Annotated in this window: 72 protein-coding genes (1 of these 72 running past the window's edge); 17 read left to right on the top strand and 55 right to left on the bottom strand. The window is 64.8% G+C overall.

The window, feature by feature from the left end; all coding sequences use genetic code 11:
• Positions 1–184 carry the beginning of a sigma-70 family RNA polymerase sigma factor gene (locus KM176_RS02525; protein ID WP_160892364.1) on the bottom strand. 380 nt of this gene lie to the left of the window's left edge, so 184 of the gene's 564 nt are visible here — the first part of the coding sequence; its start codon is at positions 182–184; the stop codon falls past the left edge of the window.
• Between the two features lie 161 nt (positions 185–345).
• Between KM176_RS02525 and KM176_RS02530 the strand changes: the two genes are divergently transcribed.
• From KM176_RS02530 to KM176_RS02545, 4 genes are read left to right on the top strand one after another with little or no spacing between them, the layout of a single operon-like run.
• On the top strand, positions 346–654 hold the full coding sequence (locus KM176_RS02530) for a BufA1 family periplasmic bufferin-type metallophore (RefSeq protein WP_160892366.1): 309 nt from the start codon (positions 346–348) through the stop codon (positions 652–654).
• A 55-nt stretch (positions 655–709) separates the two neighbouring features.
• Entirely contained in the window at positions 710–1558 is an 849-nt protein-coding gene (bufB, locus tag KM176_RS02535; RefSeq protein WP_160892368.1) for an MNIO family bufferin maturase, read from the top strand.
• Entirely contained in the window at positions 1555–2301 is a 747-nt protein-coding gene (locus KM176_RS02540; protein ID WP_160892370.1) for an HvfC/BufC N-terminal domain-containing protein, read from the top strand. The genes bufB and KM176_RS02540 overlap by 4 nt, the downstream gene beginning before the upstream one ends.
• Complete coding sequence (locus KM176_RS02545; RefSeq protein ID WP_160892372.1) at positions 2298–2849, top strand: DoxX family membrane protein; 552 nt, start codon at positions 2298–2300, stop codon at positions 2847–2849. Before KM176_RS02540 ends, KM176_RS02545 begins: the two co-directional genes overlap by 4 nt.
• Here KM176_RS02545 and KM176_RS02550 read toward each other — a convergent pair.
• Together KM176_RS02550 and KM176_RS02555 are read right to left on the bottom strand one after the other, a co-directional pair.
• Positions 2800–3168, bottom strand: a complete 369-nt coding sequence (locus KM176_RS02550; RefSeq protein ID WP_160892373.1) for a hypothetical protein — start codon at positions 3166–3168, stop codon at positions 2800–2802. The genes KM176_RS02545 and KM176_RS02550 overlap by 50 nt on opposite strands.
• A 12-nt stretch (positions 3169–3180) precedes the next feature.
• Complete coding sequence (locus KM176_RS02555; protein WP_160892374.1) at positions 3181–3495, bottom strand: arsenate reductase family protein; 315 nt, start codon at positions 3493–3495, stop codon at positions 3181–3183.
• 194 nt (positions 3496–3689) lie between these two features.
• On the opposite strand from KM176_RS02555, the gene KM176_RS02560 reads away from it, so the two are divergent.
• Positions 3690–3896: a cold-shock protein gene (locus tag KM176_RS02560; protein WP_097145690.1), complete on the top strand. Its 207-nt coding sequence runs from the start codon at positions 3690–3692 to the stop codon at positions 3894–3896.
• Between the two features lie 83 nt (positions 3897–3979).
• Here KM176_RS02560 and KM176_RS02565 read toward each other — a convergent pair whose 3' ends face one another.
• The 4 genes from KM176_RS02565 to thyX all read right to left on the bottom strand — a co-directional run bounded on the left by KM176_RS02565 (position 3980) and on the right by thyX (position 6843).
• Complete coding sequence (locus tag KM176_RS02565; RefSeq protein WP_160892375.1) at positions 3980–4270, bottom strand: hypothetical protein; 291 nt, start codon at positions 4268–4270, stop codon at positions 3980–3982.
• Positions 4271–4340: 70 nt separating this feature from the next.
• Positions 4341–4742: a DUF2177 family protein gene (locus KM176_RS02570; RefSeq protein WP_160892376.1), complete on the bottom strand. Its 402-nt coding sequence runs from the start codon at positions 4740–4742 to the stop codon at positions 4341–4343.
• An 83-nt stretch (positions 4743–4825) separates the two neighbouring features.
• On the bottom strand, positions 4826–5878 hold the full coding sequence (locus KM176_RS02575; protein WP_160892377.1) for a type I restriction endonuclease: 1053 nt from the start codon (positions 5876–5878) through the stop codon (positions 4826–4828).
• A gap of 59 nt (positions 5879–5937) precedes the next feature.
• Positions 5938–6843 carry an FAD-dependent thymidylate synthase gene (gene thyX, locus KM176_RS02580; protein WP_160892378.1) on the bottom strand — a complete coding sequence of 302 codons (906 nt, stop codon included), beginning with the start codon at positions 6841–6843 and terminating at the stop codon, positions 5938–5940.
• A gap of 198 nt (positions 6844–7041) precedes the next feature.
• On the opposite strand from thyX, the gene KM176_RS02585 reads away from it, so the two are divergent.
• From KM176_RS02585 to KM176_RS02595, 3 genes are read left to right on the top strand one after another with little or no spacing between them, the layout of a single operon-like run.
• Positions 7042–7470, top strand: a complete 429-nt coding sequence (locus KM176_RS02585; protein WP_160892379.1) for a VOC family protein — start codon at positions 7042–7044, stop codon at positions 7468–7470.
• The gene (locus tag KM176_RS02590; RefSeq protein ID WP_236045134.1) at positions 7464–8207 is read left to right on the top strand and encodes a DUF1194 domain-containing protein; all 744 of its coding nucleotides are present in this window, start codon (positions 7464–7466) and stop codon (positions 8205–8207) included. The genes KM176_RS02585 and KM176_RS02590 overlap by 7 nt, the downstream gene beginning before the upstream one ends.
• The gene (locus KM176_RS02595) at positions 8204–8926 is read left to right on the top strand and encodes a DUF1194 domain-containing protein (protein ID WP_160892380.1); all 723 of its coding nucleotides are present in this window, start codon (positions 8204–8206) and stop codon (positions 8924–8926) included. Before KM176_RS02590 ends, KM176_RS02595 begins: the two co-directional genes overlap by 4 nt.
• On the opposite strand, the gene KM176_RS02600 is transcribed toward KM176_RS02595, so the two are convergent.
• The 3 genes from KM176_RS02600 to KM176_RS02610 all read right to left on the bottom strand — a co-directional run bounded on the left by KM176_RS02600 (position 8920) and on the right by KM176_RS02610 (position 10231).
• Positions 8920–9420 (bottom strand): MarR family winged helix-turn-helix transcriptional regulator, encoded by a 501-nt coding sequence (locus KM176_RS02600; protein WP_160892381.1) that lies wholly within the window; start codon positions 9418–9420, stop codon positions 8920–8922. The two genes, KM176_RS02595 and KM176_RS02600, sit on opposite strands and share 7 nt — an antisense overlap.
• Positions 9421–9557: 137 nt before the next feature.
• A complete protein-coding gene (locus tag KM176_RS02605) occupies positions 9558–9842 on the bottom strand; it encodes a succinate dehydrogenase assembly factor 2 (protein WP_160892382.1) in 285 nt (94 codons plus the stop codon).
• Entirely contained in the window at positions 9839–10231 is a 393-nt protein-coding gene (locus KM176_RS02610) for a helix-turn-helix domain-containing protein (RefSeq protein WP_160892383.1), read from the bottom strand. The genes KM176_RS02605 and KM176_RS02610 overlap by 4 nt, the downstream gene beginning before the upstream one ends.
• A 94-nt stretch (positions 10232–10325) precedes the next feature.
• Between KM176_RS02610 and KM176_RS02615 the strand changes: the two genes are divergently transcribed.
• Both KM176_RS02615 and KM176_RS02620 read left to right on the top strand, forming a co-directional pair.
• The gene (locus KM176_RS02615) at positions 10326–11528 is read left to right on the top strand and encodes a pyridoxal phosphate-dependent aminotransferase (RefSeq protein WP_160892384.1); all 1203 of its coding nucleotides are present in this window, start codon (positions 10326–10328) and stop codon (positions 11526–11528) included.
• Positions 11529–11552: 24 nt separating this feature from the next.
• Positions 11553–11987, top strand: a complete 435-nt coding sequence (locus KM176_RS02620; RefSeq protein ID WP_160892385.1) for a hypothetical protein — start codon at positions 11553–11555, stop codon at positions 11985–11987.
• Here the strand turns inward: KM176_RS02620 and KM176_RS02625 are convergent.
• Positions 11984–13393: an MATE family efflux transporter gene (locus KM176_RS02625; RefSeq protein WP_236045135.1), complete on the bottom strand. Its 1410-nt coding sequence runs from the start codon at positions 13391–13393 to the stop codon at positions 11984–11986. The two genes, KM176_RS02620 and KM176_RS02625, sit on opposite strands and share 4 nt — an antisense overlap.
• 234 nt (positions 13394–13627) lie before the next feature.
• Here KM176_RS02625 and parE point away from each other — a divergent pair, with 234 nt between their 5' ends.
• Both parE and KM176_RS02635 read left to right on the top strand, forming a co-directional pair.
• On the top strand, positions 13628–15586 hold the full coding sequence (gene parE / locus KM176_RS02630; RefSeq protein ID WP_160892387.1) for a DNA topoisomerase IV subunit B: 1959 nt from the start codon (positions 13628–13630) through the stop codon (positions 15584–15586).
• 144 nt (positions 15587–15730) lie between these two features.
• Complete coding sequence (locus KM176_RS02635) at positions 15731–16111, top strand: hypothetical protein (RefSeq protein ID WP_160892388.1); 381 nt, start codon at positions 15731–15733, stop codon at positions 16109–16111.
• 64 nt (positions 16112–16175) lie between these two features.
• Here KM176_RS02635 and KM176_RS02640 read toward each other — a convergent pair whose 3' ends face one another.
• The gene (locus KM176_RS02640; protein WP_160892389.1) at positions 16176–16766 is read right to left on the bottom strand and encodes an outer membrane protein; all 591 of its coding nucleotides are present in this window, start codon (positions 16764–16766) and stop codon (positions 16176–16178) included.
• Between the two features lie 365 nt (positions 16767–17131).
• Here KM176_RS02640 and argB point away from each other — a divergent pair, with 365 nt between their 5' ends.
• From argB to KM176_RS02655, 3 genes are read left to right on the top strand one after another with little or no spacing between them, the layout of a single operon-like run.
• Positions 17132–17998 (top strand): acetylglutamate kinase, encoded by an 867-nt coding sequence (gene argB / locus KM176_RS02645; RefSeq protein ID WP_160892391.1) that lies wholly within the window; start codon positions 17132–17134, stop codon positions 17996–17998.
• Between the two features lie 34 nt (positions 17999–18032).
• Positions 18033–18683 (top strand): ferredoxin, encoded by a 651-nt coding sequence (locus KM176_RS02650; RefSeq protein ID WP_236045136.1) that lies wholly within the window; start codon positions 18033–18035, stop codon positions 18681–18683.
• Entirely contained in the window at positions 18680–19198 is a 519-nt protein-coding gene (locus KM176_RS02655) for a SixA phosphatase family protein (protein ID WP_160892395.1), read from the top strand. Before KM176_RS02650 ends, KM176_RS02655 begins: the two co-directional genes overlap by 4 nt.
• 81 nt (positions 19199–19279) lie before the next feature.
• On the opposite strand, the gene KM176_RS02660 is transcribed toward KM176_RS02655, so the two are convergent.
• The 8 genes from KM176_RS02660 to crcB all read right to left on the bottom strand — a co-directional run bounded on the left by KM176_RS02660 (position 19280) and on the right by crcB (position 26922).
• Positions 19280–20071 (bottom strand): amino acid ABC transporter ATP-binding protein, encoded by a 792-nt coding sequence (locus KM176_RS02660; RefSeq protein WP_160892397.1) that lies wholly within the window; start codon positions 20069–20071, stop codon positions 19280–19282.
• A 12-nt stretch (positions 20072–20083) separates the two neighbouring features.
• Positions 20084–21397 (bottom strand): amino acid ABC transporter permease, encoded by a 1314-nt coding sequence (locus KM176_RS02665; protein ID WP_160892399.1) that lies wholly within the window; start codon positions 21395–21397, stop codon positions 20084–20086.
• Between the two features lies 1 nt (position 21398).
• On the bottom strand, positions 21399–22655 hold the full coding sequence (locus KM176_RS02670) for an amino acid ABC transporter permease (RefSeq protein WP_160892401.1): 1257 nt from the start codon (positions 22653–22655) through the stop codon (positions 21399–21401).
• Between the two features lie 127 nt (positions 22656–22782).
• Positions 22783–23802, bottom strand: coding sequence for an amino acid ABC transporter substrate-binding protein (locus tag KM176_RS02675; RefSeq protein WP_160892403.1), 1020 nt, complete (start codon positions 23800–23802; stop codon positions 22783–22785).
• 259 nt (positions 23803–24061) lie between these two features.
• The gene (locus tag KM176_RS02680) at positions 24062–24778 is read right to left on the bottom strand and encodes an ATP12 family chaperone protein (RefSeq protein ID WP_160892405.1); all 717 of its coding nucleotides are present in this window, start codon (positions 24776–24778) and stop codon (positions 24062–24064) included.
• 31 nt (positions 24779–24809) lie between these two features.
• A complete protein-coding gene (locus KM176_RS02685; RefSeq protein WP_160892407.1) occupies positions 24810–25490 on the bottom strand; it encodes an HAD-IA family hydrolase in 681 nt (226 codons plus the stop codon).
• The gene (locus tag KM176_RS02690; protein ID WP_160892410.1) at positions 25487–26539 is read right to left on the bottom strand and encodes an RluA family pseudouridine synthase; all 1053 of its coding nucleotides are present in this window, start codon (positions 26537–26539) and stop codon (positions 25487–25489) included. The genes KM176_RS02685 and KM176_RS02690 overlap by 4 nt, the downstream gene beginning before the upstream one ends.
• A complete protein-coding gene (gene crcB / locus KM176_RS02695; protein WP_160892412.1) occupies positions 26536–26922 on the bottom strand; it encodes a fluoride efflux transporter CrcB in 387 nt (128 codons plus the stop codon). Before crcB ends, KM176_RS02690 begins: the two co-directional genes overlap by 4 nt.
• A gap of 240 nt (positions 26923–27162) precedes the next feature.
• Between crcB and KM176_RS02700 the strand changes: the two genes are divergently transcribed.
• Positions 27163–27792 carry a hypothetical protein gene (locus KM176_RS02700; RefSeq protein WP_160892414.1) on the top strand — a complete coding sequence of 210 codons (630 nt, stop codon included), beginning with the start codon at positions 27163–27165 and terminating at the stop codon, positions 27790–27792.
• Between the two features lie 114 nt (positions 27793–27906).
• Here KM176_RS02700 and KM176_RS02705 read toward each other — a convergent pair whose 3' ends face one another.
• From KM176_RS02705 to rplB, 30 genes are all read right to left on the bottom strand, one after another.
• Entirely contained in the window at positions 27907–29241 is a 1335-nt protein-coding gene (locus KM176_RS02705; protein WP_160892566.1) for a trypsin-like peptidase domain-containing protein, read from the bottom strand.
• A 238-nt stretch (positions 29242–29479) separates the two neighbouring features.
• Positions 29480–30229 carry a type I methionyl aminopeptidase gene (gene map, locus KM176_RS02710; RefSeq protein WP_160892416.1) on the bottom strand — a complete coding sequence of 250 codons (750 nt, stop codon included), beginning with the start codon at positions 30227–30229 and terminating at the stop codon, positions 29480–29482.
• A gap of 110 nt (positions 30230–30339) precedes the next feature.
• Positions 30340–30762: a 50S ribosomal protein L17 gene (gene rplQ, locus KM176_RS02715; protein WP_160892418.1), complete on the bottom strand. Its 423-nt coding sequence runs from the start codon at positions 30760–30762 to the stop codon at positions 30340–30342.
• A gap of 280 nt (positions 30763–31042) precedes the next feature.
• Positions 31043–32059 carry a DNA-directed RNA polymerase subunit alpha gene (locus KM176_RS02720; RefSeq protein ID WP_160892420.1) on the bottom strand — a complete coding sequence of 339 codons (1017 nt, stop codon included), beginning with the start codon at positions 32057–32059 and terminating at the stop codon, positions 31043–31045.
• Between the two features lie 115 nt (positions 32060–32174).
• Entirely contained in the window at positions 32175–32567 is a 393-nt protein-coding gene (rpsK, locus tag KM176_RS02725; RefSeq protein ID WP_160892422.1) for a 30S ribosomal protein S11, read from the bottom strand.
• 15 nt (positions 32568–32582) lie between these two features.
• Positions 32583–32951 carry a 30S ribosomal protein S13 gene (gene rpsM / locus KM176_RS02730; protein WP_160892424.1) on the bottom strand — a complete coding sequence of 123 codons (369 nt, stop codon included), beginning with the start codon at positions 32949–32951 and terminating at the stop codon, positions 32583–32585.
• A gap of 269 nt (positions 32952–33220) precedes the next feature.
• Positions 33221–33865 (bottom strand): adenylate kinase, encoded by a 645-nt coding sequence (locus KM176_RS02735; protein WP_160892426.1) that lies wholly within the window; start codon positions 33863–33865, stop codon positions 33221–33223.
• Positions 33862–35226 (bottom strand): preprotein translocase subunit SecY, encoded by a 1365-nt coding sequence (gene secY / locus KM176_RS02740; RefSeq protein ID WP_160892428.1) that lies wholly within the window; start codon positions 35224–35226, stop codon positions 33862–33864. The genes KM176_RS02735 and secY overlap by 4 nt, the downstream gene beginning before the upstream one ends.
• Before the next feature lie 104 nt (positions 35227–35330).
• The gene (gene rplO / locus KM176_RS02745) at positions 35331–35801 is read right to left on the bottom strand and encodes a 50S ribosomal protein L15 (protein ID WP_160892429.1); all 471 of its coding nucleotides are present in this window, start codon (positions 35799–35801) and stop codon (positions 35331–35333) included.
• Between the two features lie 167 nt (positions 35802–35968).
• Complete coding sequence (locus KM176_RS02750) at positions 35969–36247, bottom strand: hypothetical protein (RefSeq protein WP_160892431.1); 279 nt, start codon at positions 36245–36247, stop codon at positions 35969–35971.
• A gap of 46 nt (positions 36248–36293) precedes the next feature.
• Complete coding sequence (locus KM176_RS02755) at positions 36294–37046, bottom strand: gamma-glutamylcyclotransferase (protein ID WP_160892433.1); 753 nt, start codon at positions 37044–37046, stop codon at positions 36294–36296.
• A gap of 179 nt (positions 37047–37225) precedes the next feature.
• Positions 37226–37411: a 50S ribosomal protein L30 gene (gene rpmD / locus KM176_RS02760; protein ID WP_160892435.1), complete on the bottom strand. Its 186-nt coding sequence runs from the start codon at positions 37409–37411 to the stop codon at positions 37226–37228.
• A 12-nt stretch (positions 37412–37423) separates the two neighbouring features.
• Positions 37424–37999 carry a 30S ribosomal protein S5 gene (rpsE, locus tag KM176_RS02765; RefSeq protein ID WP_160892437.1) on the bottom strand — a complete coding sequence of 192 codons (576 nt, stop codon included), beginning with the start codon at positions 37997–37999 and terminating at the stop codon, positions 37424–37426.
• Between the two features lie 175 nt (positions 38000–38174).
• Positions 38175–38534: a 50S ribosomal protein L18 gene (gene rplR / locus KM176_RS02770; RefSeq protein WP_160892439.1), complete on the bottom strand. Its 360-nt coding sequence runs from the start codon at positions 38532–38534 to the stop codon at positions 38175–38177.
• A gap of 11 nt (positions 38535–38545) precedes the next feature.
• A complete protein-coding gene (rplF, locus tag KM176_RS02775; protein WP_160892441.1) occupies positions 38546–39079 on the bottom strand; it encodes a 50S ribosomal protein L6 in 534 nt (177 codons plus the stop codon).
• Between the two features lie 11 nt (positions 39080–39090).
• Complete coding sequence (gene rpsH, locus KM176_RS02780) at positions 39091–39483, bottom strand: 30S ribosomal protein S8 (RefSeq protein WP_160892443.1); 393 nt, start codon at positions 39481–39483, stop codon at positions 39091–39093.
• Between the two features lie 12 nt (positions 39484–39495).
• Positions 39496–39801, bottom strand: coding sequence for a 30S ribosomal protein S14 (gene rpsN, locus KM176_RS02785; protein WP_160892445.1), 306 nt, complete (start codon positions 39799–39801; stop codon positions 39496–39498).
• Between the two features lie 19 nt (positions 39802–39820).
• Positions 39821–40384 carry a 50S ribosomal protein L5 gene (gene rplE, locus KM176_RS02790; RefSeq protein WP_160892447.1) on the bottom strand — a complete coding sequence of 188 codons (564 nt, stop codon included), beginning with the start codon at positions 40382–40384 and terminating at the stop codon, positions 39821–39823.
• On the bottom strand, positions 40377–40688 hold the full coding sequence (rplX, locus tag KM176_RS02795) for a 50S ribosomal protein L24 (RefSeq protein WP_160892449.1): 312 nt from the start codon (positions 40686–40688) through the stop codon (positions 40377–40379). The genes rplE and rplX overlap by 8 nt, the downstream gene beginning before the upstream one ends.
• Positions 40688–41056 carry a 50S ribosomal protein L14 gene (rplN, locus tag KM176_RS02800; protein WP_005621870.1) on the bottom strand — a complete coding sequence of 123 codons (369 nt, stop codon included), beginning with the start codon at positions 41054–41056 and terminating at the stop codon, positions 40688–40690. Before rplN ends, rplX begins: the two co-directional genes overlap by 1 nt.
• 113 nt (positions 41057–41169) lie before the next feature.
• On the bottom strand, positions 41170–41400 hold the full coding sequence (gene rpsQ / locus KM176_RS02805; RefSeq protein ID WP_160892451.1) for a 30S ribosomal protein S17: 231 nt from the start codon (positions 41398–41400) through the stop codon (positions 41170–41172).
• Between the two features lie 11 nt (positions 41401–41411).
• The gene (gene rpmC / locus KM176_RS02810; protein ID WP_160892453.1) at positions 41412–41615 is read right to left on the bottom strand and encodes a 50S ribosomal protein L29; all 204 of its coding nucleotides are present in this window, start codon (positions 41613–41615) and stop codon (positions 41412–41414) included.
• Positions 41616–41747: 132 nt separating this feature from the next.
• Positions 41748–42530, bottom strand: coding sequence for a prephenate dehydrogenase/arogenate dehydrogenase family protein (locus KM176_RS02815; RefSeq protein ID WP_160892455.1), 783 nt, complete (start codon positions 42528–42530; stop codon positions 41748–41750).
• A 195-nt stretch (positions 42531–42725) separates the two neighbouring features.
• The gene (locus KM176_RS02820; RefSeq protein ID WP_160892457.1) at positions 42726–43199 is read right to left on the bottom strand and encodes an acyl-CoA thioesterase; all 474 of its coding nucleotides are present in this window, start codon (positions 43197–43199) and stop codon (positions 42726–42728) included.
• A 142-nt stretch (positions 43200–43341) separates the two neighbouring features.
• Positions 43342–43965, bottom strand: coding sequence for a 2OG-Fe(II) oxygenase family protein (locus KM176_RS02825; protein WP_160892459.1), 624 nt, complete (start codon positions 43963–43965; stop codon positions 43342–43344).
• A 239-nt stretch (positions 43966–44204) separates the two neighbouring features.
• Positions 44205–44618 carry a 50S ribosomal protein L16 gene (gene rplP / locus KM176_RS02830; protein WP_160892461.1) on the bottom strand — a complete coding sequence of 138 codons (414 nt, stop codon included), beginning with the start codon at positions 44616–44618 and terminating at the stop codon, positions 44205–44207.
• A 12-nt stretch (positions 44619–44630) separates the two neighbouring features.
• The gene (gene rpsC, locus KM176_RS02835) at positions 44631–45356 is read right to left on the bottom strand and encodes a 30S ribosomal protein S3 (protein ID WP_160892463.1); all 726 of its coding nucleotides are present in this window, start codon (positions 45354–45356) and stop codon (positions 44631–44633) included.
• Positions 45356–45736, bottom strand: a complete 381-nt coding sequence (gene rplV, locus KM176_RS02840) for a 50S ribosomal protein L22 (protein WP_160892465.1) — start codon at positions 45734–45736, stop codon at positions 45356–45358. The genes rpsC and rplV overlap by 1 nt, the downstream gene beginning before the upstream one ends.
• A 3-nt stretch (positions 45737–45739) precedes the next feature.
• Complete coding sequence (rpsS, locus tag KM176_RS02845) at positions 45740–46018, bottom strand: 30S ribosomal protein S19 (RefSeq protein ID WP_160892467.1); 279 nt, start codon at positions 46016–46018, stop codon at positions 45740–45742.
• A 3-nt stretch (positions 46019–46021) separates the two neighbouring features.
• Entirely contained in the window at positions 46022–46861 is an 840-nt protein-coding gene (gene rplB, locus KM176_RS02850) for a 50S ribosomal protein L2 (protein ID WP_160892469.1), read from the bottom strand.
• 369 nt (positions 46862–47230) lie between these two features.
• On the opposite strand from rplB, the gene KM176_RS02855 reads away from it, so the two are divergent.
• Complete coding sequence (locus KM176_RS02855; RefSeq protein ID WP_160892471.1) at positions 47231–47758, top strand: hypothetical protein; 528 nt, start codon at positions 47231–47233, stop codon at positions 47756–47758.
• 71 nt (positions 47759–47829) lie between these two features.
• Here KM176_RS02855 and KM176_RS02860 read toward each other — a convergent pair whose 3' ends face one another.
• The 5 genes from KM176_RS02860 to tuf all read right to left on the bottom strand — a co-directional run bounded on the left by KM176_RS02860 (position 47830) and on the right by tuf (position 51207).
• Positions 47830–48126 (bottom strand): 50S ribosomal protein L23, encoded by a 297-nt coding sequence (locus KM176_RS02860; protein WP_160892473.1) that lies wholly within the window; start codon positions 48124–48126, stop codon positions 47830–47832.
• On the bottom strand, positions 48123–48740 hold the full coding sequence (gene rplD / locus KM176_RS02865; protein WP_160892475.1) for a 50S ribosomal protein L4: 618 nt from the start codon (positions 48738–48740) through the stop codon (positions 48123–48125). Before rplD ends, KM176_RS02860 begins: the two co-directional genes overlap by 4 nt.
• Positions 48737–49462 carry a 50S ribosomal protein L3 gene (gene rplC, locus KM176_RS02870; protein WP_160892477.1) on the bottom strand — a complete coding sequence of 242 codons (726 nt, stop codon included), beginning with the start codon at positions 49460–49462 and terminating at the stop codon, positions 48737–48739. Before rplC ends, rplD begins: the two co-directional genes overlap by 4 nt.
• Before the next feature lie 14 nt (positions 49463–49476).
• A complete protein-coding gene (rpsJ, locus tag KM176_RS02875) occupies positions 49477–49782 on the bottom strand; it encodes a 30S ribosomal protein S10 (protein WP_160892479.1) in 306 nt (101 codons plus the stop codon).
• A 249-nt stretch (positions 49783–50031) separates the two neighbouring features.
• Positions 50032–51207 (bottom strand): elongation factor Tu, encoded by a 1176-nt coding sequence (gene tuf, locus KM176_RS02880; RefSeq protein ID WP_160892481.1) that lies wholly within the window; start codon positions 51205–51207, stop codon positions 50032–50034.
• Positions 51208–51262: the final 55 nt, after the last annotated feature.

Raw genomic sequence — 51262 nt, forward strand, 5'->3', positions numbered from 1 at the left:
CATGCAGCCCCAGAAGCACCTCCTGCACGATATCCTCGACCGCGGCCTCGTCGCCACGGGCGCGGGCCCGCACGACGGTCCGGATCGCCGGCGTCACCTCGCTCAGGAAGCGCGCATAGGCCGCACCATCGCCGCGGCGGGCGCGGCGCAACAGTTCTCCCCAATGCATGTTCCTGTCCGTCATCTGTCTCTCCCTTCGGACGGGCACCGGGAAACGTTACAGCCTTTCGACGATTTTTCCCAAATCAATCACCAATCCGTGAACCGCGTAACGATGCCGCCCCCCGGTACGAAGAGGGGAATATCGGGCCGCCACGACGGCGCCCGCCAACGGAGGATACCCGAATGACCACCAAGACCACCGCCCTGACGCTGGCCACCGCCCTTGCCGCCGCCTTCGCCGCCCAGGCTGTTCCCGCCGCTGCCGCAGGGCAGGAAAAATGCTTTGGCGTCGCCATGGCCGGCAAGAACGACTGCGCCGCCGGCCCCGGCACCACCTGCGCCGGCACCTCGAAGGTCGATTACCAGGGCAATGCCTGGAGCTTCGTCGAAGAGGGCAAGTGCACGCAGATCTCCCTGCCGGCGGGGAAGGACGGCATGGCACGCATGGGGTCGCTTACCGCGCTGGAACGTGACCTGCCGATGGAAGGCTGACGCGCCCCGGGGGGGGCGGACACCGCGCCCCCCTTTCCCGGAAGGAGGAGATCCCATGTTCGACCGCACCGCCCCCGCCCTGCCCGCGCGTCCCGGCGTCGGCTTCAAGCCGCAGCATTACGAGGCCCTGATGGCCGATCCCGGCCCCGTCGCCTGGCTTGAGGTCCATGCCGAGAACTACATGGGCGCCGGAGGCCGGCCGCTGGCGCAATTGCAGGCGCTGGCCGCGCGCTTTCCGGTTTCGGTCCACGGGGTCGGCCTGTCGATCGGCGGTGAGGGGCCGCTGGAGCACGCCCACCTGGACCGGTTGCGCGGGCTGGTCGATCACCTGCCCGCCGCGCGCTTCTCCGAACACCTGGCCTGGTCAAGCCATGGCGGCGCCTTCCTGAACGACCTGCTGCCGCTGCCCTACACGGCGCGCACGCTGGCACGCGTCTGCGCCCATGTCGATCAGGTGCAGCAGGCGCTTGGCCGCCAGATGCTGCTTGAGAACCCCTCCTCCTACCTGGCCTTCACCGAAAGCGAGATGCCCGAGACCGCCTTCCTGGGCGAGGTCGTGCAGCGCACCGGCTGCGGGCTGCTGCTGGACGTGAACAATGTCTTCGTTTCCGCCGTCAACCTTGGGTTCGAACCGCGCGCCTATATCGACGCCCTGCCCCTTGGCGCCGTCGGAGAGCTGCATCTGGGCGGCCATGACAGCGACAGCGACGATCAGGGCCGCCCGCTGCTGATCGACAGCCACGGCGCGCCGGTGGCCGATCCGGTCTGGGCGCTGCTGGATCACGTGCTGTCCCTGACCGGGCCGAAACCGCTGCTGATCGAATGGGACACCGATGTGCCCGACTGGCCCGAGCTGCGCGCCGAGGCCGCCCGCGCGGCCCTTGCGCTGGAGGCGGTGCGATGAGTGAGGGCACACTTCTGAGCGCCCTGCGCGACCCCGAGGGCGTCCTGCCGTCCGGGCTGCACGATGGCCGGGGCGGGCCTGCCACGCGCCGCTTTGCCGTCTATCGCAACAATATCGCCGTCTCGCTGCGCGAGGCCATCGTCACCGGCTTTCCGACTCTGCTGGCGCTGCTGGGGCCGCGCAACATGGCACAGCTGGCCCGGGCCTTCGTGCAGGGCCATCCCCCGACCTCGCCGGTGCTGCTGACCTACGGCACGGAGCTGCCCGCCTTCCTCGACGGTTTCGCGCCGCTCGCCACCCTGCCCTACCTCGCCGATGCCGCGCGGCTGGACCTGGCGTTGCGGCGCGCCTACCACGCCGCCGATGCCGATCCGATCCCCCCCGAAGCCCTTGGCCTGCTGAGCCAGACCGACCTTGGCCGGGCCGTGCTGATCCTGGCCCCGGCGGTGCAGGTGCTGCGTTCCAACTGGCCGCTGCACGACATCTGGCGCCTCGCGCATCAGGACGGCCCGCCGCCCGGAGCGCAGGCACAGGACCTGCTGATCACCCGGGCGCATTTCGACCCTGCCTGCCATGCCCTGTCCCCCGGCGCCGCCGCCTTCCTTCAGGCCTGTCTGGAGGGCCGTAGCGCCGCCGAAGCGCTGGAGCAGGCACGCACGGAGGCCCCCGCCTTCGACCTGAGCGCCCTGCTGGCCCTGCTTCTGGCCCAGCGCGCCCTCTGCACGCTGGAGATCCCGCAATGACCGATCCGACCGCCCCGCTGGCCCGCCTCTCGCCCCTGCTGCCGCTGCTGGCGCGGTTGCTCTTTGTCGCGATCCTGCTGCCCTACTACTGGAACTCGGCCCTGACCAAGATCGGCAGCGGGCCGTTCACCCCCTCTGCCGGAGCCTATGCGCAGATCTTCCCCCGCGCCTTCGAGGCAGCGGGTTACGATCCCGACAAGCTGTCGCTGGTGTCGCATCTGGTCGTGCTGGCCGGCACCTGGGCCGAGTTCGCCCTGCCCGCGCTGCTGCTTATGGGTCTGCTGACCCGGCCCGCCGCGCTGGCGATGATCGGCTTCATCGTGGTTCAGACCCTGACGGATCTCTATGGCCACGGGCTGATCGCCCAGCCCGGCGTCCCGGGCCAGTGGTTCGACCGCGCGCCGGATGCTTTGCTGGACCAGCGCGCGCTCTGGGTGTTTCTGCTGGCCGTACCGGCCCTGCGTGGCGGCGGCGCGCTGGCGCTGGACCAGCTGCTGTTCAGAAGTGCGCCTTCTCCTCGTCCGGGCGCCCGGCCAGCACCGCCATGATGCCGGCGGCGGCGATGAAGGCGATGGGGAAAAGGGTGAAGAAGTTCACGCCGTAGCCCAGGTAGAAGCCCACCGCGCCGATCAGCATCAGCAGCCCGCCCCAGAGCGCCCGGGCGCGCGCCATGCCCGCCCCGGCAATCGCCACGATCGGCACCAGAAGGCCGGTCAGCCGCACCCTGTCCGGATCGGCCACCTGCATGAACAGGCCGTCGACCTCGCCCCAGGTCGAGATCGCGGCGGTGTACCCATAGGCCGCCAGTCCCACGACCAGCGCCATGACCCCGCCGATCAGCCCCAGTATCATTGCAGCGTTGCGCATGGCCTCTCCTTCTCAGGCCGCCAGGGCGGCCTGCACATCCTTACCCCATCCCAGATAGAGCGCCGCCCCGTCCTCGATAAGGGGCCGCTTCATCAACAGCGGATGATCGCGCAGCAGCGCCAGCATGTCGCGGCCGCGCTCTTCCTCGGACAGGCCGCGCCAGGTGGTGGAGCGCGTATTCATCAATGCGCTGCCGAAGGTTTCGGCGGCGCGGCGCAGCAGATCCTCAGGAAGACCGGCGTTCCGGATATCGACAAGCTCTGCATTCGGCAGCGCCTTCAGAGCCTTGCGGCAGGTGTCACAGGTCTTGATCCCGTAGAGAAGCATGGGTGTACCCTTTCGTGGCAAATCGCTCAAATGCTGTGCTGTGGTGCAGCATGAAACGTGTTTTGCTTGCTTTTTACAGTAGCGATGCAATCCTGAAAGGGTCGCAGGGTGTTTACGTACCGATTTTTCGGAACCAGGGCGCCGTGTAGCAAATGCCCCGTTTGCGGGGTGGGAACGGCAAGAGGAGAGACGGAATGCCTGTAGGCACCGTAAAATGGTTCAATACGACGAAGGGCTACGGGTTCATCGAACCCGAGGAGGGCGGCAAGGACGTTTTCGTCCACATCTCCGCGGTAGAGCGTTCGGGGCTGACCGGCCTCGCGGACAACCAGAAAGTCGGCTACGAGCTGACCGAGGGGCGCGATGGCCGCAAGATGGCGGGCGATCTGAAACTTCTCTGACAGTCCGATCTGATCCCCAAGACATTTCGAAATGACAGATCCGACCCGGGAACGGATGTTTCCGGGTTTTCCTTGGGCACATGTCAGGCCGGGTCGCGGGGCGGCCCGAGATCCTGCCAGCCCTCCCCCATGGCGACGATGCAGGAGGTGCCGCCGGCATAGGCGACCACCAGGCTCCAGTGACCGCGCGCATCGGTCCAGACCTCCATCACCTGTTCGGGCCCCTGAAGGCCGAGGGCCGCCCGGGTCGCGCCCATGCGCTGGCTCAGCCGCTGTTCCAGCCGCGGCGTGCTGTCGCAAAGCACCTCGGCCAGCGGGGTGGCAGCCTGCGCGGGCAGACCGATCAGCAGAAGCGGAACGGCAAGTCGGACCACGGCAAAACCCTCCGGTGCGGCACCGGAGGGAGTGTAACAGCTTCGTGACGGTTTTGCGACGCCCGTGGGCTCAGCCCCAGATCTTCTGCACCACGGCGACGCCCGCCGTGGCGGACAGGCCGGTCAGCACCGTGCCCCAGCTGAGGTCGACGGCCACCATCAGGGGCGACCAGGCGCGCAGGGTGGCAAAGTTGGTGAATTCGTAGGTCCCGTAGGCCATGGCCCCCAGCAGCGCCCCCGACAGGAAGGTGCGCACAAGGTTGCCATGATCGAGCGCCGGCAGAGAGACGAACCACAGCACGGCGCCGACATAGAACAGGTAGAACACCGCCGCCGGACCCATGCGCGGATCCTCAAGCAACTGCCCGGCAAGGCGCGTCTCGAACAGCGGGCGCATGACGGTCTTGAGCATCACGGCATCGAGGCCGAGGAAGATCACGGCCGTGACGAGGTAAAGGGTGAGCGTCTGCATGGGGCCTCCGGGACTGGTCGAAGAGGATACGTGCAGGGGTGGGGAATGGATCAGTCGCCCGTTCCCACCAAGCCCACGGAAACTCAGTACTTGGAGACAGTACTCAGGATCCGGTCCCGGAATTCGAACATGTCATCCAGCGTCCCGATCTCCATCCGCTCCTCCGCCTCACCGTCGAAAAGACCGATGTACTTCTTGGACCTGTTGAAATGGAGGCGCGCCAGAGGCTTGCGATTGTTGTCGTCGAGCAGGATCGCGCAATAGCTCTTGGCATCCCGCATGAAAATCCTGTTGCTTTCAACGGACCCCCGCAGCAGGGCCTTGATCAGAAGCCAGCCCTCGATTTCCTCTTCCGTCGTCACGACGCCGTCATCCTTTTCGGCAGGGATCGTATTCGCGGGAATCTCCGAAGGGGCCGGAGCATCTTCGAAAGCGTTGGAAAGCTTTTGCCGGATACGATCACGCACCAGATCGCGAAAGGCCGCCGTAATGGCGTTGGAGAGCATTTCCCGCACCGCCGCGCTAGAGCGTCCATCATAGACCTCGGCTCCGATCAATTTGACCAGCCCTTCGGAGGGGGTTTCGACCCAGGTTTCCAGAACCTTTTTGACCGCAGAGACGTATTTCAGGCGTTCGGCCTGCGCGAGGATGTTCTCTACATCGAAATCCGCCCTGGAGAACTTGGCCAGTTCGGAAATGGACGCCGGTGCATAGTCCAGAAGGTCAAAGATGAAGAAGGGTCTGCGGTCGAGCTTGTTCGCCTCTTCAAGATCCGAGTAGAAGCGGTATTCCCGCCCGTTGGTCAGGATCGCGAACCGGGCCTTTGTCACAGTGAAGTAGCGGAACAGCTGGGCAAGGTGCTTTTCGTTCAGCTGGGTACTCAGCCCCTTGCATTCGATCAGGATGGAGACCTCTCCGTCCTTCATGATTGCGTAGTCGACCTTCTCTCCCTTTTTCCCGACCGCATCGGCCGTGAACTCGGGGACAACCTCCGCGGGATTGAAGACATCATACCCGAGGGATTGGAGAAAGGGCAGAATGACGGAGGTCTTCACTGCCTCCTCCGTCTGAATCGTTTCCGAATAATCTTCAACGCGCTTTGCCAGCGCCTGAATCGAAGCTTCCATATTCGACATAACCGTCCCCCTTTTCTACCATGAGGTGAAAGGGAACGGTCCGTGTCAAGAAATTCCGATCAGGAGATCACGCCCTGAAACTCGCGCCATTCGCGTTTGCTCATGCCGCAATTCTCTTCGGTGACCTCTTCGCCTGCAAGCATTCTTTTCAGGCAATCGACCATCTGCGCCGACATCGTCACCGCGCCCAGGCGGTAATCCTCGAAGGCCTTGTAGGCGAAGGGCACCCAGTCGGCGACCAGCTTGCACATGGCCTCCGCATAGACGCGGATCTCGTATTGCGCATGGGCGTCGGCGCGCAGGCGCAGGAAATGCAGCAGGTTGTGCAGATCCACCTTCCAGTACCACTGGGTGTAGATGTTCGCCGGCAGGTTCATCCGCGCCAGCTCGCGCGCCAGACCCTGCTGCCCCTCGTCCGAGATCATCTCGGCATAATGATCATAGGCCCGCGCACTGTCGGCCTTGAGGTATTCCAGGACCCGGGCGGCTTCCTCTCCGGTCAGCGCCTCGCCACGGCCCTGGTTGTTGATCACCGATTGCGCGGCCAGGTTCTCGGGGGCGGGAATGTAGAACTCCCGGTCCAGGATCGAGTAGCGGGCGGAATATTCGTTCACGTTGGCGGTGCGGTGGCGGATCCACTGGCGCGCCACGAAGACCGGCAGCTTCACATGCAGCTTCAGCTCGCACATCTCGAACGGGGTCGAGTGCCAGTGCCGCATCAGGTAGCGGATCAGCCCTTCGTCGTTCTGCACCGACTTGGTGCCGCGCCCGTAGGAGACCCGCGCCGCCTGGCAGATCGCCGCATCGTCGCCCATGTAGTCGATGACCCGCACGAAACCGTGGTCGAGCACCGGATAGGCCTTGTAGAGATGCGCCTCCATCCCCGGAACGGTGGCACGCAGGGTCTGCTGGGGCGCCGAGCGCAGCTCGGCGATCTCGGCCTCTTGTTCGGGCGACAGGGGCATGGTCTCATCCTTTCGAATCTGCACGGGCACTACCGCATGTTGGTGATGCGGCTTTTACGACCCCTATAAATGGTATCAACAGGGACGTCACCCCCGGTCTGCGGCCCGGACCCGCACGAAGGGGATCGACAAGTGGCGCGGGGCTGCTACCCTCTTTCCCAAGGCGGGCCCTGCCCGCGACGGACGGAAGGACGCAAGATGAAGGTGCGCTACCTGCACACGATGGTCCGGGTCAAGGACCTGGACGCCTCCATGGCCTTTTACGAACTGCTGGGCCTGAAGGAGACCCGCCGGGTCGAGAACGAGGGCGGGCGGTTCACGCTGGTCTTCATGGCCCCCGAAGGCCAGCCCGAATGCCCGGTGGAACTGACCTGGAACTGGGATGGCGACGAGGGGCTGCCCGCGGACAGCCGCCACTTCGGCCACCTCGCCTATTCGGTCGGCAATATCTACGAGATGTGCCAGAAGCTGATGGATGCGGGCGTGACGATCAACCGCCCGCCCCGCGACGGCAACATGGCCTTCGTGCGCTCACCCGACAATATCTCGGTCGAGCTGCTGCAGGACGGGCCGGCGCTGGCGCCGCAGGAGCCCTGGGCCAGCATGGAAAATACGGGGCATTGGTAAGGGCCCGCCTCCGCAGCGCCCTGCTGGCGCTGACGGGGGTGGCCTCCCTCGGACTGGGCGCGTCGGCTGCGCGCGCCCAGGACCAGACCTGCCGGCTGGCGCTGCTGCTGGCGATGGATGTCTCGGCTTCGGTCGATGCGCGCGAATACCGGCTGCAACGCGATGGCACCGCCGCCGCCCTGTCGGACCCGGACGTGCGCCGGGCGATCCTTGAGGGCAGCGGGCCGGTTGCGCTTGCGGCCTATGAATGGAGCGGGCGGCAGCAGCAGGCGGTGATCCTGCCCTGGATCATGATCGACAGCGCCGCCGCGCTGGATGCCGCCGTCGCCACCCTGGCGCGGACCCAGCGGGTCCATGTGGGCTTTCCCACCGCCGCCGGCTACGGGCTGGGCTTTGGCGCCGGGATGATGCAGGACGCCCCGCCCTGCCTGCGCAAGGTGATCGACGTCTCGGGCGATGGCGTCAACAACGAAGGCTTCCTGCCCAGCCTCGCCTATGCCAACTTCCCCTTCCAGGACGTGACGGTGAACGGGCTGGCAATCCTTGGCCCCGATCGCGGCGTTCTGGACTTCTACCAGAACGAGATCCGCCACGGCCCCGGTGCCTTCGTGCAGATCGCCGACGGGTTCGACGATTTCCTGCGCGCCATGACGCTGAAGCTGTTCCGGGAAACCAACGACATGCAGCTGGGCGCCCTGCCCGGGGCGCCGCAGCCGCAACCGGAAGACGCCGGATGAGGCGTGGGCCCTGGCTGCTGCTGGCGCTGCTGCTGCCCTGGCCCCTGCCCGCCCTCGCCAGCTGTCGCACCGCCCTGGCCCTGGGACTGGATGTCTCGGGCTCGGTCGATGCCGGGGAATACCGCCAGCAGCTGGATGGGCTGGCGGCAGCGCTGGACAATCCCCAGGTCCGCGACGCGCTGCGCCAGATCCCCTCGGCGCCGGTGCGGCTGATGGTCTACGAATGGGCCGGCCCCACGGACCAGCGGATCCTGGCCCCCTGGAGCGAGATCGCGGGAGATCCCGACATCGACGCGCTGCGCGACCGGCTGCGGGGCAAAGTGCAGCAACGGCGCAGCCCTTCGACCGCACTTGGCTCGGCAATGGCCTTCGGCGCGGCGACGCTGGCCAAACAGGACTGCTGGCGGCGGGTGCTGGACCTGTCAGGGGATGGCATCCAGAATGCCGGGCCGCATCCGCGCACCGTCGGGATGGCGGATATCACCGTGAATGCCCTGGTGATCGGCCCCGATGCGGCCGAACGCGCGGTGCGCAACGGCAGCCTCTCCGATCTGACCGCGTATTTCCGCGCCTACGTGCTGCGCGGCGCCGATGCCTTCGTGGAACCTGCGGCGGGGTTCGGCAGCTACGAGGCCGCCATGGTCCGCAAGCTTCTGCACGAGCTGGAGGGCACGCCGCTGGCGCTGAACGCCCCGGATCGGGCGGGCACGCTTCAGTAGATGTAGCGGATCTGGTCGCTCCAGAACCGTTCGACCCGGCGCAGCATCACCGTCACCTCTTCCAGCCCTGCCAGATCCAGCACCTTGCGCTCCTGCAGGCCTTCGGAGTGGCGCGCAAAGAGGCCTGCCACCACCGCGCGGATCTCGCGCCCGCGGGGGGTCAGCCGGACCCGGACCGAACGGCGGTCGATCTCGCAGCGTTCGTGGTGCATGTAGCCCATCTCGACCAGCTTCTTCAGGTTGTAGCTGACATTGCTGCCCTGGTAGTAGCCGCGTGACTTCAGTTCCCCGGCGGTCACCTCGTTCTCGCCGATATTGAACAGCAGCAGGGCCTGGACCGCGTTGATCTCCAGCACGCCGACACGTTCGAATTCGTCCTTGATGACGTCCAGCAGCAGCCTGTGCAGCCGTTCGACCAGCGCCAGCGCATCGAGGTACCCCGCCATGAAGTCTTCCGGTGCAGCCTTGGCACCGATGGCCCTCTGAATGCTCATAACCTTCTCCGTCCAACAGGTCTCGGACCGGAGAATTGAAGCAAATTCCCGAAAATCAGGTTAATTCCAAATGGATAGATCGGCCGCGTGGTTAACGGCCCCGCCGGCACGGACGGAGCCGTATCGTTGCCCGGGCCTCAGCCCATGGCCTCGTCGCTGACCCGGGCGATGCGGGCGATCATCGGGGCCAGCGGCGCCGGCGCCGGCATCTGCCCCGAAACCCACTGATAGAGGTCCTGATCGTTCTGCGACAGCACCGCGTCGTATTCGTCCAGCTCGGCGTCGCTCAGCTTTTCCAGCTCGATGGCGGAGAAGCGCATCAGGATGATGTCCATCTCCTTGATGCCGCGGCGCATGGACCGCATGTGAAGCCGCTTCAGGCGGACGTTGCGGGCTTCGCCGGAGGGGATGGGTTCGCTCATTCTGCTGGCTCCTTGAGGGCGCTTCTCAGACGTTTCTCCAATAGCGCCAGCCGGTCCGCCATGCCAGTCATCTGGGTGCGGATCTCGCGCATTTCGTTCAGCGCGGCCAGCAGGCCGGGATCGGGGCTGGCGGCGGCCTCGTCCGGGGCCGCGACCCCCTCGCCCTCTCCGGTCAGCAGCCAGGGCAGCGACACCCCCAGCAGCCCCGAGAGCATCTGCAGCTTGTTGGCGCGGGGTTCGGCCAGGTCCTCCTCCCAGCCGCGCAGGGTGCCCAGCTTGACGCCCAGCCGTTTCGCCAGCTGGCCCTGGGTCATGCCGGCAGCCAGGCGCGCGGCCTCGATCCGGTCTCCGAAGGTGGCGCTTTCGGCGCTGTACCAGTCATCCGACATGGGCAATTCTCCTGTGGTTCCGATCCGCCTTGCGGGGCCTTGATCCCAAGCCTAAGACGGAGCGCGTGAAATGACAAACCAAGGACCCCGTCCCATGGCTTTCCTCTCTGACACGCTGGCCCGTGTGAAACCCTCTCCGACGATCATGATGACCACCAAGGCGCAGGAGCTGAAGGCCCAGGGCCGTGACGTCATCGGCCTGAGCGCCGGCGAACCCGACTTCGACACCCCCGACAACATCAAGGCCGCGGCGATCGCCGCGATCGAGGCGGGCAAGACGAAATACACCGCCCCCGACGGTATGCCCGAGCTGAAGCAGGCGATCTGCGCCAAGTTTGCCCGCGACAACGGCCTGACCTACAAGCCCAGCCAGGTCTCGGTCGGCACCGGCGGCAAGCAGGTTCTTTACAACGCGCTGATGGCCACGCTGAACCCCGGCGACGAAGTCATCGTGCCCGCCCCCTACTGGGTCAGCTACCCCGACATGGTTCTGCTGGCAGGCGGCACCCCCGTCACCGTCGAGGCCGGCATCGAAACCGGCTTCCGCCTGACGCCCGAAATGCTCGAGGCGGCGATCACGCCGAAGACCAAGTGGCTGATCTTCAACAGCCCCTCGAACCCGACCGGTGCCGGTTACAGCTGGGACCAGCTGAAGGCGCTGACCGACGTGCTGCTGCGCCATCCCCATGTCTACATCCTGTCGGATGACATGTACGAGCACCTGGCCTACGGCGACTTCAAGTTCTGCACCCCGGCGCAGGTCGAACCGGCGCTTTACGACCGCACCCTGACGGTCAACGGCGTGTCGAAGGCCTATGCGATGACCGGCTGGCGGATCGGCTATGCCGCGGGTCCGGAAAACCTGATCGCCGCGATGCGCAAGATCCAGTCGCAGTCGACCTCGAACCCCTGCACGATCTCGCAATGGGCTTCGGTCGAGGCGCTGAACGGCACCCAGGACTACATCGCCCCCAACAACGAGCTTTTCGTGCGCCGTCGCGATCTGGTCGTCTCGATGCTGAACGAGATCGAGGGCGTGACCTGCCCGGTGCCCGATGGCGCCTTCTACGTCTATCCCTCGATCGCCGGGCTGATCGGCAAGACCAGCGCCGCCGGCACCGTGATCGACAGCGACGCGACCTTCGCCACCGCCCTTCTGGAAGAAGGCAACGTGGCCGTGGTCTTCGGCGAGGCCTTCGGCCTGTCGCCCTATTTCCGGATCTCCTACGCGACCTCCGAGGCCATCCTCGAGGAAGCCTGCAAGCGGATTCAGGAATTCTGCAAGGGTTTGAAGTAAGACCGGGGGCCCAGGAGGGCCCCCATGTCTGACACCCTGCCACCCTACTACTTTCGCATTCGCGACAATGGCGCCTTCGTCTACCGTGTCGACACGGTAGACCGCCAGCGCCGCATCGCGATGGAACAGATCGCCACAGTGAACCTGAAGAACGGCACGATCAAGGCCCATGGGGAGCGGGCGCTTTCCGACTCCGACCGGGCCGCGATCACCGACTGGATGGGACAGCGTGGCGCGCTGCTCGCGCGGCGCGAGATCGACGATATCCACCGCACCATCGACCACCTGAACCTGACCGCGCAATGGGCCCAGGCCCGTGCCAGCGATGCCGCCCTGGACGAGGTCGCCGATGCCCTGCTGCTGGCCATGCATGACCTGCGCATGGTGCTGGTGCGACGCCGGGCCGATCAGCTTCTGGCCCAGCGCGGCGACCCGCCCCCCGAAGGAAACCCGGCCTAGCTGGCCTGCCGCGCGCCCTGCTTGTCGGTGATCATCTGGTTGAAGCCGATGCGGGCATAGACCTCGGCGGTGATGCGGGGAATGACCACCCGCCAGAGGCGGCGCATCATCAGGAAGGCGGCCAGCGCCAGCCCCAGGGCCAGACCCAGCCAGATGCCCACACCGCCCCAGCCCAGCACGATGCCGAAGACATAGGAACAGGGCACCGCCACCCCCCAGTAGCTGAAGCCGGCATAAAGCATCGGACGCTGCGTGTCGTGCAGCCCGCGCAGCAGCCCCAGCGCCATGACCTGCATGGCATCGGCCAGCTGGAACGCCGCCGAAGCCAGCAGCAGCACGCGCCCCACGGCGATGACCTCGGCCCGCTCGGGGTTGTCGGGGTCCAGGAACAGGCCGATCAGCTCTGCGGGGAAGGCGACCAGCACCACCACCGTCACCGCCACCATCAGCACCGACATCACCAGCGCCATGGAGGCGCCGCGGCGCAGGTCCGTCATCGTGCCGCGCCCATGCGCCCGGCCCGCGCGCACCGCCGCCGCCTGGCTGAGGCCCAGATGCACCATGAAGGTGAAAGAGGTGATCTGCAGCGCGATGCCATGGGCCACCAGCGCGGTTTCCCCCACCCAGCCCATCATCACCGAGGTGGCCGAGAACAGCCCGACCTCGGCCACCAGGGTCAGCCCGATCGGCCAGCCCAGGCGGAACACCTCTCCGAAGGCCTCCCAGTCGGGGCGCCAGATGCGCACGAACAGCTCGTGTTCAGGCAGGGTCTTCTGGATGTAGATCACCAGAAAGACCGTGGTGGCGCAGTGCATCAGCAACGAGGCCAGCGCGGCCCCCCTGATGCCCATCTCGGGAAAGCCGAAATGACCGAAGATCAGCAGGTAATTGCCCGCCCCGTTGACCAGAACCGCCACCAGCATCGCCACCAGCACCACCCGGGTGCGCTCCAGCGCGGCCAGGTGGCTGCGCAGCACCATGGTGGCCAGCCCCGGGAAGATCCCCCAGGACAGGATGCTCAGGTACTGGCCGGCCAGATGGGCGATCTCGGGCTTCTGGCCCAGCAGCAGGAAGATCGGCTCGGCATTCAGCAGGATCGGCAGGCAGCCGGCCCCGGCCAGCAGCGACAGCCACAGGCTCATCCGGGTGACGCGGCGCGCGGTGGTGTGTTCCCCCCGCCCCTCGGCGGCCGAAACCAGCGGCGTCAGCGCGGCGGCAAAGCCCGTGCAGGCCAGGAACAGCACCATGAAGAAGGACCCGCCCAGCGTCTCGGCGGCGAAAGTCGTGGTATCATACCACCCCAGCATGACCGCATCGACAAGGCTCAGCGACATCTGCGCAAGCTGCGAACCGGCCAGCGGCAGCCCAAGGATCAGGATGGCGCTCAGGTGCTGGCGATATGTCATGCGAGGGATCATGGCCCGGCCATACTGCGCGGCACCCGATCCGGCAAGCCTCGGCAGCGCCAATTCATTGACAGATCGGCATAAAACCTGACCACGCGGCAAGCTTGCGACACTTGGCCTTCCGGCAGCGTCCCCGGGCCCTTGCCTGCGCCCCGTGGCAGAGGCCTTTTCCCGGCGCGCGCGCAATGCCATAATGCCCCGATCCATAGAAAAGATAAGAGCAGTCCGCAGCACATGGCAGATGACCTTCTGAACGGCACCGAACCGCAGACCTACGACGCCTCCTCGATCGAGGTGCTGGAGGGGCTGGAGCCGGTCCGCAAGCGCCCCGGCATGTATATCGGCGGCACGGACGAGCGCGCCCTGCACCACATGGTGGCCGAGATCCTCGACAACTCGATGGACGAGGCCGTCGCCGGTCACGCCAACCGCATCGAGGTCGAGCTGCATTCGGACTATTCCATCACCATCCGCGACAACGGTCGCGGGATGCCCTTCGATCCGCACCCGAAGTTCCCCGGCAAGTCGGCGCTGGAAGTGATCCTGTGCACCCTGCACGCGGGCGGCAAGTTCAGCGGCAAGGCCTACGAGACCTCGGGCGGTCTGCACGGCGTCGGCGCCTCGGTGGTGAACGCGCTGTCGGACACGATGGTCGTGCAGGTGGCGCGCGACCGCAAGCTGGTCGAACAGCGCTTTTCGCGCGGCACGCCGCTGGGTCCGGTGCAGGAGATCGGCGCGGCGCCGAACCGGCGCGGCACCACCACCACCTTCCACCCCGACCCCGAGATCTTCGGCAGCCACAAGTTCAAGCCGGCGCGGCTGTTCAAGTCGATCCGCTCCAAGGCCTACCTGTTCTCGGGCGTGGAAATCCGCTGGAAGACAGCCATCGACGACGGCGAGACGCCCACCGATGCCGTCTTCCACTTCCCCGGCGGCCTGTCGGACTACCTGACCGAGACGCTGACCAAGACCTCCACCTATGCCGATCAACCCTTCTCGGGGCGGGTCGAGTTCCAGGAGCGTTTCGGCGTGCCGGGCCGGGTCGAATGGGCGATCAACTGGACGCCGGCGCGGGATGGCTTCATCCAGTCCTACTGTAACACCGTCCCCACTCCCGAGGGCGGCACCCACGAGGCGGGCTTCTGGGCGGCGATCCTGAAGGGCATCCGCGCCTATGGCGAGCTGGTGAACAACAAGAAGGCCTCCAACATCACCCGGGACGACCTGATCACCGGGGGCTGCGCGCTGGTCTCGTGCTTCATCCGGGAGCCCGAGTTCGTCGGCCAGACCAAGGACCGCCTGGCCACCGTCGAGGCGCAGAAGCTGGTCGAGGGCGCGGTGCGCGACCGTTTCGACAACTGGCTGGCGGCGGATACGAAATCCGCCGGTGCGATCCTCGATTTTCTGGTCCTGCGCGCCGAGGAACGCCTGCGCCGCCGCGCCGAGAAGGAAACGCAGCGCAAGTCCGCCACCAAGCGGCTGCGCCTGCCCGGCAAGCTGGCGGATTGCTCCAACAACTCCCGCGAGGGGACTGAGCTGTTCCTGGTCGAGGGCGACTCGGCCGGGGGCTCTGCCAAGATGGCCCGCAACCGCAAGACCCAGGCCCTGCTGCCGCTGCGCGGCAAGATCCTGAACGTGCTGGGCGCGGCCTCGGGCAAGATCGGTGCCAACCAGGAGATCGCCGACATGTGCCAGGCGCTTGGCGTCGGCATGGGGACCAAGTTCAACATCGACGATCTGCGCTATGAAAAGATCATCATCATGACCGATGCGGATGTCGATGGCGCCCACATCGCCTCTCTGCTGATGACCTTCTTCTACACCCAGATGCGCCCGATGATCGACCAGGGGCACCTCTACCTGGCCTGCCCGCCGCTGTTCCGCCTGACCCAGGGCGCGCGCCGCCTTTACGTCCAGGACGAGGCCGAGCGCGACATCTGGCTTGAGAAGGGCCTGGGCGGCAAGGGCAAGATCGACGTCAGCCGCTTCAAGGGTCTGGGCGAGATGGACGCCAAGGACCTGAAGGAAACCACGATGGACCCGACCACGCGCAAGCTGATCCGGGTCACCATCGACGAGGACGAACCCGGCGAGACCGGCGACCTGGTGGAACGCCTGATGGGCAAGAAGCCCGAGCTGCGCTTCCAGTACATCCAGGAGAACGCCCGTTTTGTCGAGGAATTGGATATCTGACTGTCCGGTCCCCCCTCCGGCAGACCTTCCCGTGTGGATCCAGAGCATCGGCGCTCTGGGTCCGCCAATCATCGCCCTGATCGTCGCTTACATCGCCTGCGGGTAAACAAGGCCACGGCCCGGGAAAAGCTCTTTGAACGCAGAATGGCCCTCTTTGAAGGGACACGAGGTTTTCTAAGTGCGATCCTGAAAGAAGCCACCTTCACAGATGACGAGCTTTGGGAATTCACCGATGTTTGCCAGCGCGCACGCTTTTTACTATCCGCCGACACTGCAAAATATCTCCAGGTAATCCGTACGCGGTCCCTGATAATGCGGACCAAGCAAGTTCAGTTTAAGAAATTGCCGGTTGGGCCAGAGCGTAGCAAGTTGGTCGACGAAGAGGGTGCAGAACTCAAATGGCTAACTGACCAGCTGCCGCTCATTTTCGATGTGTTTACTCCCTACCTCAAATTCGATGAGCTAATCGAGCGCTCCCTCTGGGCACGCGTGCGATCAAGACGCAGCAAGAAGTTCCCCAAATAGAAAAGGGCCCGGACGGATGTCCGGGCCCTTCCTGTTCGACCGTTGGCCCCGGGGGGCCGACGGATCAGAAGCGGTAGTTCACTTTTGCGGCGATCGAGTCGCCCAGCAGCTTGGCGTTGGTGCCAGCGAAGTCGTCGACCTGGTGGTGCAGGTATTCTGCGCCCAGCGAGATGGTCGGGGTGATCATGTGCTCGACGCCCACGCCTGCAACCCAGCCGGTGTCGTCGCCGATGTTGGAGTACACGCGCTCTGCGCCGGCGGTGCCGTAGACCATGGTGTCGCCCATGTCGTAGCCCGCTTTGACTTTCAGAGCTGCGGTGTTGTCGACGTCGATGCCATCGAAGGTGTCGATGTCGCCGGCGTTGTAGGAGATTTCACCGCCCAGGATGTAATCGCCGAAGTCGTAGTCGTAGCCAGCTTGTGCGCCGTAGATGGTGCCGTCGCCGTCATCGCCGCTGTGCTTGAACTTGCCGTAGCCCAGGTTCAGACCTGCGTAGCCGCCGGTCCAGTCGTGGCCCATCACGACCGGAGCGGGTGCCGGTGCGGTGATGATCGGGTCGGCAGGTGCCGGCGCCGGGTTGCCTGCGAAGGCGGGGGCTGCGATGGCTGCGGTGGATGCGACAGCAGCTGCTGCGATCAGTTTGTTGCGAAGCATAATGCTCTCCTTCGTTAATGCCGGGGCTGCGGCCCCTCACCCGATACCGCCTGACACAAGCGGACCGGGACACTCTCAACGCGCTCATCGTCGCGTTCGACACATCAACTGGCGTATCGGGGGAGAAGTTCCATCCGATACGTACATTCCCTCACGGCATGGGCCACAAGGCGCCGCCCGGAGGCAAAATCGACGGCAAGCTTCTGCCGTACACTGAAACATGGAGGGATTGTGACGGAGGCACCCCTTGAAATCCCAAACATCCCCTTACCGTCGCCCCGGCAAAGACCGGCCCGGGCGGGCAAGGACAGGCTTGGCATGACCCCTGTCAACGCGTATCAACCCCTTGAACAGAGGACATGCCGATGAAGAAGCAGACCGCCATGAACCGAGACTGGATCGCAACCGCCCGTACCCTCTCCGAGGCCCTTCCCTACCTCAAGCGCTACGAGGGCGCGATCGTCGTCGTGAAGTTCGGCGGCCATGCCATGGGCGACAGCGAAGCGATGGAAACCTTCGCGCGCGACATCGTGCTGATGCGTCAGGTGGGCGTGAACCCCGTCATCGTGCATGGCGGCGGGCCGATGATCAACGAGCTTCTGGATAAACTCGACGTCAAGAGCGAGTTCGTCCGCGGCAAGCGCGTCACCGACGAGAAGACCATGGAAGTCGTTGAAATGGTTCTCTCGGGTCAGGTCAACAAGCGCATCGTGCAGGCGCTGAACGACCAGGGCGGCAAGGCCGTGGGCCTGTCGGGCAAGGATGCCAACCTGATGACCTGCGTGCAGACCGATCCCGATCTGGGCCTGGTCGGCACCCCGGACGAAATCGACACCTCGATCCTGCATTCGCTGTTCCGCAGCTCGATCATCCCGGTGATCGCGCCGATCGGCATGGGCCATGAGGGCGAGACCTTCAACATCAACGGCGACACCGCCGCCGGCGCCATCGCCGCCGCGCTGAAGGCCGACCGCCTGCTGCTGCTGACCGATGTCTCGGGCGTGAAGAACCAGGATGGCGACGTGCTGACCTCGCTCAGCTCGCAGCAGATCCGCGACATGATCGAGGACGGCACCATCGCCGGCGGCATGATCCCCAAGACCGAGACCGCGCTGGACGCGATCGAGGGCGGCGTGCGTGCCGTGGTCATCCTGGATGGCCGCGCCCCCAATGCCGTGCTGCTGGAGCTGTTCACCGAACATGGCGCAGGCTCCCTCATCCGCAAGGCCTGAGGCCTTTCCGGGCGCCGCGCCCCTGCAGGCCGCGTTGCAGAACGCGGCCCTGCGCATCGCCGCGGGGCTGGACGCGACGGCCTGTGCCAGCGCCGCCGGCCTGCCCCCCGGCACCCGCAGCCTGCTGCTGCTGTCCCCCGACGAACCCGCCTTCTGGCCGGTCTTCACCGCGGCCCCGGAATGGCTGGACGGCGCCCCCGATCCGATGGACCGCTGGTCGCGCCGGGTGATCGGCACCCTGGCCGAACGCTGCCACGCCACCGCGCTTTTCCCCTTTGGCGGCCCACCCTGGGCCCCCTTCCTGGACTGGGCGCGGGCCTCTGGACGCATCCATGCCTCGCCCGTCGGGATGCTGGTCTCGCGGGCGGGCGGCCTTTTCACCTCCTTCAGGGGGGCCCTGGCCTTCGACCGGGACCTGCCCGTGCCCGCCGCCGACGCGACGCCCTGCCGGTCCTGCGCCGCCCCCTGTACGGCAACCTGCCCGGTCGCGGCCCTGGGGCCCGGGGGCTACGACGTGGCCCGCTGCAAGGCCCATCTGCGCCATCCCGAAGGCCGCGCCTGCCTGGAGGGCGGCTGCCTGGCCCGCCGCGCCTGCCCCGCCGCCCCGCCCGGACAGCGCCTGTCGGCGCATTCCGCCTATCACATGGCCCAGTTCCTCGGGGCCCCGCATCTGGAAGCACGATGAAACGCCTGATCCTTATGCGCCACGCCAAGTCGAGCTGGTCCAACCCCGCCCTCAGCGATGCGCTGCGGCCGCTGAACCGGCGCGGTCGCGAGGCGGCACAGGTGCTGGGCCGCTGGCTGCACCTGAGCGGTCAGCAGATCGACCAGGCGCTGGTCTCTTCCGCCACCCGCACCCGGGAAACCTATGCGGAACTGGGGCTCATGGCGAACCCGGTCTTCGTCAACGCGCTTTACGAGGCGACTGTGGCCACGATGCTGGATGTGCTGCACAAGGCCGATCCGAAGGCCGCCTGCGTGCTGATGATCGGCCACAATCCCGGCATCGGCAGCTTTGCCGAAAAGCTGCTGCGGCTGCCGCCACCGCACGGACGCTTCTTCGACTACCCCACCGGGGCCACGCTGATCTGCGATTTCGACATCGAAACCTGGGCCGAGCTGCGCCTTGGCACCGGTTCGGTCGCCGGCTTCACCGTGCCCCGGGAACTGATGGGCGACGAGAGCCTGCGCAAGGCGTGATCGGCTGAAACACAAACCCACCCGGCGTGATCGCACCGGGTGGGTCGGGATCTTGCGAAGCCGCCCCCGAAGGGGCAGCGCTCAGTGACCGAGAATCTGGCTGAGGAACAGCTTCGTGCGCTCCGAGCGGGGGTTGTTGAAGAATTCCTCCGGCTCGTTCTGCTCGACGATCTGGCCCTGGTCCATGAAGATCACGCGGTTCGCCACCTGACGGGCAAAGCCCATCTCGTGCGTCACGCAGAGCATGGTCATCCCCTCTTCGGCAAGCTGGATCATGGTATCCAGCACTTCCTTGATCATCTCCGGATCCAGCGCCGAGGTCGGTTCGTCGAACAGCATGATGCGCGGCTTCATGCAGAGCGAACGCGCGATGGCGACCCGCTGCTGCTGCCCGCCCGAAAGCTGGCCGGGATACTTGTTGGCCTGATCGGGGATCTTCACCTTTTCAAGGAAGTGCATCGCGGTATCGATGGCCTCCTTGCGGGGCACCTTGCGGACCCAGATCGGCGCCAGCGTGCAGTTCTCCAGGATCGTCAGATGCGGGAAAAGGTTGAAGTGCTGGAAGCACATGCCGACCTCGGAGCGGATCTTGTCGATATTCTTCAGATCGCTGGTCAGCTCGGTGCCGTCGACGATGATCTTGCCGGACTGGTGTTCTTCCAGCCGGTTGATGCAGCGGATCATCGTCGATTTCCCCGAGCCCGAAGGCCCGGCAATGACGATCCGCTCGCCGCGGTTGACGGTCAGGTTGATGTCGCGCAGCACGTGGAAGTTCCCGTACCACTTGTTCATGTTGACGATCTCGATCGCCACTTCGTCGGAAACCTTCAGGGAGGAAGGCGCGGCCGTCGTCTGGAATGCGGTGTCGGTCATGGCTTGGCCTCCTTAGCGGTGCCCGGTTTGAAGTTTCTTCTCGAGGTACATGGAGTAGCGCGACATCGAGAAGCAGAAGACGAAGAAGATCGCGCCGATGAAGATGAACAGCTCCCAGTAGACGCCGTTCCAGGCCTGGTTGGCGCGGATGGCGTTCGACAGGCCGATCGGGTCGAACATCGAGATGATCGAGACCAGCGTGGTGTCCTTGAACACCCCGATGAAGGTCGAGACGATCCCGGGGATCGAGATCTTCAGCGCCTGCGGCATGATGATCAGCCGCTGCGCCTGCCAGTAGTTGAGGCCAAGGCTGTCGGCGCCCTCGTACTGGCCCTTGGGCAGCGCGGCGAGGCCGCCGCGCACCACCTCGGCCATGTAGGCGGAGGCAAAGAGCGTATCCATGATGATGACGCGGACGATGATGTCGAAATTCGTGCCCGGGGGCAGGAAGATGTTCAGCAGCGTCGAGGCGACGAACAGCAGGGTGATCAGCGGCACGCCGCGAATGAACTCGATGAAGCCGACGCACATGTACTTGACCAGCGGCAGGTCGGACTGGCGGCCAAGCGCCAGCAGGATGCCGATGGGAAGCGAACAGCCGATGGCCGCGACGCCGATGGTGATCGACAGCATGAAGCCGCCGAAGGCGCGCGACTGCACCTCGGTAAGGGCCAACGGCAGCACGGAGGCGAAGGCCCCGGCGACCAGGCCCGACAGCAGGACCCACCAGAGCACCGCGACAATGGCGGCGATGAAGAGCGCGAGGCCCCCCGCCACCCGGCCCGAGAACCCCCGGAAGACCAGGTAGCCGATGACGAAGCCGAGCGCCGCCATGACCGGGGTCCAGACCGTGCCGCCCCACAGAAGCCAGGGCATCACGAAGGGGAAGGCCGCGGTCACGACCAGCAGCTTGCGGCTGACGAAATCGCTGAACAGCACCGGCGCGATGGCGACGAACAGCATCAGCAGGGCCACCACGGGGCGCCAGTACAGTTCCGGCGGGTAGAAGCCGAACAGCAATTGCTGCCAGCGTTCCCGGATCACGCCCCAGCAGGCGCCGTCGGTGTGGCCGGCGGCCGTCACCATGTCGCGGCATTCATTGAGCGAGGTCGCCATCCAGGTCGGAGAGACGAACCAGGGCACGATGTGCAGCACCAGGCCAATGATGAACAGGCCCGCCACCACGGTGATGACAGAGTTCAGCCAGCCCGAGAACAGGTTCTGGCGCGCCCAGCCGATGGCCCCGGTCGAGGAGCTTGGCGGCTCCTGCTGGGGCAGCATCGTTTCACGGACGAAGAGGACGGTTTCAGCATGGGTGTCCGACATCTCAACGCTCCACCAGTTTGACACGGTTGTTGTAGATGTTCATCGCGCCCGAGATCAGCAGCGAGATCGCAAGGTAGACGATCATGCCCAGCAGCACGGTCTCAAGCTCGCGCCCGGTCTGGTTCAGGGTGATGCCCATCAGCGTGCCGGTGATGTCCATGTAGCCCACGGCGATCGCCAGCGACGAGTTCTTCGTCAGGTTCAGATATTGCGAGATCAGCGGCGGGATGATGACCCGCAGCGCCTGCGGCAGGATCACCAGGCTCATGATCCGGTTGGAGCGCAGGCCCAGGGCGGCGGCGGCCTCGGTCTGGCCCTTGGAAATGGCCATGATGCCGGCACGCACGATCTCGGCGATGAAGGCGGCGGTATAGAGCGACAGCGCCAGCCACAGCGCGATCAGCGAGTTGCGCAGATGCGTGCCGCCGTCAAAGTTGAACCCCTTGAGGTGCGGCAGGCCAAGGTGGAAGCCCAGCCCCGCCAGCAGCGCCACGATGGGCAGGATGATCACGGCGGTCTGGACGGGCCAGGTGCGCGGACGCAGGCCGGTCTTGTTCTGCTCGGCATCGGCGCGTCGGCCGATGCGCTTGGCCACCCAGATGGAGCCGCCCAGCACGACGATGATCGCCAGCAGCTCGATGCTGATGTCGAAGGCGCCGAAGACATTGATATTGCCCAGCGGCCGCGAGAACAGCGGCTCGGGAATGTAGACACCCCGGTTGGTCAGGGCGATGCTGTCGAACAGCAGCATCGAGGAGGAAGGATCGTTGCCGCGGAACGCCGAGGGCGGCGGCAGTGCCTCGATCAGGATCGCCATCGCCAGGATGATCCACATCAGCACCGGCACGTTGCGGAAGGTCTCGACGTAGACGGTCATCAGCCGGGCGACCAGCCAGTTCTTCGACAGGCGCAGCACGCCGACAAGGACGCCGATGACGGTGGCGGTGATGCAGCCCAGGGCCGCGACCAGCAGCGTGTTCAGCAGGCCGACGAAGGCCGCACGCAGGTGGGTGTCCTGGTTGTTGTACTCGATCAGCGTCTGGTTGATGTCATAGCCGGCAGGCTGGAACAGGAACCCGAAGGAGGGATCCTTGCCCAGCTCGTGCAGGTTATGCGCGGTGTTCATGTAGAGCCAGCCGAACAGCGTCAGGAAGGCAATCAGCGCGATGATCTGGAAGGTAATCGCCCTGTACCGCGTGTCGTAGAACAGCATGGATAGCTTGAACGACTCCGCCGGCGGATCTGAAATGGTGGTCATGTATGTGTTCCCCTAGGTCCGGCCCGTTCTTCTGTGCGTCTTCTGCGCGGGGCCGTCTCTTCTTGTCCCCACTTCTGCGGGGAATGGCAGGAGGGCGCGACCCTGGCCGCGCCCTCCCCCGGTGTCCTTAGCGGAACGGCGGAGCGTATTGCAGACCACCGTTGGTCCAGAGCGCGTTCAGGCCGCGCGCCAGGCCGATCGGGGTGTTTTCGCCGATGTTCTTCTCGAACAGTTCGCCGTAGTTGCCGCCGGCGGCAATCGCGTTGACGGCCCAGTCCTTGGACAGGCCCAGCATCGCGCCCAGGTCGCCCTCGGTGCCCAGCATCCGGTTGATCTCGGGGTTGTCGCCCGGTGCGGAGGCCAGATCCTTCACGTTCGCGGAGGTGATGCCCAGCTCTTCGGCGGCAACCAGCGCGTTTTCGGTCCAGCGCACCACGTCGGCCCACTGGTCATCGCCCTGACGGACGAGCGGACCGAGCGGCTCCTTCGAGATGATTTCCGGCAGGATCACGTAGTCCTTGGGGTTCTCGAAGGTGGCGCGGGTGGCAGCCAGGCCCGAGGCGTCGGTGGTGTAGACGTCGCAGGCGCCGGCCAGGAACTGCTGCTGGGCCTCGGCGTTGGTCTCGATCGGGACGGGCTCGTATTCCATGTTGTTGGCACGGAAGAAGTCCGCCAGGTTCAGCTCGGTCGTGGTGCCGGTCTGGATGCAGACGGTCGCGCCGTCCAGTTCCTTGGCGGAGGTAACGCCAAGCGCCTTCGGCACCATGAAGCCCTGACCGTCGTAGTAGTTCACACCGGTAAACGTGAACTTCAGGTCGGCGTCGCGCGACAGCGTCCAGGTGGTGTTGCGCGCCAGCATGTCGATCTCGCCCGAGGCAAGTGCGGTGAAGCGCGTCTTGCCGGTGGTCGGCACGAATTCGACGGCTTTCGGATCCCCCAGAACCGCAGCGGCGACGGCACGGCACATCGCGACGTCGAAGCCCTGCCACTCACCGCTTGCATCCGGGAAGGAGAAGCCGGTCAGGCCGGTGGAGACGCCGCAGTTCAGCTTGCCGCGTGCCTTGACGTCGTCCAGCGTGGCCGCGCCGGCAGCGCCGGCAGCCAGGGCGGCAACCGTCAGTGCGCCAAGAAATACGGTTTTTTTCATGTTTACCTCTTCCTGATTATCCGCCGTTTCCGGTTCGGCGGTTTAGCCGGCCCGCAGGGTGTGCGGGCGCTGTGCCAGGGAAGCTCCCCCCAACAATGCCCAAAGGTTGAGCGGATTCATCGCTTTCGGTCAAGGCAATCATAACGGAAAGTGAACCATTCGGTCGAATGGACCCGCCGGCGCCGCGTGGAGTGGCAAACCAAAAGGGGCCCCGAAGGGCCCCTTGGATAACTCTGCTCCGCAAGGGCGTTTTTCGACCCTATTCCGAAGTGCGCAACAGCTCCAGGAAGCGGCCGGCATCTTCGAAGGCGGCGCGTTTCTGGGCGGAAATGTCGCGCGCTTCCTCGTCGATGCCCCACTGTTCCTCCTGCCAGCTTTCGTCCAGGCGCGAGATCTCCCAGAGCCGTTCGCGCGGCTGCAGCGCGTGGTAGGCGGCAAAGCCCAGCACAAGGGAACCGGTCAGGCTGACAAGATCATGAAACGCCGCCAGCTCGAACGGATCGAGCGCATGGACCCGGGTGCGCAGCGCCGCCAGTGCCGCCGCGTCCTGCGGGGCGTGGATGATGCCGGCGCGCGGTTCCAGCCGGGCCTCAAGCGTCTCGGCCGCCCAGTCCAGCATCGGGTCCCAGGCATCCTGCTGACGCGAGACCAGCTCGGCGGGGTGGCTGGCGCGGTAGCACAACAGGTCGCTGTCGCCGTATTCCGCCAGCAGGTCCGCGACCTCGGCGCGTTGCAGCGCCACCTTGTCGATGGCCGAGTTCACCGTGCGGGTGATCGGCATGGTGGTCGGGTCGATGGCCTCGACCTGGGCATCCCATTCCGCGGCCAGCGCCTGCGCCAGGGCGCGGCTGGGCACAACCAGGGCCGCCTTTGCCGGGGTTTTCACGGCGCGGCTGTCCAGCAGGACGGTATAGCCGCCCTCGGCCTCGCCCACGGTTGCCGCTTTCCAGAAACGCTTCGCCTTCCATTCGGCCATGGCTTCGCTCCGTCAGATCATCGTGTTGAGGTCAGGCGACGCGCAGCGGCGTCAGCCGGTCGATGGCCGCGCGCAGCGCCGCCGCATCCGAGACCACCGCGCGCGCGCGATGCAGCGCCTCGACCGGGTGAAAGCCCCAGTCGACGCCGATGGCGGCAACGCCCGCATTGCAGGCCATGTCGATATCGAAGGTGGTATCCCCGATCATCACCGCGCGCGACGCCTCCACCCCGGTTTCGGCCAGGGTGGTCAGGATCATCGAGGGATGCGGCTTGGACGGGTGATCATCGGCCACCTGGGTGGTGATGAAGTGGCGCGCGATGCCGTGGGTTTCCAGCAGCGCATCAAGGCCGCGGCGCGACTTGCCGGTGGCGATGGCGACCAGAGTCTCGGGTTCCGCGGCCAGATCGGCCACCAGATCCGCCATGCCCGGGAACAGCGGCGAATGCGCCGAACCGGCGGCCAGGCGATGTTCCCGGTAGGCTGCCTTGTAGGCCGCGACGATAGCCGCGTGATCGCCAGCCGCCGCCTGGGGCGCCAGCTGCGGGATCGCGGTTTCCAGCGACAGCCCGACAATCGACTTGATCGCGGCGCGGCTGGGTGCGGGCAGGCCCACGGCGGCAAAGCCCGCCTCCATGGCGCCGACGATCTCGGCCTGGCTGTCCGAGAGCGTGCCGTCGACGTCGAAGATCACCAGCCGCAGGTCGCTCACAGCGGTTCGTCCAGGTCGAACGGGTCCTTGCGGACGCTGTTGACGTCCCACTGGAAGTTCTCCCAGCTCTGGGCCATGTGATCGGGCAGCGGCGCGATCAGCTCAAGGATATTGCCGGTGCCGGGATGTTCGACGCGCAGCATCCGGGCGTGCAGGTGCAGCTTGCGCGACACGTCGCCGCCGATCTGCGCGCCCCAGCCATCGCCCATGTTCTCCTGGCTCGAGCCGCCGTACTTGCCGTCCCCGATGATCGGGTGGCCCAGCTCGGCCATGTGGGCGCGCAGCTGGTGGGTCCGGCCGGTGATCGGCTCAAGACCCACCCAGGCGGCGCGCTGGCCCAGACGCCAGAGGACCGAATAGTTGGTCTCGGCGCGCTTGGCGCCCTCGGTGGTGGCGACTTCGCGGGGATGCACGCAGTACATCTTCTCGCCCTCGCCGTCCTTGCCGTGACCATGGGCCTTCACCAGGCCGTACTTGATCGTGCCCATGTAGGGCTGGGGCACGCCGGCAACCAGCGCCCAGTAGATCTTGCGGGTCTCGCGGTGGCGGAAAGAGGCGGTCAGCTTGCGCGCGGCCTCGGCGGTGCGGGCCAGCACCAGCACACCCGAGGTGTCCTTGTCGAGGCGGTGCACCAGGCGGGGCTTTTCGTCATAGCCGAACTTCAGCGCCTCCGAGAGGCCGTCGACATGCTTGGTCAGCTTGGAGCCCCCCTGCACCGGCAGACCCGAGGGCTTGTTCAGCACGATGACATGGTCATCCTTGTAGATGACGCAGGCCTGGATCATCTTCGTGTCGGCATCCGAGACGCGGGTGCGCACCGGCGCGGGCGCCGGGATGCTGGCATCGGGGATCGGCGGGACGCGCACGTTCATCCCCGGCTCCAGCCGGTGGTTGCTTTTCACCCGGCCGCCGTCAACGCGCAGCTCACCCTTGCGGCACATCTTCTCGATGCGGCCCTGGGTCACGTTCGGGTAGAGGCGCCGCAGCCAGCGGTCCAGCCGCATGCCATCATCTTCGGAGCCGATTGTCAGGGTCTGGACGCCGCTCATACTGCCACCAATGCGCGCATCGCGTAGGTGCCGATCACGATGGCCGCAAGCGAGACGACGACATTGATGCCGACGTACAGCGCCGCCAGCGCGGGTTCACCGCGCTCCCAGAGCGTGAAGGCCTCCAGCGAGAAGGAGGAAAAGGTCGTGAAGCCGCCGAGGATGCCGGTGGCCAGGAACGGGTTGAAGTGGCCCCAGCTTTTCGCGCCGAGGATCACCACCACGCAGCCCATCAGGAACGAGCCCAGGATGTTGACGAAGATGACACCCAGCGGGATCGGCAGGCCGGTGCCGAAGATGCGGGCCAAGCCCACACCAGACAGATAGCGCAGCGAAGCCCCGATGGCTCCGCCCGCAGCAACTTGGAGAACGGTCAGAAACATCCCCGTCCTGTGGCCCGACGAACCGCCCGAGTCAAGCCACGCTGGCGTGTTGGCGCCCTGCAAAGCGGGGTTCCGGGGCCGGTTCCCCTGCCCGCCCCCCCCTGCCCGGGCCAGCCGCGACCGGCGGATCGGCGCAGCGCGCAGGAGGGACGGGCAACACCCCGTTGCCAGATCCCGGGAATCGCCGTAGCGCAGCATCGGTGCCGCCCCCTTGCGCGGCCTCTCCCAACGGGTGCCATCGTGACCGCCTTCCGCCGAATTGCCCTTTGCCTTCCCCTGCTCTGCGCGGCCGCGTCCTCGGCCCAGGCGGGGGCCTGCGACTACCGGCCCAGCCAGCTGCTGCGCCCCGCCGCCTCGGCCGCCGGGGCGGCGCTGAACCGTGATACCTCCGACACCGGAGGAGAGGAGCGCAAGTCCGGCATCTACACCCTGGTCAACGCCACCACCGGCGTCTCGCTTTCCAGCACCAGCTGGGCGGGCACGGTGGCCGCCGGGGCGTCCTCGGTGCTGTCGGGGGCGGTGGCGCTGATCACCGCCCCCGCCGCGATGATCGCCGGCGCCGTCACCGCTGTCGGCGCCGGCGCCTTCGAGGGCGCCTGCTACTTCACCGAGAAGCGGATCACCGACTACCGGGAGGTCAACGCCATCGTCCGCGACATCGCCGTCACCGCCCCGGACGAGAATTACGTCTACACCGAGGCCAGCGAAGGCCAGCAGGACGCCCGGGTGAAGATCCGCAAGCCCGGCAGCGAACCGGCAGAATACGACGATTACGCCGTCGCCGATCTTTATATCGTCGATGGCGTGCTGAAGCACCGCGACAAGGGTCGCGACAGCACCGTCGGGCTGATCGGCCAGATCGAGGAGTGATCCCCGAAAAGGACGCTGCCCCGGGCGTGGGACGCCGGGGCAGCTTTTACGGTCCACTGGAGGTTGGCCGGTCCCGGGCAGGCGCGTCAGGCCGCGCCCGCCTCTATCCCCGGGTCAAAGCCGGTAGCGCAGGTTGAGCGTTCTGCCCTGCCGCAGCAGCACCAGCTCGAGGTAGTGGCCCGGGGGATTGGAAAGGGCGTCTTCGGCATCTTCCGAGGTCACCGTATCGCGACCGTTCACCGACAGGATGACGTCGCCCTCCTGAAGCCCGGCGCGGGTGCCCAGGCTGCCGGGATCGGCGATCATGGCGCCCTGGGTCGACAGCGGCAGCTGCTTTTCGGCCACCACGGCGGGGTTCACGGTGATCAGGTTCAGTCCCGGCAGGGTTGATCCCTTGCCGGTGGTCACCGGATTGCGGGCCGGTTCCTCGGGGGCCGCGACCATCTGCACGTCGATGTCCTTCTGCTGGCCATCGCGCAGCCGGGTGATCCGGGCGGTCTGGCCCAGCCCCGTGATCGACATCCGGTAAAGCACCTCGGCGGGGCCAGAGACCGGCACGCCGTCCACCGCCAGCACCACGTCGCCCGCCTTGAAACCCGCCGCCGCGAAGGGGCTGGCCGTGTCGATGGCGGAGATCACCATGCCCTGCGGACGGTCCAGCCCGACGGCCTGGGCCATGTCGGCATCCACCGGCTGGCCGCTCAGGCCCGCCCAGGGCCGTTCGTAATGGGTCTTGCCCGCCTGCGCCTCGGAGAGGAACTGCTTCACCATCGCCGCCGGGATCGCGAAACCGATGCCGTTGGAGCCCCCGGAGCGGGTCAGGATGGAGGTGTTCACGCCGATCAGCTTGCCGGTGATGTCGATCAGCGCCCCGCCCGAGTTGCCGGGGTTGATCGGCGCATCGGTCTGGATGAAGTAGCCGCGCTCGTTGCCCGTAGCGGTGCCCGAACGCGCCAGCCCCGACACGATGCCGGAACTGACCGTCTGGCCGACGCCGAAGGGGTTGCCGATCGCCAGCGCCAGGTCCCCCACCTCGACGCTGTCGCTGTCGCGCAGGTCGAGGTGGGCCAGGTCCTTGGCTCCGTCCAGCTTCAGGATGGCCAGGTCCGCCTGCTTGTCGGCCAGCAGGACCTTGGCCTTGAACTCGCGCCGGTCGCTCAGGACGACGCGGATCTCGTCGGCCTCGCCCACCACATGGTAGTTCGACACGACATAGCCGTCGGACGTCAGGATCACGCCCGATCCAAGCGAGTTCTGCACTTCGGGGCGGGAGGGCCCCACGGAGTTGAAGAACTGCGAGAAGAACGGATCGCTGGCAAAGGGAGAGCTTCGCGTCTGCACGATGCGCTTGGCGTAGATGTTGACCACCGCGGGGGTGGCCTTCTTCACCACGGGCGCGAAGCCCAGGGATATTTCCGCTTCGCTCTGAGGCACCTTCGTCTCGGCCATGACGCAAGCCGGACCAAGCGTCGTGACGGCCACGCAGGTGGCCAGAAGGGCAGAACGAAACGGGCTGGGGAGCATGACATGCCTTTCCATCAGGAAGAAATATCCCGAACCTTGCGGTTCCTCCCCGATATGGAACCAACTGGAAAGCCGCGCAACAGGGGCCCGGTGCACGGGCTGTCACCTTTTCAGGAGCGCCCGTGCGCAGCCCGCGAGGGGGCTGTAACAAACCTGTCCGCGATCAGCCCGGCAGGGTCAGGATCACCGGGCCACGGTCGGTGGCAACCACCGTGTGCTCGTACTGGACGCAGGGCGCCGGCGGGGTGCCCAGCAGGGTCCAGCCATCCTCGGCGGTCTCGGCCCAGAAGCTGCCGCGCGACAGGAAGGGTTCCACCGTCAGCACCAGCCCCTTCTCGATCCGGCGCCGCTCCGACCGTTCCGGCCAGGTGGGAATCTCTCCGGGATATTCATGCAGCGATTCGCCGACCCCGTGGCTGGCCAGATTGCGGATCAGCGTGTAGCCGCGCTCGGAGGCGAACTTGCCGATGGCATTGCCGATCCCGGCCAGCGGCCGCCCGCTGCCGACCTGCGCGATGCCCAGCTGCATGGCCTTGCGCCCGTCGCGGCACAGTTTCGCCTGCGCGGGGCTGGCCGTGCCCAGCACGAAACTGGCCCCGGTATCCGAAAAATAGCCGTTCTTGCTGGCCGAAACGTCGATGTTGACCAGATCGCCCTCGGCCAGGACGCGGGGGCCTGGAATGCCGTGGGCGACTTCCTCGTTGACGCTGATGCAGGTGGCGCCGGGAAAGTCGTAGACCTCCTCTGGGGCCGAGATCGCCCCCTCGCGCTCCAGCAGGGCGCGACCGATGGCGTCCAGCTCTTCGGTGGTCATGCCCGGCTCCATCGCCTTCGCCATGGCCCGCAGGGTATTGGCAACGACGCGGCCGATCTCTTTCATGCCATCCAGCTGGTCTTCTTCGGTGATCGTCATGGCGGTCCTTTCGGCGGGTCTTCGGATCGACGGGTCCTAAAAAAGCGAAGACCCCTGCCCGCACGCGCGGACAGGGGCCTTTTCGTGCCGTGAAGCAACGAGGGCGCAGATTACTCCGCGACTTCCTCGGCTGCGACGCGTGCCTTGTCGGCTGCGCCCTTGGCGGCAACGTCACGGTCGACGAACTCGATGATGGCCATCGGAGCCATGTCGCCATAGCGGAAGCCGGCCTTCAGGATGCGGACGTAGCCACCCTGACGGTCCTTGTAGCGCGGGCCCAGGACGTCGAACAGCTTGGTGACCAGTTCATCCTGCTTCAGCTTGGAAGCGGCCTGACGGCGGGCGTGCAGATCGTCACCGCCACGCTTTGCCAGGGTGATCATCTTTTCGATGATCGGGCGAAGTTCCTTCGCCTTCGGCAGGGTGGTCTTGATCTGCTCGTGCTCGATCAGCGAGCCGGCCATGTTCGAGAAGAGCGCCTTGCGGTGCTCATGGGTGCGGTTCAGGCGACGGTAGCCGCGTGCGTGACGCATGTGTCTATCTCCAATCGGTGCCCTCTACGGGCGGTTTTGCTTTGTCCGGCAGCCCTCGGATGCGGGCCGCTCTCCTTGGGGCGGAATGCCCTGGAAACGCGACCGGCCCCCGGGATTGGCGGGAGCCGGTCACGATGGCGGGTCCATAAGCGAGGAAAGCCCTTTGCGCAAGGGGATTCGGCCTCCTCCGGCCCGGGAATTCGCCCACCCGTATGGACAGGCCGGAACGGAAAAGGGGCAAGGCTTGCGCCCTGCCCCTCCCTGTCCCGTAAGAACCGGCTCAGAAGTGGTCTTCGAACTTCTTGGCCAGGTCTTCGATGTTTTCCGGCGGCCAGTCCTCGACATCCATGCCAAGGTGCAGGCCCATGCCCGAAAGCACTTCCTTGATCTCGTTGAGCGACTTGCGGCCGAAGTTCGGCGTGCGCAGCATCTCTGCCTCGGTCTTCTGGATCAGATCGCCGATGTAGACAATGTTGTCGTTCTTGAGGCAGTTCGCCGAACGGACGGAAAGCTCCAGCTCGTCCACCTTCTTGAGGAGGAGCGGGTTGAATTCCAGACCGTCGTCCTCGTCCTGGCGGGTGGCCGACTCGGGTTCTTCGAAGTTCACGAAGATCGAGAGCTGGTCCTGCAGGATGCGCGCGGCATAGGCCACGGCGTCATCGGGGCTGACGGAGCCGTCGGTTTCAACCTTGAGGGTCAGCTTGTCGTAGTCCAGCACCTGGCCCTCGCGGGTGGGCTGAACGTCGTAGGAGACCTTCTTGATCGGGGAATAGATGGCGTCGATCGGGATCAGGCCGATCGGGGCATCCTCGGGCTTGTTCTTGTCGGCGGGGACATAGCCCTTGCCGGTGTTCACGGTCAGCTCCATGAACAGTTCCGCGCCCTCGTCGAGGTGGCAGATCACGTGATCCTTGTTCAGGACCTCGATGCCTGCGGTCTCGGCAATGTCGGCGGCGGTGACGGCACCCGGACCCTTGGCCGAAACGGAAAGACGTTTCGGACCTTCGACGTCCATGCGCAGAGCGACGCCCTTCAGGTTCAGGACGATGTCGGTGACGTCTTCACGGACACCGGCAACCGAGGAGAACTCGTGAAGAACATTGTCGATCTGTACCGAGGTGACGGCGGCGCCCTGGAGCGAGGACATCAGCACGCGACGCAGGGCGTTGCCCAGCGTCAGGCCGAAGCCGCGTTCGAGCGGTTCCGCAACCACGGTCGCCTGACGTGCCGGGTCGTTGCCCGGTTTCACTTCAAGCTGCGTGGGTTTGATCAGTTCGGCCCAGTTCTTGTGGATCATGCGTGTCTCCTCAATGCTTGTCCCGTTCCCATGTCCGAAGAACGGCACTCCCGAGGTTTCAAATGACGAAAGAGAGGCCGCGCAAAGCGCAGCCTCTCGAAGAACCGTCGGGGGATCAGACCCGGCGACGTTTCGGCGGACGGCAGCCGTTGTGGGCGATCGGCGTCACGTCACGGATCGAGGTGATGTTGAAGCCGATGGCCGCCAGAGCGCGCAGTGCGGATTCACGGCCCGAACCGGGGCCCTGCACTTCGACTTCCAGGGTCTTGACGCCATGTTCCTGAGCCTTGCGGCCAGCATCTTCCGCAGCCATCTGGGCAGCGTAGGGGGTCGACTTGCGCGAACCCTTGAAGCCCATGGTGCCGGCGGACGACCAGGAGATCGCGTTGCCCTGCACGTCGGAGATCAGGATCTTGGTGTTGTTGAAGGAAGAGTTCACGTGAGCAACGCCAGCGGCGATGTTCTTGGAGACCTTCTTCTTCGTGGAACGACGGGTATCACGTGCCATGTTTCAGATCTCCCCTTACTTCTTCTTGCCGGCGATCGGCTTCGCCGGGCCCTTGCGGGTACGGGCGTTGGTATGGGTACGCTGACCGCGAACCGGCAGGTTCCGGCGGTGGCGCAGGCCGCGGTAGCAGCCGAGGTCCATCAGGCGCTTGATGTTCATCTGCGTCTCGCGACGCAGGTCGCCTTCAACGGTGTAGTTGGCGTCGATGTGCTCGCGGATGGCGAGGACTTCGGCGTCCGACAGTTCGTTGACGCGACGGGTGGCGTCGATGCTCACGGCTTCGCAAATTGCCTTTGCGGAGGCCGGGCCGATGCCGGTGATGTAGGTGAGGGCGATGGGAACCCGTTTTGCGGTCGGGATGTTAACGCCGGCGATACGTGCCAATGGTCACTTCCTTGAGTTGCGGATCCGTAGCACCAGATCCTTTTTTCACAACATCTGACCCGAAGCACTCATTGCGACGGGCCAAAAGTTACGGTGGGCACGGCCGGGGCGAAGGAATCACCTCGCGACCGAGATAGGGATGGGTATTGGGCTTTTCACGAAGCGTCAAGCCCTGCCCGGCACAAATCGACCGGGCCGGTTCCGAAACGGAAAAGGGGCGCCCCCGTTCGCCGGGCGCGCCCCTTCCATCCGGATCTACCGCGTCTGGATCACTTGTCCAGGATGGCGGCGATGGAAGCCTTGACGACCTTCATTTCGGCCAGGCCGTCCACGCGCTTCAGGTTGCCCTTCACGTGGTAGTAGCCCAGCAGCGGCGAGGTCTTCTTGTAGTATTCCATCAGGCGGTTCTTGAGGCTGTCCTCGTTGTCGTCCGCCCGGCGCTTGAACTCGGTCCCGCCGCAGACGGTGCAGTGACCGTCCGCCGGGATCGGCTTCGTCGTGTCGTGGTAGACTTCGCCGCAGCTGCCGCAGGTCGAACGGCCGACGATGCGGTCCACCAGGACCTCGTCCCGCACACGCAGTTCGATCACCGCATCCAGCTTCTCGCCTTCCTCGGCCAGCAGGGCCTCCAGCGCGTCAGCCTGGGCCAGGGTGCGGGGGAAGCCGTCAAAGATGAAGCCCCCCTTCTTGTCACCTTCCAGCTTCTCGCGGATCAGGCCGATGACGATCTCGTCGGTGACGAGGTCGCCGCGGTCCATGACGTCCGCCACGATCTTGCCCATCTCGGTGCCGGAGCTGCGCGCCTCGCGCAGCATGTCCCCGGTGGAGAGCTGGATCATGTCGCGCTCTTCAACGAGCGCACGAGCCTGGGTGCCCTTACCGGCGCCCGGCGGGCCAAGCAGAATAATATTCATCGACGAGACGGTCCTCCCTTGCGAGTGCGCCGCTTACCCTTGCCGCGCAGCTGGGATTTTTCAATGAGGCCTTCGTACTGGTGCGCAAGAAGGTGGGATTGCACCTGCTGAATCGTGTCCATGGTCACGGAGACGACGATCAGAACCGAGGTCCCGCCGAAATAGAACGGGATCTGGAACTGGCTGCGCAGGATTTCCGGCATCAGGCAGACGGCAGCCAGGTAGGCTGCGCCAAGCACCAGAACGCGGTTGACCACGTATTCCAGGTACTGGGCGGTCTTGGCGCCGGGACGGATGCCGGGGACGAAGCCGTTCTGGTTCTTCAGGTTATCCGCCACATCGTCGGTCTTGAAGGCGACGTTGTGGGTGTAGAAATACGCGAAGAAGACGATCATCGCGATGAAGAACAGGATGTAGAGCGGCTGACCCGGGCCGAAATAGGCCAAGATGGTGGACATCACGGGGCCGGTGCTGGCGCCCGAGAAGGTCGAGATCGTGGTCGGCAGCAGCAGCAGCGAGCTGGCGAAGATCGCCGGAATGACGCCGGCCGGGTTGACCTTGATCGGAAGGTGCGACGATCCGCCGTCATACATCTTCATCCCCACTTGGCGGCGCGGATACTGGATGTGGATCTTGCGCAGGGCGCGCTCCATGAAGACGACGAAGGCGATCACGATGATCACCATCAGGATCACGCCGATGATCACCGCGGGGCTCAGCGCGCCGGAACGACCCGAGGCGAAGAACTGCGCCAGCGCAGCCGGGACCTCGGCGATGATGCCGACGAAGATGATCAGCGAAATGCCGTTGCCGATGCCGCGGGCGGTGATCTGTTCACCCAGCCACATCATGAACATCGTGCCACCCACCAGGGTGATCAGGCATTCGACGCGGAAGAAAAGACCGGGGTCGGACACCAGGTCGCCCGCCTCCAGCGAAACCGCGAGGCCATAGGCCTGCAGCGCGGCCAGCAGCACCGTGCCGTAGCGGGTGTACTGGTTGATCTTCTTGCGACCCGCCTCGCCTTCCTTCTTCAGATTCTCAAGGGCCGGCACGAGGGCCGTCATGAGCTGCACGATGATGGAGGCGGAGATGTAGGGCATGATGCCCAGGGCGAAGATCCCCATGCGTCCGAGCGCACCGCCGGTGAACATCGACAGCATACCGCCGATGCCCTGCCCCGCACCCTGCATGAAGTCCCGCAGCGCGGCGCCATCGATCCCGGGAACCGGGATGTAGGTACCGAGCCGGCAGATGATCAGCAGGCCGATGGTGAAGAAGATACGCTTGCGGAGCTCGGTCGCCTTGCTCAGCGCGGCCCAGGACGTGTTGGCCGCCATCTGTTCTGCTGCAGATACCATAGGCTCTCTCTTATGCGAAAACGCCGCCGGGGCCGTGTCCCGGCTTCGGCGGCGTCAGGTAAACTCTGGGAAGGGTGTAAGCGGCTTAGGCGCCGCTCACAACCTTATTCCGCGGCAGCAGCAGCCACCTTGAGCGAGCCGCCGGCTTTCTCGACAGCTTCGACAGCCGCCTTGGAAGCACCGGTGACTTCGAGGTTCAGCGCGATCGAGATCTCGCCCTTGGCCAGGACGCGGATGCCGTCCAGCTTGCGACGGATCAGGCCGGATGCGACCAGCACGTCCTCGGTGACGACGGCGGAGGCGTCGATCTTGCCGGCTTCAACGAACTTGGCGATCAGGCCAAGGTTGATGACAGCGTAGGACTTGCGGTTCGGCTTGTTGAAGCCGCGCTTCGGCAGACGCTGGTAGAGGGGCATCTGGCCGCCTTCGTAGCCCTTGATGGCCACGCCCGAGCGGGATTTCTGACCCTTGATACCACGGCCACCGGTCTTACCCTTGCCCGAGCCCGGACCACGGCCGACGCGGGTGCGTTTCGGTGCTGCGCCAGGATTGTCGCGAAGTTCGTTCAGTTTCATGTCGCTTCTCCATCGCCGGAACCGTCCCCGAAGCGGGTTGAGACGGACTCGGCATTTCTTGGTTGTGATTCCGTGGCCCAAGGCCACCGGGGGCGTATAGGACAAACGCCCCCCGCGATGCAAGGCTTGCCTTCGGCCCCCTGCCCCGCCCGGACCGGCGGAACCGCTCAGCAGGACGGGTCGTCGCGCCGCCCGTAGCCGGACGACAGGCTGAGCCCCAGGCTGACCGAGCCGCTGCGCGTGCAGACCGAGGTGCCGGCCAGCGGTCGGGTGCCCCCCGGGCCCGAGGCCACGCCCATGGTCACGGAGCCATGCACGGCACGCCCAGAAGCGTCCGAAGCCGCCGGCGACGGCACGTCGGAAGAAGGTGCGGCGGGCGGCGGCGCGCAGCCGGCCAGCCACAGGCAGGCGCCCATCGGCAGCAGGAAAAGCGGGGAACGGATCATCGGCACCTCGGGAACAGGGACCCGGCGCCAGCTGCGGCTGCGCCGGTCAAGTTTGCGTGGGGCAGTTTCCGGGCAGTGCCGGAAAGGCCGTGACATCATGCATCAGCTGTTCCAGCTCGGGATCCTCGATCTTCATGCAGCGGCAATGCGCGACCACGTTTTCAAGGTATTCGCGGCTGGTGCCCAGAAAGCCCCGCCCGGTGGCAATGTAGCGGACCTTGGTGGCATGATCGAGGGTCGGATCCATCATCTCGACGGCATGGTCGGCGCGGAAGGACAGCACCTCAACCGGGCCCTGCGCGGTCTCTGCCGGCACGAAGACCGGAATGTAGCCCGGCGCGATCATCTCGCGCTTCCAGACGTAGTCGGCCTCGCAGCGCACGTTGCAGGCCGGGATGCGGAAGGCCAGCCCCTCCACGCTGCCACCCAGATCCAGCGCCGCCATCAGCCCCGGCGCCGAGGCATCACCCCGTGCGCCCATCCGGTCCACCAGGCAGAAGCTGCGGTGCAACCCCTCGACCCGCGCGCGGCGGACCTCGGAAAAGTAGAAGCCCGGGTTCCACATGAGAGAGCCGTAGCCGAAGACCCACAGATCGCGGTCACAGCGGCCCTTCAGCGTCTCGTCCAGCATCCGGTTGCGCGTCGCGTCGTCAAAGCGCCAGTCCTCGGCAAAGCCCAGCTCCCGCATCCGGGGATCATGGTCGGCAGGTTCCATGTGGCGGAAGACACAGTCCTCCGGATCACGGATCTGCGCGGCAAGGCCCGGGTGGTGGCGGAAGACTTCGGGATCGAGGGGCATGGGAGGCACTCCTGGTCTGGACCTGCGAAATTTACGCCCCTGCGCTCAGTAACGAAAGTGGCCTGATGGCGCAGGAAGCGTGCCTCAGCGCACACCACGCCACGACGGCAGGTCCAAAAGAAAAACCCCCGGTCGAAGACCGGGGGTTTTGCCGTAACCCGAAGATCGGAAAGAGCGGCTTACGCCTTCTCTTCGATGATCTTGACCAGGTGCGGGATCGAGTTGACCATGCCGCGGACGGACGGGGTATCCTCGAGCTCGCGCTCACGGTGCATCTTGTTCAGGCCGAGGCCGATCAGCGTTTCACGCTGCTTGGCGGGGCGGCGGATCGGCGAGCCGATCTGTTTCACGACGATGGTTGCCATGTTTAAGCCTCCTTACGCCTCTTCTGCCACTTGGCTCGACTCGGCCGGAGCCTCGTCACGCTTGGGCAGAATGTCAGCCACTTTCTTGCCGCGGCGCTGAGCCACCTGACGCGGGGAAGATTCCTTGGTCAGACCGTCCAGCGTGGCGCGGATCATGTTGTAGGGGTTCTGCGAACCGATCGACTTGGCGACCACGTCCTGAACGCCCAGCATCTCGAAGACGGCACGCATCGGGCCACCTGCGATGATCCCGGTACCGGTCGGGGCGGTGCGCATGACCACCTTGCCGGCGCCGTGACGGCCCTCGACATCGTGGTGCAGCGTGCGGCCTTCGCGCAGCGGAACGCGGATCATCTGACGCTTGGCTTGCTCGGTTGCCTTACGGATGGCCTCGGGGACCTCCTTGGCTTTACCTTTGCCGAAGCCGACGCGGCCCTTTTGGTCGCCAACGACCACGAGGGCTGCGAAGCCGAAGCGCTTACCACCCTTGACGGTCTTGGAAACGCGGTTGATCGCGACCAGGCGATCTGCGAATTCCGGTGCTTCGTCGCGCTCGCGACGGCCGCCCCGGTTGTCATCTCTTGCCATACTGGCTTCCTTTTCTCATGGGCGCGAACGCCCTTTCATCCAATCCAGGTGAGGCCCAGTCGAGCATTGCTCTGGCGGGACGCTCCCGGATCATCGGGGCTCTTGCGGGCCCACAAGCTCCGCGCCGGGCGCGGAGACGAGGGAGGGCGGGAACCAAAGGCCCCCGCCCCGATCCTCAGATCTTCAGACCGCCTTCGCGGGCTGCGTCTGCCAGGGCCTTGATCGAGCCGTGGAACAGGAAGCCGCCACGGTCGAAGTAGGCTGCTTCCACACCGGCCTTCTTGGCGCGTTCGGCAATCGCCGCACCGACCTTGGTGGCCGCGTCGACGTTGTTCTTGCCGACAAAGCCCAGATCCTTCTCGAGCGAGGAGGCAGAAGCCACGGTCACGCCGTTGACGTCGTCGATCAGCTGGACGCTGATGTTCTTGTTCGAACGGTGAACCGAGAGGCGCATACGACCGGCGTTGACCGACCGCAGCTTGTTCCGAACGCGCATGCGGCGCTTCAGAAACAGGGTACGTTTGCTGGTAGCCATTTTTGCGTTCCTTACTTCTTCTTACCTTCCTTGCGGAAGATGAACTCGCCTTTGTACTTGATCCCTTTGCCCTTGTAGGGCTCGGGACGGCGCCATTCGCGGATGTTGGCCGCGACCTGACCGACGAGTTGCGGATCGATGCCCTCGATGATGACTTCGGTCGGTTTCGGCGTGGTCACGGTGATGCCAGCCGGAATCGGGAAGTCGACATCGTGGGAGTAACCGAGGTTCAGCTTCAGGGACTGGCCCTGAGCCGCAGCACGGTAACCCACACCGGTGATCTCCAGCTCTTTCTTGAAGCCGGTGGACACACCCTGGACGATGTTCGCGACCATCGAGCGGGACATGCCCCACTGCTGACGAGCGCGCTTGGACGAGCCGCGCGGCGTGACCGAAACCGACGACTCGCCGATTTCGATGGTCACGTCATCCGTCGCGGTGAAAGTCAGGGTGCCTTTCGGACCCTTCATTTCGATGGTCTGGCCGGACAGCGTCGCGGTGACGCCGGCGGGCAGCTCGACCGGTTTCTTACCAATACGAGACATTCCAGACCTCCTTAGAAGACGGTGCAGAGAACTTCGCCGCCAACATTCTGGCTACGAGCTGCTGCATCCGACATCACGCCTTTCGACGTGGAGACAATCGACACACCCAGGCCCTGACGGACTTGCGGGATGTCATCGCGGCCCATGTACACACGACGGCCGGGCGTGGAAACACGCTTCAGCTCGCGAATGACGGGGGCGCCTTCGTAGTATTTCAGGCCGATTTCCAGGGTCGGGTGACCGTTGGCATCGGTGCCTTTTTCGTAGCCGCGGATGTAGCCTTCGTCAGCCAGAACATCCAGGACCCATGCGCGCAGCTTCGAAGCGGGGGTCGACACGGTCGACTTGCCACGCAGGGAGGCGTTGCGGATACGGGTGAGCATATCGCCGATGGGATCGTTCATACTCGTATCTCCTTACCAGCTCGACTTGACCAGGCCAGGGATCTGACCATTGGAGCCGAGTTGACGCAGCATGATCCGCGAGACCTTCAGCTTACGGTAGTAAGCGTGGGGACGGCCGGTCAGCTGGCAACGGTTGTGCAGACGGGTCGCGGACGAGTTCCGCGGCAGTTCGGCAAGCTTCATGGACGCGCGGAAACGCTCTTCCATCGGCTTGTCCTGGTCGTAGATGACCTCTTTCAGCGCAGCGCGTTTCGCGGCGTGCTGGGCAACCAGCTTCGCACGCTTCTTCTCGCGCTCGATCATGGATTTTTTAGCCATAAGAATCTCCCTCGCGCGATCAGCTGTTGAAGGGCATGTTGAAAGCTTTCAACAGCGCCTTGGCTTCTGCGTCGGTTTTCGCGGTGGTGGCGATGACGATATCGAGGCCCCAGACTTCATCGACCTTGTCGAAGTTGATCTCGGGGAAAACGATGTGTTCCTTGATGCCCATGGCGTAGTTGCCACGGCCGTCGAACGACTTGCCCGGGACGCCGCGGAAGTCGCGGATACGGGGCATTGCGATCGTGATCAGACGATCAAGGAATTCGTACATGCGGTCGCCGCGAAGGGTGACCTTGGCGCCCAGCGGCATGTCTTCACGGACGCGGAAGCCAGCGATGGACTTCTTTGCCTTGGTGACGACAGCTTTCTGGCCGGCGATCGTGCTCAGGTCTTCCTGGGCCGACTTCGCCTTCTTGGAGTCGCGAACCGCTTCTGCACCGCAGCCGATGTTCAGGACGATCTTGTCCAGGCGCGGGATCTGCATGTCGTTCTTATACGCGAACTCTTCTTTCAGAGCGGCGCGGATCGTCTCGGCATACTGGGCCTTCAGACGCGGGGTGTAGTTCGTGGTATCAAGCATCGATCACGTCCCCCGTGGTCTTGGCGAAGCGGACCTTCTTGCCGTCTTCGAACTTGAAGCCGACGCGGGTTGCCTTGCCGTTTGCATCGACGAACGCGAGGTTCGACAGAGCGATCGGCATTGCCTTGGCCAGGCGGCCACCCTGAGAGGTCTGGGTCTGGCGGGTGTGGCGCAGTGCCATGTTCAGGCCTTCGACGACGGCCTTGCCGGCTTTCGGGTCAACCAGGGTGATCTCACCCGTCTTGCCCTTGTCCTTGCCAGCGAGAACGATGACCTTGTCACCTTTTTTCAGTTTCGCAGCCATCAGAGCACCTCCGGCGCCAGCGAAATGATTTTCATGAAGTTCTTGGCACGCAGCTCGCGAACAACCGGGCCGAAGATACGCGTACCGACGGGCTCGTTGTTGTTGTTCAGGATGACGGCGGCGTTGCGATCGAAGCGGATCGCGGTGCCATCTTCACGACGGACTTCCTTGGCGGTGCGCACGACGACGGCCTTGCGGACGTCACCTTTCTTCACGCGACCGCGCGGGATGGCTTCCTTGACGGAGACGACAATGATGTCGCCAACCGAAGCGTATTTACGCTTGGAACCACCCAGGACCTTGATGCACTGAACTCGGCGAGCGCCGGAGTTGTCAGCAACATCCAGATTGGTCTGCATCTGGATCATGTGGTTTCTCCCGACCTATGGCCTCAGGATGATCAGCCTGAAGCCGCGGTTTCGATTGAACCGAGACGTGTTGCCCGGCTGCTGAATGGAAGGGCGTTACCGCCCTGCCCCCATCAGCTGGCGATCACTTCCCAGCGTTTGGTCTTCGACTTGGGTGCGCATTCCTGGATGCGAACCTCATCACCTTTCTTGAAGGTGTTGTTCTCATCGTGAGCCCGGTACTTCTTGGACTTACGGATGGTCTTCTTCAGAACCGGGTGCGTGAAACGACGTTCCACGACGACGGTGACGGTCTGAGCGTTGGCGTCAGAGGAGACGACGCCTTGAAGGATACGTTTGGGCATCGGAAAGCTCCTTATTCGGTAGCTGCGGCAGCAGCTTTTTCGTTCAGAACGGTGAGAACGCGGGCAGCCTGACGGCGGGCCTTGCGGATCTCAGCAGCGTTCTCGAGCTGGCCGGTGGCCTGCTGGAAACGAAGGTTGAATTGGGCTTTCTTCAGCTCGACCAGCTCATCGCGAAGCTGGTCCGGAGTCTTCTCGCGAAGCTCTTTGGCGCTCATAGCGCTTCCTTTCCTTCCTGGCACCGGGAGGCCCCGAGAGGGGTGACCTGCGAATCCGGTGGGTTATGTCAGAACAATGAGCGCTCCCAATACACGGGGAATCCCCACCGGTCAACAGGGGAAAGGCGGGTTTCACCCCATATTTTCAAGGCCCGGCGCGGGCTCCCTCCGGGCGCCGGATTCCAGCCGCAGCGCGGCGATCAGCGCCTCGCTCAGCGGTGCGACATGGGCATTGCCCCGGGTGATCGCCGTGTAGACCTCGGGGGCATCGTCGGCCACCATGGCGAAGGCCTCCATCATCAGCTCGTAGCTGCGGGTGCGGATCGCGGGCTGCGGCCCGAGCCGCGCCATGGCATGGGCCAGCAGATGGGTCAGACCCTGGCTGAGCGCCGCCTGGCGATCATGCTCCTCGGGGGTGGCGCGCAGCAGGCGCAGCCCGTGACGTGCCCGCAGGAAGGCCGCCACCCGTCGCCAGCGATTGCCCCGCAGCGGGCACAGAACCATCTGGCAGCCCCTCAGCCCGCGTGCCGCACTGGCGGGGCCGAACATCGGATGGGTGGCCAGCGCCTCGACCCCCTCGGGCAGCAGCGTCTCCAGCAGACGCGCCGGCTCTTCTTTCACCGAGCAGGTCTCGATCACCAGCTGACCGGGGCGCAGATGCGGCGCCAGATCGCGCAGCACGCGCTCCAGCAGCGGCACCGGCACGGCCAGCACGACGATGCCGGCGCGCGCCGCCGCCTCGGGCGGCAGAACGGTGGCGCCCAGGGCGCGGGCGCGGGCCTGGGCGGCGGGATCGGGATCGCAGACCACCACGGGCATGTCGGGCAACAGCGTACGCGCCACCAGCTCGCCGAAGGCACCGAAGCCAAACAGCGCCACCGCGCGGGAAATTTCGGGGAAAGAGGTCACGGACATGTCCAGATCCTTGAAGGAATTTGGCCAGGGTCCGAATGCGAGGGGGTTCGTTCGACCGCTGGCAAGGGGCAGCGGGAACGGGAAGACGCGACCGCTGATCAGCTCAGCGGATAATAGGCCTGTGCGAAAAGGGGGCGGCGGGTCTGCGTCATGGCCTGATGACTACGCCCGCCGCCCCCGCAGGTCAAGCCCGCATCACCCCTCGGTGGCGCGCTGCATTTCCTCGGCGAATTCGCGGCGCAGCTTCTTGCGGATCTGGGCGGCGCGCAGGCGCTGCGCCTCTTCCTCGGTCAGCACCTGCAGCTCGGGCACATGCACCGGCTTGCCGCTCTCGTCCACGGCAACCATGGTGAAGTAGCAGGAGTTGGTGTGCCGCGACTTGCCCGAGCGGATCTCCTGCGCCTCGACGCGGATGCCGATCTCCATCGAGGTGCGGCCGGCATAGTTCACGCTGGCGCGGAAGGTCACCAGCTCACCGACATTGATCGGCTCCTTGAACATCACCTGGTCCACCGACAGGGTGACGGCATATTGCTGCGAATAGCGCGACGCGCAGGAGAAGGCGACGCGGTCGAGCAGGTTCAGCAGGGCACCACCATGCACCTTGCCGCTGAAATTCGCCATGTCCGGCGTCATCAGGACCGTCATTTCCAGCTTGCGGTGATCCATCCTGGGTCTCTCCTTGGGGTCTTGCTTGGCCTTCCACTAAGACACGGGATCGCTCCCGCACACCAGTCCCGGAATGCCCCCGCCCCCCGCAACATGGCGGGGTTGCGCGATCTGCAAGCTTTCGCCCGCGATCGCGCCTGCCTCAGCCCCAGGAATAGTTGAAGCTGACGCTGATGCGGTCGTCCTCGGACTGGTTCATCGGCACCTCGTGGCGCAGCCAGCTTTCCCACAGCAGCACGTCGCCGACCTCGGGCGCGACGTAGACAAAGCTCTTCAACTCCTCGCGTGCGCCCTTCACCCGGGTCGGCGCCGCCATCATCATCGGCAGGCGCGGATCCTCGAGCTTCAGCGCCGAGGCCCCGTCGGGCATCGCCACATAGGTGGTCCCCGAGATCACCGAATGCGGGTGGATATGGCTGGAATGGGTGCCGCCCTCGGGCAGGATGTTGATCCACAGATCCTCCAGCTTCAGCTCCCGCTCGCCCAGGTCGAACTCCAGGTCCTTCGCGAAGGCCGCCACGTGCTGGTCCAGCAGCTTGACGATCTCCCCGAAGATCGGGAACCGCCAGGCCAGGTCGGTCAGCGAGGCATAGGAGGTATAGCCCGGATAGCCGTTCTCCTCGCACCATTCCTGCCCCGCCTCGTCATCCTCGGCGATGGAATAGCAGGAGGCCTCCAGCTCGTCGGCATCAATCACCGCGCCGGAAAGATCCAGCCTGGCGCGGTAGAGACGGGTGGCAAACAGCGAACGGATATCGGCGGACATGGCGGACCTCGGTCACGGGAAGGGAAACTGGCGCTCCATACCGCGCACGCGCCCCTGACGAAAGCCCCCAGCACGCCGCAGGCCCCGCCGCCTCCCCGTCATCTGGCCCGAAATATCCCGGGGGAGCAGGCCGCAGGCCTGCGGGGGCAGAGCCCCTGCCCCATCGCCAAACGAAAACCCCCGCCGGTTTCCCGGCGGGGGTTGCAAATCTCGGCAGGCGGCGGGGCCGCCCGACCGGATTACCAGTCTTCGCGGACCACGATGCGGGTCTTGATCGGCAGTTTCATCGACGCCAGGCGCAGGGCCTCGCGTGCGACGTCTTCCGCAACGCCATCGATCTCGAACATGACGCGGCCGGGTTTGACCTTGCATGCCCAGTAATCGACGGAGCCCTTACCTTTACCCATACGAACTTCGGTGGGCTTGGAGGTGACGGGAACGTCGGGGAAGATACGGATCCAGACACGGCCCTGACGCTTCATGTGACGCGTCATGGCACGACGTGCAGCTTCGATCTGACGGGCGGTGACGCGCTCGGGCTGCGTCGCCTTCAGGCCGAAGGTGCCGAAGTTCAGGTCGGAGCCACCTTTGGCCTCGCCCTTGATCCGGCCCTTGAACTGCTTGCGGAACTTCGTGCGTTTCGGTTGAAGCATCTCTCTGTCTCCTTACCGGTCGCGATCGCCGCGGCGGTTGCCGCCTGCGCCACGCGGAGCCGGACCGTCCTGCAGTTCCTGTGCCTTGCGGTCACGGGCCTGAGGATCGTGCTCCATGATCTCGCCCTTGAAGATCCACACCTTGATCCCGATGATGCCATAGGGGGTGGTGGCTTCGACATGGGCGTAGTCGATGTCGGCGCGCAGGGTGTGCAGGGGCACACGGCCTTCACGGTACCACTCGGTACGGGCGATCTCTGCACCGCCGAGGCGGCCCGAGACGTTGACCCGGATACCCAGGGCGCCCATGCGCATGGCGTTCTGAACCGAACGCTTCATGGCACGGCGGAAGGACACACGGCGCTCCAGCTGCTGGGCGATGGACTCGCCAACCAGCGTCGCGTCGAGTTCCGGCTTGCGCACTTCGACGATGTTCAGGTGCAGCTCGGAGTCGGTCATCTTGGCGATCTTCTTGCGAAGAACCTCGATGTCCGCACCTTTCTTGCCGATGATCACGCCCGGACGTGCGGTGTGGATGGTCACACGGCACTTCTTGTGGGGACGCTCGATGATCACGCGGGCAACGCCGGCCTGCTTGCACTCGGTCTTGATGAATTCGCGGATCTTGATGTCTTCCAGAAGAAGATCACCGTAATCCTTCGTATCGGCGTACCAGCGCGAGTCCCAGGTGCGGTTGACCTGGAGGCGCATGCCAATCGGATTGACCTTGTTACCCATTAGGCTTGCTCCTCGACCTGACGCACCTTGATGGTGAGTTCCGAAAACGGCTTCATGATGCGGCCGTAACGACCACGTGCCCGGGGACGGCCACGCTTCATCACCAGGTTCTTGCCGACGAAGGCTTCCGCGACGATCAGATCGTCCACGTCGAGACCATGGTTGTTCTCGGCGTTGGCGATGGCCGACTGCAGGCACTTCTTGACGTCCTGGGCGATCCGCTTCTTGGAGAAGGTAAGATCGTTCAGAGCGCGGTCGACCTTCTTGCCACGGATCAGCGCGGCAACCAGGTTCAGCTTCTGCGGGCTGGTGCGAAGCATGCGCAGTTTTGCCATTGCTTCGTTGTCAGCCACGCGGCGGGGATTCTTTTCCTGACCCATGACTTACTTCCGCTTCGCTTTCTTGTCGGCCGCGTGCCCGTAGTAGGTACGGGTCGGCGAGTATTCACCGAACTTCTGACCGATCATGTCTTCGGTGACGTTGACGGGGATGTGCTTCTGGCCGTTGTAGACGCCGAAGGTCAGACCCACGAACTGGGGCAGGATCGTCGAGCGGCGCGACCAGATCTTGATAACTTCATTACGGCCGGATTCGCGTGCCGCTTCCGCCTTTTTCAGGACGTAAGCGTCAACGAAGGGGCCCTTCCAAACAGAACGTGCCATAGATCAGCGACCCTTTTTCTTCGCGTGACGCGACCGGATAATGTACTTATCGGTCGTCTTGTTACGACGGGTTTTCGCACCCTTGGTGGGCTTACCCCAGGGGGTAACCGGGTGACGGCCACCGGAGGTACGGCCTTCACCACCACCGTGGGGGTGGTCGATCGGGTTCATGACGACACCACGGACCGACGGACGGATGCCCTTGTGGCGCATACGACCGGCTTTACCGTAGTTCTGGTTGGAGTTGTCGGGGTTGGACACGGCACCGACGGTGGCCATGCATTCCTGACGAACCATCCGCAGTTCCCCGGAGGAGAGGCGGATCTGAGCGTAGCCACCGTCACGGCCGACGAACTGGGCATAGGTGCCAGCTGCGCGTGCGATCTGGCCGCCCTTGCCGGGCTTCAGCTCGATGTTGTGGACGATCGTACCGATCGGCATGCCCGAGAAGGGCATTGCGTTGCCGGGTTTGATGTCCGCCTTGGTGGCAGCCACGACCTTGTCGCCGACAGCCAGACGCTGCGGTGCCAGGATGTAGGCTTTTTCGCCATCGACGTATTGGATCAGCGCGATGAAGGCGGTGCGGTTCGGGTCATATTCGATCCGCAGAACAACGCCTTCGACGTCGAACTTGTTGCGCTTGAAATCGACGATCCGGTAGAGACGCTTCGCGCCACCGCCACGGCGGCGAGAGGTGATCCGTCCGGTGTTGTTCCGGCCACCCGACTTCGTCAGACCCTCGGTGAGGGCTTTGACGGGGCGACCTTTGTACAGCTCCGAACGGTCGATCAGCACCAGCCCGCGCTGGCCCGGCGTCGTCGGTTTGTACGACTTGAGTGCCATGCTTTCTGTCTTCCGTTTAGCAAGCGCGACCTCAAAGCAGGAGGCCGCTATGTGGGGGTATTTGCCGGGCGGCCGGAAAACCGCCGCTGACAGACTACCCGAGATATAGGGCCCCGAAGGTCCCCAGGCTCAATACCCACAGGCCCCGGAGCGAATCCGGGGCCTGTGGGATTGGGGGCGTATAGCAGGGGGGGCAGGACCTGTCCAGAGCCTCATCTGTTCATGGTCGAGATGGGGTCCGACAATCTATGGCAAGTCCACCCCGATTGGCTGCTGGGAGACCCAAATTGAGCTTTGTCAAAGCACCCACATCAAAAAGGGAGATAACTGGGGCTGTGACATTCGTACAGAAAGCGATCTCGGCAAAAAATGGAATTAAAAGCGAAATACCTCGCCCCGCTGGCGTGGCTTGTTCTGACGTCCTGCGCCAGCCAAATGACACCGCAACAGCTTTACATGTCTGGCAAACCACTGCCTTTCCGAAACTACAAGACAGGCGCTACGCTCATGCAACGCCAGGATGCAACGACAGATTGCCAGATTGAGGCTGCCCGCCGCGTCCCCCAAAGCATTCAAATCGGCACCACACCATCCTATACGACCCCCATACAGACAAGTTGTAACAGAATTGGAACACAGGTCTTTTGCAATACCACCGGCGGTGACACGATCGGTGGCAACACATATTCATACGACGCCAATTCAGGATTGAGACAAAGCGCCTACAGGCAATGCATCGCACACAAGGGTTTCTTGGATCTGAGCATTCCTGCGTGTCCAAAAGATCAAGACGTCACCATTCTTGCAACTCCGGCTTCGACCCGCCTCCCGAAGCTTGGCGCCAGCTCGTGCTACCGCGCGGATGAGACCGGCATTACTCTTGCCAATCTAAAATGAAAAAGCCCCCCGCCTTTCGGCGAGGGGCTCTCTAGCTTCTAACGACAGCAGGGTCTCCCCTGCCCCGCCGATCAGAGACCGGTGGAGACGTCGATCGTGTTGCCCTCTTCGAGCGTCACGTAGGCTTTCTTGACGTCCTTGCGCTTGCCGAGCATGCCACGGAAACGCTTGACCTTGCCCTTGGTGATGGTCGTGTTCACGGCCTTCACCTTGACGTTGAACAGGGTCTCAACGGCTTCCTTGATCTGCGGCTTGTTGGCGTCGATCGACACTTCGAAAACCACGGCGTTGGCTTCGGAAGCCATGGTGGATTTCTCGGTGATGATCGGCTTGCGGATCACGTCGTAATGTTCTGCCTTGGCGGTCATTTCAGGCGAGCCTCCAGAGCTTCGACAGCCGACTTCGTGAGCACCAGGGTGTCACGCTTCAGGATGTCGTACACGTTTGCACCCATCGACGGCAGGATATCCAGGCCATCAATGTTTGCTGCGGCGCGGGCAAAGCCCTCGTTGACGGCTGCGCCGTCGATCACGAGTGCACGCTTCCAGCCGAGGTTTTTCACCTGCTTGGCCAGGGCGCTGGTCTTGCCTTCCGAGTCCGCGTTCTCGATGATCACGAGAGCGCCGGCCTTGGCTTTCGCCGAGAGGGCGTGCTTCAGGCCGAGGGCGCGGAACTTCTTCGTCAGCTCGTGCTCGTGCGAGCGCGGCGTCGGGCCCTTGTAGATACCACCCTTGCGGAAGATCGGAGCCTTGCGGGAGCCGTGACGTGCGCCACCGGTGCCCTTCTGGCGGTAGATCTTCTTGGTCGAGTAGGAGACCTCGGACTTCGTCAGGACCTTGTGGGTACCCTGCTGAAGCTTGGCGCGCTGCCAGCGAACCACACGGTGCAGAATGTCTGCACGGGGCTCAAGGCCGAAGATCGCGTCGTCGAGATCGACGGAATCGGCAGCGGAGCCGTCCAGCTTGATCACGTCGAGTTTCATGCGTCGCCTTCCTTCTGCTCAGCCGCGGGCGCTTCGACAGCGGCGGCGGTTTTCAGAGCTGCCGGCAGAACGGCGTTCTCGGGGAACGGCTTCTTGACGGCATCCTTGACGGTGACCCAGCCACCCTTGGAACCGGGGACGGCACCCTTGATGAAGACCAGGCCGCGCTCTGCGTCGGTCTTGACGACCTGCAGGTTCTGCGTGGTCACACGGACGGCACCCATGTGGCCGGCCATTTTCTTGCCCTTGAACACCTTGCCCGGGTCCTGGCACTGGCCGGTCGAACCGTGCGAACGGTGCGAGATCGACACACCGTGCGAGGCGCGCAGACCGCCGAAGTTGTGGCGTTTCATGCCACCGGCGAAGCCCTTACCGATCGAGGTACCGGCGACGTCGACGTACTGACCTGCGAAGTAGTGGTCGGCGGAGATTTCCGCGCCAACTTCGATCAGTGCCTCGGGGTCGACGCGGAATTCGGCGACCTTGCGCTTGGGCTCGACGTTTGCAGCGGCGAAGTGGCCGCGCATGGCTTTCGAGGTGCGTTTTGCCTTGGCAGTGCCGGCGCCCAGCTGGACGGCGGTGTAGCCATTGGCGTCGACGGTGCGCTGAGCAACAACCTGCAGGTTGTCGAGTTGCAGCACGGTCACGGGGATCTGCTTGCCGTCTTCCATGAAGAGACGGGTCATGCCGACCTTTTTAGCGATGATACCGGAACGCAGCATATCCGTTGCCTCCCTTACACCTTGATCTCGACGTCGACACCGGCAGCCAGGTCGAGCTTCATCAGCGCGTCCACGGTCTGGGGGGTCGGGTCGACGATGTCGAGCAGACGCTTGTGCGTGCGGATCTCGAACTGATCGCGGGATTTCTTGTCGACGTGAGGACCACGGAGAACCGTGAACTTCTCGATCTTGTTGGGCAGCGGGATCGGGCCACGGACCTGAGCGCCGGTGCGCTTGGCCGTGTTGAGGATTTCCTGGGTGCTGGCGTCCAGAACCCGGAAATCAAATGCCTTCAGCCGGATGCGAATGGTTTGGCTCATTGTGTCAGCCTTTCGCGGCGTAGGAGTTGATAGGACGAACAGAGCTCACCTCTGTCCCTCGTCGAACCCAGCGGCGGACCCTAGGGGCAACCCGCCGTCTTGGAATTGGCGCGGGATACTCGGGACGGACGCAGTTGTCCAGCCCCTAATTTCCCTTTCTGCGGGATGAAAGACGGCCGGGTTTCCCCGGCCGTTTCAACCCGTATCGGTCAGTCGACCAGGAGCCCCCGAAAGGGCCCCTGCCCGGCATCACTCGATGATTTTCGAGACGACGCCGGAGCCGACGGTGCGGCCGCCTTCACGGATAGCGAAGCGCAGCTTCTCTTCCATGGCGATCGGCGCGATCAGCTCGACGGTGAACTTCAGGTTGTCGCCGGGCATGACCATCTCGGTGCCCTCGGGCAGTTCGACGGTGCCGGTGACGTCCGTGGTCCGGAAGTAGAACTGCGGGCGGTAGTTCGCGAAGAACGGCGTGTGACGGCCACCCTCTTCCTTGGTCAGGATGTAGGCTTCGGCTTCGAACTTGGTGTGCGGCTTGACCGAACCCGGCTTGCAGAGCACCTGGCCACGTTCCACGCCTTCACGGTCGATGCCGCGCAGCAGGGCGCCGATGTTGTCGCCGGCTTCCCCGCGATCCAGCAGCTTGCGGAACATTTCCACGCCGGTGCAGGTGGTTTTCTTGGTGGCCTTGATGCCGACGATTTCGAGTTCGTCGCCAACGTTGACCACACCACGCTCGACGCGGCCGGTGACCACGGTGCCGCGGCCCGAGATCGAGAACACGTCTTCGATCGGCATCAGGAACGGCTGGTCGACAGCGCGTGCCGGCTGCGGGATGTACGCGTCAACGGCGGCCATCAGTTCGCGGATCTTGTTCTCGCCGATCTCGGGATCACGGCCTTCCAGTGCGGCCAGAGCCGAACCTGCGATGACGGGGATGTCGTCGCCGGGGAAGTCGTAGGCGGACAGCAGTTCGCGCACTTCCATCTCGACGAGCTCCAGCAGCTCCTCGTCGTCGACCTGGTCGACCTTGTTCATGAACACGACCATGGCGGGGATACCCACCTGGCGGCCCAGCAGGATGTGCTCGCGGGTCTGCGGCATCGGGCCGTCAGCTGCGTTCACGACCAGGATCGCGCCGTCCATCTGGGCGGCACCGGTGATCATGTTCTTCACGTAGTCGGCGTGGCCGGGGCAGTCGACGTGCGCGTAGTGACGGGCTTCGGTCTCGTATTCCACGTGTGCGGTCGAGATCGTGATGCCACGGGCCTTCTCTTCGGGCGCGCCGTCGATCTGGTCGTAGGCCTTGAAGTCACCGAAGTACTTCGTGATCGCCGCCGTCAGCGTCGTCTTGCCGTGGTCAACGTGACCGATCGTGCCGATGTTGCAGTGCGGTTTGCCGCGCTCAAACTTTTCCTTTGCCATGATGGCCTCCTTGCATTGGCGGTCGGCGGGCATGTGGCCCGCCAAGCGTGGAATG

Origin of the sequence: Pseudooceanicola endophyticus, assembly GCF_018760365.1 — a bacterium.
GTDB lineage: Bacteria > Pseudomonadota > Alphaproteobacteria > Rhodobacterales > Rhodobacteraceae > Pseudooceanicola > Pseudooceanicola endophyticus.

What these genes read in the sequence shown, in the direction of transcription:
- KM176_RS02530 (WP_160892366.1), top strand. Translation starts at nt 346, where the DNA reads ATGACCACCAAGACCACCGCCCTGACGCTGGCCACCGCCCTTGCCGCC.
- bufB (WP_160892368.1), top strand. Translation starts at nt 710, where the DNA reads ATGTTCGACCGCACCGCCCCCGCCCTGCCCGCGCGTCCCGGCGTCGGC.
- KM176_RS02540 (WP_160892370.1), top strand. Translation starts at nt 1,555, where the DNA reads ATGAGTGAGGGCACACTTCTGAGCGCCCTGCGCGACCCCGAGGGCGTC.
- KM176_RS02545 (WP_160892372.1), top strand. Translation starts at nt 2,298, where the DNA reads ATGACCGATCCGACCGCCCCGCTGGCCCGCCTCTCGCCCCTGCTGCCG.
- KM176_RS02550 (WP_160892373.1), bottom strand. Translation starts at nt 3,168, where the DNA reads ATGCGCAACGCTGCAATGATACTGGGGCTGATCGGCGGGGTCATGGCG.
- KM176_RS02555 (WP_160892374.1), bottom strand. Translation starts at nt 3,495, where the DNA reads ATGCTTCTCTACGGGATCAAGACCTGTGACACCTGCCGCAAGGCTCTG.
- KM176_RS02560 (WP_097145690.1), top strand. Translation starts at nt 3,690, where the DNA reads ATGCCTGTAGGCACCGTAAAATGGTTCAATACGACGAAGGGCTACGGG.
- KM176_RS02570 (WP_160892376.1), bottom strand. Translation starts at nt 4,742, where the DNA reads ATGCAGACGCTCACCCTTTACCTCGTCACGGCCGTGATCTTCCTCGGC.
- KM176_RS02575 (WP_160892377.1), bottom strand. Translation starts at nt 5,878, where the DNA reads ATGTCGAATATGGAAGCTTCGATTCAGGCGCTGGCAAAGCGCGTTGAA.
- thyX (WP_160892378.1), bottom strand. Translation starts at nt 6,843, where the DNA reads ATGCCCCTGTCGCCCGAACAAGAGGCCGAGATCGCCGAGCTGCGCTCG.
- KM176_RS02585 (WP_160892379.1), top strand. Translation starts at nt 7,042, where the DNA reads ATGAAGGTGCGCTACCTGCACACGATGGTCCGGGTCAAGGACCTGGAC.
- KM176_RS02595 (WP_160892380.1), top strand. Translation starts at nt 8,204, where the DNA reads ATGAGGCGTGGGCCCTGGCTGCTGCTGGCGCTGCTGCTGCCCTGGCCC.
- KM176_RS02600 (WP_160892381.1), bottom strand. Translation starts at nt 9,420, where the DNA reads ATGAGCATTCAGAGGGCCATCGGTGCCAAGGCTGCACCGGAAGACTTC.
- KM176_RS02605 (WP_160892382.1), bottom strand. Translation starts at nt 9,842, where the DNA reads ATGAGCGAACCCATCCCCTCCGGCGAAGCCCGCAACGTCCGCCTGAAG.
- KM176_RS02610 (WP_160892383.1), bottom strand. Translation starts at nt 10,231, where the DNA reads ATGTCGGATGACTGGTACAGCGCCGAAAGCGCCACCTTCGGAGACCGG.
- KM176_RS02615 (WP_160892384.1), top strand. Translation starts at nt 10,326, where the DNA reads ATGGCTTTCCTCTCTGACACGCTGGCCCGTGTGAAACCCTCTCCGACG.
- KM176_RS02620 (WP_160892385.1), top strand. Translation starts at nt 11,553, where the DNA reads ATGTCTGACACCCTGCCACCCTACTACTTTCGCATTCGCGACAATGGC.
- KM176_RS02625 (WP_236045135.1), bottom strand. Translation starts at nt 13,393, where the DNA reads ATGACATATCGCCAGCACCTGAGCGCCATCCTGATCCTTGGGCTGCCG.
- parE (WP_160892387.1), top strand. Translation starts at nt 13,628, where the DNA reads ATGGCAGATGACCTTCTGAACGGCACCGAACCGCAGACCTACGACGCC.
- KM176_RS02635 (WP_160892388.1), top strand. Translation starts at nt 15,731, where the DNA reads ATGGCCCTCTTTGAAGGGACACGAGGTTTTCTAAGTGCGATCCTGAAA.
- KM176_RS02640 (WP_160892389.1), bottom strand. Translation starts at nt 16,766, where the DNA reads ATGCTTCGCAACAAACTGATCGCAGCAGCTGCTGTCGCATCCACCGCA.
- argB (WP_160892391.1), top strand. Translation starts at nt 17,132, where the DNA reads ATGAAGAAGCAGACCGCCATGAACCGAGACTGGATCGCAACCGCCCGT.
- KM176_RS02655 (WP_160892395.1), top strand. Translation starts at nt 18,680, where the DNA reads ATGAAACGCCTGATCCTTATGCGCCACGCCAAGTCGAGCTGGTCCAAC.
- KM176_RS02660 (WP_160892397.1), bottom strand. Translation starts at nt 20,071, where the DNA reads ATGACCGACACCGCATTCCAGACGACGGCCGCGCCTTCCTCCCTGAAG.
- KM176_RS02665 (WP_160892399.1), bottom strand. Translation starts at nt 21,397, where the DNA reads ATGTCGGACACCCATGCTGAAACCGTCCTCTTCGTCCGTGAAACGATG.
- KM176_RS02670 (WP_160892401.1), bottom strand. Translation starts at nt 22,655, where the DNA reads ATGACCACCATTTCAGATCCGCCGGCGGAGTCGTTCAAGCTATCCATG.
- KM176_RS02675 (WP_160892403.1), bottom strand. Translation starts at nt 23,802, where the DNA reads ATGAAAAAAACCGTATTTCTTGGCGCACTGACGGTTGCCGCCCTGGCT.
- KM176_RS02680 (WP_160892405.1), bottom strand. Translation starts at nt 24,778, where the DNA reads ATGGCCGAATGGAAGGCGAAGCGTTTCTGGAAAGCGGCAACCGTGGGC.
- KM176_RS02690 (WP_160892410.1), bottom strand. Translation starts at nt 26,539, where the DNA reads ATGAGCGGCGTCCAGACCCTGACAATCGGCTCCGAAGATGATGGCATG.
- crcB (WP_160892412.1), bottom strand. Translation starts at nt 26,922, where the DNA reads ATGTTTCTGACCGTTCTCCAAGTTGCTGCGGGCGGAGCCATCGGGGCT.
- KM176_RS02705 (WP_160892566.1), bottom strand. Translation starts at nt 29,241, where the DNA reads ATGGCCGAGACGAAGGTGCCTCAGAGCGAAGCGGAAATATCCCTGGGC.
- map (WP_160892416.1), bottom strand. Translation starts at nt 30,229, where the DNA reads ATGACGATCACCGAAGAAGACCAGCTGGATGGCATGAAAGAGATCGGC.
- rplQ (WP_160892418.1), bottom strand. Translation starts at nt 30,762, where the DNA reads ATGCGTCACGCACGCGGCTACCGTCGCCTGAACCGCACCCATGAGCAC.
- KM176_RS02720 (WP_160892420.1), bottom strand. Translation starts at nt 32,059, where the DNA reads ATGATCCACAAGAACTGGGCCGAACTGATCAAACCCACGCAGCTTGAA.
- rpsK (WP_160892422.1), bottom strand. Translation starts at nt 32,567, where the DNA reads ATGGCACGTGATACCCGTCGTTCCACGAAGAAGAAGGTCTCCAAGAAC.
- KM176_RS02735 (WP_160892426.1), bottom strand. Translation starts at nt 33,865, where the DNA reads ATGAATATTATTCTGCTTGGCCCGCCGGGCGCCGGTAAGGGCACCCAG.
- secY (WP_160892428.1), bottom strand. Translation starts at nt 35,226, where the DNA reads ATGGTATCTGCAGCAGAACAGATGGCGGCCAACACGTCCTGGGCCGCG.
- rplO (WP_160892429.1), bottom strand. Translation starts at nt 35,801, where the DNA reads ATGAAACTGAACGAACTTCGCGACAATCCTGGCGCAGCACCGAAACGC.
- KM176_RS02750 (WP_160892431.1), bottom strand. Translation starts at nt 36,247, where the DNA reads ATGATCCGTTCCCCGCTTTTCCTGCTGCCGATGGGCGCCTGCCTGTGG.
- KM176_RS02755 (WP_160892433.1), bottom strand. Translation starts at nt 37,046, where the DNA reads ATGCCCCTCGATCCCGAAGTCTTCCGCCACCACCCGGGCCTTGCCGCG.
- rpmD (WP_160892435.1), bottom strand. Translation starts at nt 37,411, where the DNA reads ATGGCAACCATCGTCGTGAAACAGATCGGCTCGCCGATCCGCCGCCCC.
- rpsE (WP_160892437.1), bottom strand. Translation starts at nt 37,999, where the DNA reads ATGGCAAGAGATGACAACCGGGGCGGCCGTCGCGAGCGCGACGAAGCA.
- rplR (WP_160892439.1), bottom strand. Translation starts at nt 38,534, where the DNA reads ATGGCTACCAGCAAACGTACCCTGTTTCTGAAGCGCCGCATGCGCGTT.
- rplF (WP_160892441.1), bottom strand. Translation starts at nt 39,079, where the DNA reads ATGTCTCGTATTGGTAAGAAACCGGTCGAGCTGCCCGCCGGCGTCACC.
- rpsH (WP_160892443.1), bottom strand. Translation starts at nt 39,483, where the DNA reads ATGAACGATCCCATCGGCGATATGCTCACCCGTATCCGCAACGCCTCC.
- rpsN (WP_160892445.1), bottom strand. Translation starts at nt 39,801, where the DNA reads ATGGCTAAAAAATCCATGATCGAGCGCGAGAAGAAGCGTGCGAAGCTG.
- rplE (WP_160892447.1), bottom strand. Translation starts at nt 40,384, where the DNA reads ATGCTTGATACCACGAACTACACCCCGCGTCTGAAGGCCCAGTATGCC.
- rplX (WP_160892449.1), bottom strand. Translation starts at nt 40,688, where the DNA reads ATGGCTGCGAAACTGAAAAAAGGTGACAAGGTCATCGTTCTCGCTGGC.
- rplN (WP_005621870.1), bottom strand. Translation starts at nt 41,056, where the DNA reads ATGATCCAGATGCAGACCAATCTGGATGTTGCTGACAACTCCGGCGCT.
- rpsQ (WP_160892451.1), bottom strand. Translation starts at nt 41,400, where the DNA reads ATGCCCAAACGTATCCTTCAAGGCGTCGTCTCCTCTGACGCCAACGCT.
- rpmC (WP_160892453.1), bottom strand. Translation starts at nt 41,615, where the DNA reads ATGAGCGCCAAAGAGCTTCGCGAGAAGACTCCGGACCAGCTTCGCGAT.
- KM176_RS02815 (WP_160892455.1), bottom strand. Translation starts at nt 42,530, where the DNA reads ATGTCCGTGACCTCTTTCCCCGAAATTTCCCGCGCGGTGGCGCTGTTT.
- KM176_RS02820 (WP_160892457.1), bottom strand. Translation starts at nt 43,199, where the DNA reads ATGGATCACCGCAAGCTGGAAATGACGGTCCTGATGACGCCGGACATG.
- KM176_RS02825 (WP_160892459.1), bottom strand. Translation starts at nt 43,965, where the DNA reads ATGTCCGCCGATATCCGTTCGCTGTTTGCCACCCGTCTCTACCGCGCC.
- rplP (WP_160892461.1), bottom strand. Translation starts at nt 44,618, where the DNA reads ATGCTTCAACCGAAACGCACGAAGTTCCGCAAGCAGTTCAAGGGCCGG.
- rpsC (WP_160892463.1), bottom strand. Translation starts at nt 45,356, where the DNA reads ATGGGTAACAAGGTCAATCCGATTGGCATGCGCCTCCAGGTCAACCGC.
- rplV (WP_160892465.1), bottom strand. Translation starts at nt 45,736, where the DNA reads ATGGGTCAGGAAAAGAATCCCCGCCGCGTGGCTGACAACGAAGCAATG.
- rpsS (WP_160892467.1), bottom strand. Translation starts at nt 46,018, where the DNA reads ATGGCACGTTCTGTTTGGAAGGGCCCCTTCGTTGACGCTTACGTCCTG.
- rplB (WP_160892469.1), bottom strand. Translation starts at nt 46,861, where the DNA reads ATGGCACTCAAGTCGTACAAACCGACGACGCCGGGCCAGCGCGGGCTG.
- KM176_RS02855 (WP_160892471.1), top strand. Translation starts at nt 47,231, where the DNA reads ATGGAATTAAAAGCGAAATACCTCGCCCCGCTGGCGTGGCTTGTTCTG.
- KM176_RS02860 (WP_160892473.1), bottom strand. Translation starts at nt 48,126, where the DNA reads ATGACCGCCAAGGCAGAACATTACGACGTGATCCGCAAGCCGATCATC.
- rplD (WP_160892475.1), bottom strand. Translation starts at nt 48,740, where the DNA reads ATGAAACTCGACGTGATCAAGCTGGACGGCTCCGCTGCCGATTCCGTC.
- rplC (WP_160892477.1), bottom strand. Translation starts at nt 49,462, where the DNA reads ATGCTGCGTTCCGGTATCATCGCTAAAAAGGTCGGCATGACCCGTCTC.
- rpsJ (WP_160892479.1), bottom strand. Translation starts at nt 49,782, where the DNA reads ATGAGCCAAACCATTCGCATCCGGCTGAAGGCATTTGATTTCCGGGTT.
- tuf (WP_160892481.1), bottom strand. Translation starts at nt 51,207, where the DNA reads ATGGCAAAGGAAAAGTTTGAGCGCGGCAAACCGCACTGCAACATCGGC.